At 68.1% G+C, this 43,138-nt stretch carries 38 protein-coding genes and 1 tRNA gene; 17 read left to right on the top strand and 22 right to left on the bottom strand.

Annotated elements, in window-relative coordinates; all coding sequences use genetic code 11:
- From KF737_RS20020 to KF737_RS20010, 3 genes are all read right to left on the bottom strand, one after another.
- Positions 1–1,294, bottom strand: a 1,294-nt coding sequence (locus KF737_RS20020; RefSeq protein WP_296459361.1) for a TetR/AcrR family transcriptional regulator, incomplete at its 3' end; no start/stop codon positions are given.
- Between the two features lie 2 nt (positions 1,295–1,296).
- Positions 1,297–2,760, bottom strand: a complete 1,464-nt coding sequence (locus tag KF737_RS20015) for an AMP-binding protein (RefSeq protein ID WP_296459358.1) — start codon at positions 2,758–2,760, stop codon at positions 1,297–1,299.
- Positions 2,751–3,902: a serine hydrolase domain-containing protein gene (locus tag KF737_RS20010; protein ID WP_296459355.1), complete on the bottom strand. Its 1,152-nt coding sequence runs from the start codon at positions 3,900–3,902 to the stop codon at positions 2,751–2,753. Before KF737_RS20010 ends, KF737_RS20015 begins: the two co-directional genes overlap by 10 nt.
- Positions 3,903–4,082: 180 nt before the next feature.
- Here KF737_RS20010 and KF737_RS20005 point away from each other — a divergent pair, with 180 nt between their 5' ends.
- From KF737_RS20005 to KF737_RS19985, 5 genes are read left to right on the top strand one after another with little or no spacing between them, the layout of a single operon-like run.
- Positions 4,083–6,431, top strand: a complete 2,349-nt coding sequence (locus KF737_RS20005) for a TonB-dependent receptor (protein WP_296459353.1) — start codon at positions 4,083–4,085, stop codon at positions 6,429–6,431.
- A gap of 13 nt (positions 6,432–6,444) precedes the next feature.
- Entirely contained in the window at positions 6,445–8,376 is a 1,932-nt protein-coding gene (locus KF737_RS20000; protein ID WP_296459350.1) for an NAD(P)/FAD-dependent oxidoreductase, read from the top strand.
- An 8-nt stretch (positions 8,377–8,384) separates the two neighbouring features.
- Positions 8,385–9,167: an SDR family NAD(P)-dependent oxidoreductase gene (locus KF737_RS19995; RefSeq protein WP_296459347.1), complete on the top strand. Its 783-nt coding sequence runs from the start codon at positions 8,385–8,387 to the stop codon at positions 9,165–9,167.
- 18 nt (positions 9,168–9,185) lie between these two features.
- Complete coding sequence (locus tag KF737_RS19990; RefSeq protein ID WP_296459342.1) at positions 9,186–9,935, top strand: enoyl-CoA hydratase/isomerase family protein; 750 nt, start codon at positions 9,186–9,188, stop codon at positions 9,933–9,935.
- Between the two features lie 5 nt (positions 9,936–9,940).
- Positions 9,941–11,176: an acyl-CoA dehydrogenase family protein gene (locus tag KF737_RS19985; protein WP_296459339.1), complete on the top strand. Its 1,236-nt coding sequence runs from the start codon at positions 9,941–9,943 to the stop codon at positions 11,174–11,176.
- Between the two features lie 429 nt (positions 11,177–11,605).
- Here KF737_RS19985 and KF737_RS19980 read toward each other — a convergent pair whose 3' ends face one another.
- The 3 genes from KF737_RS19980 to KF737_RS19970 all read right to left on the bottom strand — a co-directional run bounded on the left by KF737_RS19980 (position 11,606) and on the right by KF737_RS19970 (position 13,785).
- Positions 11,606–12,922, bottom strand: coding sequence for a hypothetical protein (locus KF737_RS19980; RefSeq protein ID WP_296459336.1), 1,317 nt, complete (start codon positions 12,920–12,922; stop codon positions 11,606–11,608).
- A 123-nt stretch (positions 12,923–13,045) separates the two neighbouring features.
- A complete protein-coding gene (locus KF737_RS19975; protein ID WP_296459334.1) occupies positions 13,046–13,582 on the bottom strand; it encodes a surface-adhesin E family protein in 537 nt (178 codons plus the stop codon).
- On the bottom strand, positions 13,579–13,785 hold the full coding sequence (locus KF737_RS19970; protein WP_296459331.1) for a hypothetical protein: 207 nt from the start codon (positions 13,783–13,785) through the stop codon (positions 13,579–13,581). Before KF737_RS19970 ends, KF737_RS19975 begins: the two co-directional genes overlap by 4 nt.
- 23 nt (positions 13,786–13,808) lie before the next feature.
- Between KF737_RS19970 and KF737_RS22510 the strand changes: the two genes are divergently transcribed.
- Positions 13,809–14,342, top strand: coding sequence for a helix-turn-helix domain-containing protein (locus KF737_RS22510; RefSeq protein WP_367273253.1), 534 nt, complete (start codon positions 13,809–13,811; stop codon positions 14,340–14,342).
- Here KF737_RS22510 and KF737_RS19960 read toward each other — a convergent pair.
- The 8 genes from KF737_RS19960 to KF737_RS19925 form a co-directional block, all read right to left on the bottom strand.
- Positions 14,317–14,697, bottom strand: a complete 381-nt coding sequence (locus KF737_RS19960) for a DUF488 family protein (protein ID WP_296459325.1) — start codon at positions 14,695–14,697, stop codon at positions 14,317–14,319. The two genes, KF737_RS22510 and KF737_RS19960, sit on opposite strands and share 26 nt — an antisense overlap.
- Before the next feature lie 198 nt (positions 14,698–14,895).
- Positions 14,896–15,618, bottom strand: a complete 723-nt coding sequence (locus KF737_RS19955) for an endonuclease/exonuclease/phosphatase family protein (protein ID WP_296459320.1) — start codon at positions 15,616–15,618, stop codon at positions 14,896–14,898.
- A 36-nt stretch (positions 15,619–15,654) separates the two neighbouring features.
- On the bottom strand, positions 15,655–16,692 hold the full coding sequence (locus tag KF737_RS19950; RefSeq protein WP_296459318.1) for a hypothetical protein: 1,038 nt from the start codon (positions 16,690–16,692) through the stop codon (positions 15,655–15,657).
- 133 nt (positions 16,693–16,825) lie between these two features.
- Positions 16,826–17,602, bottom strand: coding sequence for a recombinase family protein (locus KF737_RS19945; RefSeq protein WP_296459315.1), 777 nt, complete (start codon positions 17,600–17,602; stop codon positions 16,826–16,828).
- Between the two features lie 235 nt (positions 17,603–17,837).
- Positions 17,838–20,984, bottom strand: a complete 3,147-nt coding sequence (locus KF737_RS19940) for a BPTD_3080 family restriction endonuclease (RefSeq protein ID WP_296459312.1) — start codon at positions 20,982–20,984, stop codon at positions 17,838–17,840.
- A complete protein-coding gene (locus KF737_RS19935) occupies positions 20,984–23,677 on the bottom strand; it encodes a site-specific DNA-methyltransferase (RefSeq protein WP_296459310.1) in 2,694 nt (897 codons plus the stop codon). The genes KF737_RS19940 and KF737_RS19935 overlap by 1 nt, the downstream gene beginning before the upstream one ends.
- Positions 23,678–23,894: 217 nt before the next feature.
- Positions 23,895–25,631: a site-specific integrase gene (locus KF737_RS19930; protein WP_296459308.1), complete on the bottom strand. Its 1,737-nt coding sequence runs from the start codon at positions 25,629–25,631 to the stop codon at positions 23,895–23,897.
- An 85-nt stretch (positions 25,632–25,716) separates the two neighbouring features.
- Positions 25,717–25,792, bottom strand: a tRNA-Ile gene (locus KF737_RS19925).
- A 115-nt stretch (positions 25,793–25,907) separates the two neighbouring features.
- Here KF737_RS19925 and KF737_RS19920 point away from each other — a divergent pair.
- Complete coding sequence (locus KF737_RS19920; RefSeq protein WP_296459303.1) at positions 25,908–26,648, top strand: SIMPL domain-containing protein; 741 nt, start codon at positions 25,908–25,910, stop codon at positions 26,646–26,648.
- On the opposite strand, the gene KF737_RS19915 is transcribed toward KF737_RS19920, so the two are convergent.
- The 3 genes from KF737_RS19915 to KF737_RS19905 form a co-directional block, all read right to left on the bottom strand.
- Positions 26,645–27,088 carry a hypothetical protein gene (locus tag KF737_RS19915; RefSeq protein WP_296459301.1) on the bottom strand — a complete coding sequence of 148 codons (444 nt, stop codon included), beginning with the start codon at positions 27,086–27,088 and terminating at the stop codon, positions 26,645–26,647. The two genes, KF737_RS19920 and KF737_RS19915, sit on opposite strands and share 4 nt — an antisense overlap.
- Before the next feature lie 7 nt (positions 27,089–27,095).
- On the bottom strand, positions 27,096–27,452 hold the full coding sequence (gene panD, locus KF737_RS19910) for an aspartate 1-decarboxylase (protein ID WP_296459298.1): 357 nt from the start codon (positions 27,450–27,452) through the stop codon (positions 27,096–27,098).
- A 118-nt stretch (positions 27,453–27,570) separates the two neighbouring features.
- Positions 27,571–28,425 (bottom strand): alpha/beta hydrolase, encoded by an 855-nt coding sequence (locus KF737_RS19905; protein ID WP_296459295.1) that lies wholly within the window; start codon positions 28,423–28,425, stop codon positions 27,571–27,573.
- A gap of 385 nt (positions 28,426–28,810) precedes the next feature.
- Here KF737_RS19905 and KF737_RS19900 point away from each other — a divergent pair, with 385 nt between their 5' ends.
- Positions 28,811–30,055: a serine hydrolase gene (locus tag KF737_RS19900; RefSeq protein ID WP_296459292.1), complete on the top strand. Its 1,245-nt coding sequence runs from the start codon at positions 28,811–28,813 to the stop codon at positions 30,053–30,055.
- 9 nt (positions 30,056–30,064) lie between these two features.
- Here the strand turns inward: KF737_RS19900 and KF737_RS19895 are convergent, their stop codons facing one another.
- Positions 30,065–30,427 (bottom strand): hypothetical protein, encoded by a 363-nt coding sequence (locus KF737_RS19895; RefSeq protein ID WP_296459290.1) that lies wholly within the window; start codon positions 30,425–30,427, stop codon positions 30,065–30,067.
- 109 nt (positions 30,428–30,536) lie between these two features.
- On the opposite strand from KF737_RS19895, the gene KF737_RS19890 reads away from it, so the two are divergent.
- Positions 30,537–30,758, top strand: a complete 222-nt coding sequence (locus tag KF737_RS19890; protein WP_296459286.1) for a flagellar basal body rod C-terminal domain-containing protein — start codon at positions 30,537–30,539, stop codon at positions 30,756–30,758.
- Positions 30,759–30,806: 48 nt separating this feature from the next.
- On the opposite strand, the gene KF737_RS19885 is transcribed toward KF737_RS19890, so the two are convergent.
- Positions 30,807–31,259, bottom strand: a complete 453-nt coding sequence (locus KF737_RS19885) for an FKBP-type peptidyl-prolyl cis-trans isomerase (protein ID WP_296459283.1) — start codon at positions 31,257–31,259, stop codon at positions 30,807–30,809.
- 324 nt (positions 31,260–31,583) lie between these two features.
- On the opposite strand from KF737_RS19885, the gene KF737_RS19880 reads away from it, so the two are divergent.
- The 6 genes from KF737_RS19880 (at position 31,584) to KF737_RS19855 (ending at position 38,641) form a co-directional block, all read left to right on the top strand.
- Positions 31,584–32,102, top strand: a complete 519-nt coding sequence (locus KF737_RS19880; protein ID WP_367273252.1) for an OmpA family protein — start codon at positions 31,584–31,586, stop codon at positions 32,100–32,102.
- A 96-nt stretch (positions 32,103–32,198) separates the two neighbouring features.
- Entirely contained in the window at positions 32,199–32,861 is a 663-nt protein-coding gene (locus KF737_RS19875; RefSeq protein ID WP_296459278.1) for a hypothetical protein, read from the top strand.
- A 317-nt stretch (positions 32,862–33,178) separates the two neighbouring features.
- Complete coding sequence (locus KF737_RS19870) at positions 33,179–34,780, top strand: NAD(P)/FAD-dependent oxidoreductase (protein WP_296459272.1); 1,602 nt, start codon at positions 33,179–33,181, stop codon at positions 34,778–34,780.
- Positions 34,781–35,379: 599 nt separating this feature from the next.
- The gene (locus KF737_RS19865) at positions 35,380–36,507 is read left to right on the top strand and encodes a zinc-binding dehydrogenase (RefSeq protein ID WP_296459269.1); all 1,128 of its coding nucleotides are present in this window, start codon (positions 35,380–35,382) and stop codon (positions 36,505–36,507) included.
- 204 nt (positions 36,508–36,711) lie between these two features.
- A complete protein-coding gene (locus KF737_RS19860) occupies positions 36,712–37,902 on the top strand; it encodes a cytochrome P450 (RefSeq protein ID WP_296459266.1) in 1,191 nt (396 codons plus the stop codon).
- A 13-nt stretch (positions 37,903–37,915) separates the two neighbouring features.
- Positions 37,916–38,641, top strand: a complete 726-nt coding sequence (locus KF737_RS19855; RefSeq protein WP_296459263.1) for an SDR family oxidoreductase — start codon at positions 37,916–37,918, stop codon at positions 38,639–38,641.
- Between the two features lie 302 nt (positions 38,642–38,943).
- On the opposite strand, the gene KF737_RS19850 is transcribed toward KF737_RS19855, so the two are convergent.
- From KF737_RS19850 to KF737_RS19840, 3 genes are all read right to left on the bottom strand, one after another.
- Entirely contained in the window at positions 38,944–39,237 is a 294-nt protein-coding gene (locus KF737_RS19850; RefSeq protein WP_296459259.1) for a GIY-YIG nuclease family protein, read from the bottom strand.
- A 117-nt stretch (positions 39,238–39,354) separates the two neighbouring features.
- Positions 39,355–40,212, bottom strand: a complete 858-nt coding sequence (locus KF737_RS19845) for an MBL fold metallo-hydrolase (RefSeq protein WP_296459256.1) — start codon at positions 40,210–40,212, stop codon at positions 39,355–39,357.
- Between the two features lie 249 nt (positions 40,213–40,461).
- Positions 40,462–41,100 (bottom strand): arylesterase, encoded by a 639-nt coding sequence (locus KF737_RS19840; RefSeq protein ID WP_296459253.1) that lies wholly within the window; start codon positions 41,098–41,100, stop codon positions 40,462–40,464.
- A 60-nt stretch (positions 41,101–41,160) separates the two neighbouring features.
- Between KF737_RS19840 and KF737_RS19835 the strand changes: the two genes are divergently transcribed.
- The gene (locus KF737_RS19835; RefSeq protein WP_296459364.1) at positions 41,161–41,835 is read left to right on the top strand and encodes an ABC transporter ATP-binding protein; all 675 of its coding nucleotides are present in this window, start codon (positions 41,161–41,163) and stop codon (positions 41,833–41,835) included.
- Positions 41,835–43,138, top strand: a 1,304-nt coding sequence (locus KF737_RS19830) for an FtsX-like permease family protein (RefSeq protein ID WP_296459250.1), incomplete at its 3' end; no start/stop codon positions are given. The genes KF737_RS19835 and KF737_RS19830, both read left to right, overlap by 1 nt.

The raw sequence follows: 43,138 nt of genomic DNA, 5'->3' as shown, positions 1-43,138 counted from the left end.
CGGCGCGCAGGCCGGTGAGCAGCATGCCCATGATCTTGTCGGCCATCCGGATCGGGTCCTGCGGCCTGTCCGGCGGCAGCCACTTGGGCAGCCAGCCGAATGCGCCGGCGATGATGTGGGTCACCAGCGGTGCGTCGAGCGGATTGGCCACGCCGTCGTCTATGCCGCTCTGCAGCCAGGCCGAGACCGTGCGATTCTCCTGCGCCGCGCGCCGCTGCATCGTCGCGCGCTGCTCCTCGGGCACCGCGCCGAACCCCGGCTGGGGCATCAGCGGCGACAGGCTGCCGACCTGGCCCTGGATGTTCAGGTGGGCGTTGATCAGCGCCGAGCGGAAGCCGTCGTCCCCGTGCGCCTTCGCGAGCGTCACGAACTGCTCGTAGATCTCGAACGAGCGCTCGTAGCAGCGGGTCACGAGGTCCGACTTGTCGTCGAAGTAGTGGTAGAGCACGCCCTTGGTGACGCCCATCGAGGCCGCGATCTCGTCGAGAGACGTCGCTTCGATGCCGTTCCGGTTGAACAGCCGCGAGGCCGCCGCAAGCACCTGCATCAGCTTCAGCGACGACGATTCCCGGCGGTCGAAGGCGTTGACCAGCGTCGGTGTCAGCCGCGAGGCGTCGATCCCGCAGTGGAAGGCGACGCTGCGGTCGCGCGCCAGGCCATGGGTCAGCAGATCGATCATGGTCTGCGCGGCCCGCGCGCGCCGCGTCTCGGTGTCGGCGCCACGCGACCAGTGGGGCAGGAGCTGCGTCCACGCCAGCATGCCGATGATCGCCTGCGCGGCCACCTGGGCGTCGCACGGCCGGACGCTGCCGTCGGCCATCCCCGCTTCGATGAAGCTCGTCAGGGCGGCGGTGTTGCGCGCGCTGGCGCCGCCGATCACCTCGGCGTGGGCCGCGTCCAGCGCGCCGATCTCGGTCAGCACCGCCGTGGGCGGCCGCGAAGGCGTCAGCGCCAGGCGGATGAAGGCCAGGGTGCGCTCGAAGCCGTTCGCCGCCTCGGCCGCCGCGGCCAGGTCGTCGGCCACCAGTTCGCAGGCGCGCATGTAGCACTGGAAGACCAGGTCGGCCCGGTCGCTCACGTAGTAGTAGACGGTCGCCCGGGTCAGCCCGACCGCCTCGGCCACCTCGGCGAGGCTGATCGCCGAGATGCCCCGCGCGTTGAACAGGGCCGTCGCGCCTTCCAGCAGGGCCTCGCGCTTCTGCCCGCGCTTGGACGGCCGCCCGCGGCCGCGCGGCGCCGGCGCGTCGTTCGCGGCCTCCGTCGCCGCCTTCGCCCGGGTGTTCTTCGCCGTCATCCTCATCCGTCCTGCGGCTGCAGGCGTTCGGCCACCAGTTGCGAGCGCCGCACCTTGCCGGCGTCGTCGCGCACCGGCTGGTCCACCAGCTCATAGGTCCGTGGCCGCTTGTACGCGCTGAGTCGCCGGCTGAGGAAATCCCGCAGATCGTCGATATCCAGCTCCGGCGCGGGTTGCACGATGGCGTGTACGGCCGAGCCCAGGTCCTCGTGCGGCAGGCCGATCACCGCGCAGGATCGCACCTGCGGGTGCTCCTCCAGCGCCGCTTCGATCTCGGCCGGATAGACGTTCGATCCGCCCACCAGGATCATGTCGGCGCGGCGGTCCGCGAGGTAGAGATAGCCGTCGGCGTCCATCCAGCCCATGTCGCCCAGCGATTGCCAGCCCCCCAGCCGCCGGGCTTCGGCGCCGACATAGCGGTATGTCTCAGGCGCGCCGTCGGACTGGCGCATGTAGACCTCGCCGACGACGCCCGCCGGCGCATCGGCGCCGTCCTCGCGCACGATCTTCACCGCCCCGGTGAAGACGCGGCCGACCGAGCCGCGATGCTCGAGCCACTCGGTCCCGTTGATCACCGTGCCGGCCAGGCCCTCGGTCGCGGCGTACAGCTCCCAGATCACCTCCGGTCCCAGCCACTCGATCCAGGCCGCCTTCAGCCACGGCGGGCAGGGCGCGGCCAGATGCCAGACCGTGCGCAGGGACGCCATGGCGTAGCGCGCCTTCACGTCGTCGGGCAGGCGCCAGATGCGGCCCATCATGGTCGGCACCAGGTAGAGCCAGGTCGCGTGGTGGGCGTCGACCGCCCGCAGCACCGCCTCGGCGTCGAACCGCGGCAGGATCACCAGGTGCGCGCCCGCCGTCATCGCCGCGATGGCCGTCGCGAACGGGCCGTTGTGGTAGAGCGGCCCCGGCATCACCGCGACGTCGTCGGCCGCCAGGCGCCAGCCCAGCGGCGACTGCGCCACCGCCCGCGACGTCGAGACGATCAGCTTCGGCCGACCGGTCGATCCGCCCGAACCGAGGGCCTTCCAGGCGCCGGCGACGCGGTCGGGCGGCGGACTGTCGTCGGCCTCGGCGGCCAGCAGCTCGTCGTAGGTCGCGCGGGGGCGCGCCGCGATCGCCACGCCGGGATCGGCGACGACGAACGCCGGGTCGGCCAGCGCGATCAGCGCCGCCAGCTCGGCCGCCGGCGCGCGGACGGACGCCGGCTGCGGCGTCGCGCCCGCCTTCCAGCACGCGAAGCAGGCCTCGAGGAACGCCGCGCCGTTGGGCAGCACGATGGTCACCAGGTCGTCGGGCTTCACGCCCCGGGCGATCAGCGCGCGGGCGACGCGGTTGGTCCGCGCCTCCAGCTCGCGCCAGCTCAGCGTGCGGCCGTCGGCGGTGATCGCGGGACCGTCCGGCGCCGTGGCCGCGTGCCCGCGCAGCAGCGCGGAGAGCGGAACGGGCTCGGGCGCTACAGACATGCGTAGATCGCGTCGCACAGCCCGGCGGCGCGCGGGTCGCCGACCGCCCGGTCGCCCATCTGGTTGACCACATAGCCGATGCCGACGCCGGTCTCGGTGTTGGCGCAGCCGAACGAGCCGCCCCAGCCCGAGTGGCCGAACGTCCCGGGATGCGGGCCGAACATGTCCAGCACGTTCCCGCAGACGCCGTTGCGCCACATGGCCGGCATGCCCAGCAGGATGTCGACCCTGTCGGTCTGCAGGGTGTCCATCGCCGCGACGCCCTGCGGCCGCATCAGGCGCACGCCGTCCAGCTCGCCGCCGTTGGCCACGGCGCCGTAGAGCCGCGCCAGGCCATCGCCCGTCGCGTGCCCGTTGCCGGCCGGGATCTCGGCCGCCCGCCAGCCACGGTGGTTCGGCAGGTCGGGATCCATGTCGGGGTTCGTGACCGCCGCCACGGCCTCGCGCGGCGCGTTGGGGTCGAACACGCGCGGGATCGGCGAGGGGATCATCGCCGCGACGCGTCCTTCCTCGCTCTCGGGCAGGCCGATGAGGACGTCGGCGCCCAGCGGCCCCGCCACATCCTCGGCGAGGAAGCGTCCGACCCGCTTGCCCGACGCGCGCCGCACCAGCTCGCCGGCCAGGAAGCCGTAGGTCATGGCGTGGTAGGAGTTCCTGGTCCCCGGCGTCCACATCGGCGCCTGGCGCGCGAGGCGGTCGGTGACGATCTCCCAGTCGTAGAATTCGGAAAGCGGCGTCGGCTCCTCGAAGCCGGGCAGGCCCGCCTGGTGCGACATGAGCTGGGAGACGGTCGTGCCGTCCTTGCCGTTCGCGCCGTACTCGGGCCAGTAGCGGGTGACCGGCGCGCCGTAGTCGATGAGGCCGCGGTCGACCAGCGTGGCGACCAGGATGGCGGTCACGCCCTTGGTCGTCGACCAGACGTTGGCCAGCGTGTCCCGGGTCCAGGGCCGCGTGCGCGCCTGGTCGGCCCACCCTCCCCAGAGGTCGACGACCCGCTCGCCATGCCGGTAGGCCGCCAGCGACGCGCCCATCTCGCGATAGTGGTCGTCCCGCTCGAAATTGGCCGCGAACGCGTCGCGCACCCGCTCGAATCCGGGCGCCACGAAGCCTTCCACCCTCACGCCGGCCGTCTGCGTCGTCATCCGCCAGATCCTCCCCGCCCGCGCAGGCCGCCTGCCGGTAGCCCGCAATTTATCGACGAATACGATTGTATCCATACTTCAGTGTCGAGAAACTTGACAACGAAAAAATCGACATGCAATTTGCCCAACATTCGTGACCGTCGAAGAAATAGGGCGGCGCTCATTCCCGAGGGGGGAGACATGGCGAGAGCGGTGGCCGAGGCGCGGACGCCTCGGGGTTACGGGCGCAGGTTCGGCGCGCTTCTGGCGGGCGTGTCCCTGCTGGCGATCTGGCCCACGATGGCTGCGGCGGCCGACGCGCAGGTCGAGGAACTGATCGTGACGGCGCAGAAGCGCGAAGAGGCGATCAACAGCGTGCCCATGTCGATCACCGCGCTCAGCGGCGACTCGCTGGCCGAGCGGGGGGTCGTCCAGACCGCCGACCTCGCCCGCGTGGTGCCCGGCTTCACCTACACGGAATCCCGCGTCGGCACGCCGATCTACACCCTGCGCGGCGTGGGCTTCGCCGACATCGCGCTGGGCGGCCGCCCGACGGTCAGCGTCTATCAGGACGAGGCCCCGATCCCGTTCACCATCGAGACCCGCGGCGGCGCCCTGGACCTGGCCCGCCTCGAGGTGCTGAAGGGGCCGCAGGGCACGCTCTATGGCCAGAACTCGACGGGCGGCGCGATCAACCTGGTCTCGGCCCGGCCCACCAGGACGTTCGCGGCCGGCGTCGACCTCGAGGCCGGCAACTTCGACGCCTTCCGCGTCGGCGGCTTCCTGAGCGGGCCGATCGGCGAGACGCTGACCGCCCGCCTCGCCTTCCAGCAGCAGCAGAACGGCGGCTGGCAGAAGAACTACCGCACCGGCGAGGACATGGCGGCGCTGAACCTGACCAGCGCGCGCCTGCTCCTGGACTGGACCCCGTCCGACCGCCTGCGCGTCGACCTGAACCTCAACGGCTTCATCGACCGCTCGGAGAGCCAGGCGCCGCAGCTCGTCTCGATCCACAACGCCGCCTCGCCGGCGGCGGCGCTGATCCCGGGCCTGATCGGCTATCCGCTGCCGCAGAACCCCGACAACCGCGACGCCGACTGGACGCCGGGCGACTACCATCGCGACAACAGCTTCATCCAGGCCAACGTCCGCGTGGACTACGACATCACCGACAAGCTGACGCTGACCTCGATGACCTCGTACAGCGCGTACGACCAGGACCAGTTGCAGGACGTCGACGGCCAGACCCTGAAGGGGCTGGAGCAGCGCACCTTCGGCAAGATCCACTCGTTCTACCAGGAGGTCCGCATCGCCGGGGACCTCTCGGACCGCGTCTATTTCGTGCTGGGCGCCAACTACGCCAGCGACCGGACGCGCGAGGAGAACTTCGACGACATCTCGGGCTCGACCCAGGCCTTCACCTTCGTCGCGCTCAACCCGCTGCGCTTCAACGCCTTCGAGATGCGCAACAACCAGGACATCAAGACCTACGCCGCCTTCGGCAACCTCGAGTTCAAGGTGACCGACGCGCTGAAGCTCTACGGCGGCGCCCGCTATACGCGCTCGGTCAACGACTTCCAGGGCTGCACCGGCGACATCGGCGACGGCCAGACGGCGGCGATCTTCACCACCTTCTCCAACTTCAAGCGCGCGCTGGGCGGCCTGCCGCCGATCCCGGCGATCGCGCGCGGCGGCTGCGTGACCGCCGACGCGCTGTCGGTCCCGCAGCTCATCGTCAGCGAACTGGACGAGGACAACGTCTCGTGGCGCGCCGGCTTCGACTGGAAGTTCGGCGACGGCTCGCTCGCCTACGCCAACATCAGCCGCGGCTACAAGGCGGGCGGCTATCCGACGCTCGGCGCGACCGCGACGGCCCAGTACGATCCGACCCTGCAGGAGAAGGTGACGTCCTACGAGGCCGGCCTGAAGGTGGCCCTGCCCGGCGCGCTCCAGCTCAACGGAGCGATCTACCACTACGACTACCGGGACAAGCAGGTGCTGGGCATCGTCCAGGACCCCTCGTTCGGCCGCCTCCTGCGCCTGATCAACGTGCCGAAGTCGAAGGTGGACGGCGCCGAGGCCCAGCTCGGCTGGGCGCCGGTCGCGGGGCTCAACGTCAACGCCAGTGTCGCCTACGTCGACTCGAAGATCCGCGGCAGCTTCATCTCGTCGAACCCCCTGGGCGTCGACCAGGACTTCGGCGGCGAGCCGTTCCCGAACACGCCGAAGTGGCAGTACCAGCTCGACGCCAGCTATCAGTGGGCGGTCAACGACCGCTTCGACGCGGTGGTCGGCGCCAGCGCCAGCCACCAGGGCGGCACCAACACCGAGCTCGGCCAGTTCGTCGAGTTGCGCAAGAAGGCCTACACCCTGGTCGACCTGCGCGCAGGGGTCGAAAGCCATGACGGCGACTGGCGGCTCATGGGCTGGATCCGCAACGTGGGCGACACCGCCTACTGGACCTCGGCCGCCCGCAGCATCGACGTCTACGATCGCTATATGGGCATGCCGCGCACCTACGGCCTGACCCTGACCTATCGCTACCAGTAGCCGGACCCTGTCGATGAGCCAGCCCGCGACGAAGACCGCCGAGGCCCCCGAGGTCGCCGCCGTCGACCAGGCGTTCCTGCGCCGCGTCGTCGAGCAGGCCGACATCAATGCGCTGCGGCTCGCGCTCTACCAGCAGACCCGCGACCCCGAGCTCGCGGCGATGCCGGTGGTGAAGCTGGTGCGCGAGGGGAGCCCCTTCGAGAGCTCCGTCGTCCCGTCCGAGCATCATCAGGCGGTGAAGGACAAGGCGGTGGCCTTCCTCCTCGCCGGCGCGCCCCGAGCGCCGGCGCCGAGCCGCGACGAGGCCGGGCGGATGATGGAGATGTTCGCGGGCGACACGCTCAGCCGGTCGCACCTGGACTACGGCTACGAGGACCTGGCGTTCGAGGGCTTCCCGCGCGCCGCCGAGTGGACGAACCGGCCGCCGGCCGAGGTGCTGGAGAAACTGCAGGTCATCATCATCGGCGCGGGCTTCAGCGGCCTCCTCGCGGCGATCCAGTTCGACCGGCTGGGAATCCCCTGGCGCATCGTCGAGCGCCAGTCGGGCATCGGCGGCACCTGGTGGCTCAACGACTACCCGGAAGCCCGGGTCGACGTGACGAGCTTCCTCTACCAGTTCAAGTTCGAGAAGGACTATCCCTGGAAGAGCCACTACGCGACCCAGGCCGAGCTGCAGGAGTACCTGGACCACATCGTCGACAAGTACGACCTGCGCAGCCGCATCTTCCTGAACACCAAGGTGACCGCGGCGCGCTGGCAGGACGGGTCGAAGACCTGGGCGCTGGACATCGAGACGGCGGACGGCGCCTCCGGGACGGTCGAGAGCAACTTCGTCGTCAGCGCCGCAGGCCTCTTCTCGACGCCGACGCTGCCCGACATCGAGGGCATCGGGACCTTCCAGAGCGCGATGTTCCACACCACGGCCTGGGACCACGGCTACGACTACGCCGGCAAGCGGGTGGCGGTCGTGGGCACCGGCTCGACCGGCAGCCAGCTCGCCCGCGCGGTGGCGGCGAAGGCGAAGTCGCTGACGATCTACCAGCGCTCGCCCAAGTGGCTGACGCGGGTCGGCAACTACCGGCACGCCGTCTCGCCCGAGCAGCGGTGGCTGATGGACAACATGCCGGACTACACGGCCTGGTTCTGCTTCGGCCTGCACGTGGCCGGCCTGCAGATGGACGCCTTCCACGACCTCGACCGCGACTGGCAGGCGAAGGGCGGCCGGATCAACGAGAAGAACGACAAGCTGCGCGCCAACCTCTCGGGCTTCATCCGCAGGAAGGTCGGAGCCGACGAGACCCTCCTGCGCGAGCTGACCCCGCCCTATGCCCCGCTGTCGCGTCGGCTGGTGGTCGACAACGACTGGTACGACACCGTCATGCGCGAGAACGTCGAACTGGTCCCGGGCCGGATCGAGCGCTTCGACGAGACCGGCATCGTCTCGGCGGACGGGACGCACCGGGCCTTCGACCTGGTGGTTCTGGCGGCCGGCTTCGACGTGTCGAAATACCTCTGGCCGGTGGACTATGTCGGCCGCGACGGCGCGCGGCTGGACGATCTCTGGGCCAAGGATGGGGCGCGGGCGCACCTGACGCTGTACCTGCCGGGCTTCCCGAACTTCATCATCATGTACGGGCCCAACGCCGGCATCCTGTCGGGCAGCTTCCACTCGTGGATCGAGCTCTACACCCGCTACTTCTGCCGGCTGATCACCGACACCATCGAAGCCGGCGCGCAGTCGTTCGAGGTCACGCGGGAGGCCTACGAGGCCTACAACGCCGCCCTCGACGCCAAGCTGAAGCAGAAGCTCTGGGAAGAGGAGGCGGCGGCCGGCGGCTACTACATCAACGCCCACGGCCGGCCCGGCGTCAGCATGCCGTGGTCGCTGGACGAGTTCTACGAGATGATCCGCGCGCCGGACCTCTCGGAATACCGCCTGCGATAGGCCGCGCCGTGGGTCTTCCGGTCACACCGCCGAACCTGTCGAGCGACCTCACCGGCCAGGTGGCGTTGGTCACCGGCGCCTCCTCGGGGCTGGGCCATCGCTTCGCCGAAGTGCTGGCCGCCTGCGGCGCCAGGGTCGCCGTCGCCGCACGCCGCACCGACCGCCTGCACGACCTCGCCGCCCGCATCCGCGAGGCCGGCGGCGAGGCCGAGCCCTTCGCCCTCGACGTCAGCGCCGTCGACGACATCGCCCCCGTCGTCGACGCCATCGAGGACCGGCTCGGCCGGGTGTCGATCCTGGTGAACAATGCCGGCGTCGTGGACGCCCAGCACGCGACCCGGCTTACGCGGGAAAAGACCGATCAGGTGTTCGACACCAACCTGCGCGGCCCGTTCGCCCTGTCCTGCGAGGTCGCGCGCCGGCTGATCGCCGCGGGCGCGCCGGGGCGCATCGTCAACATCGCCTCGATGACCGCCTTCGACTACTGGGGCGGCGGCGCGGCGCTCTACGCGCTCACCAAGGGCGCGGTCGTGCGGATGACCGAAGTGCTGGCCGTCGAGTGGTCGCGCTTCGACATCAACGTCAACGCCATCGCGCCGGGGGTCGTCGCCTCGGAGATGACCGACGGGATGCTGGCGCGGATGGGCCCCGACGCCCTGCCGCCGTTCCCGCGCGGCCGGATGGGCGCGCCCGAGGACCTGGACTCGACCCTGGTCTACCTGGTCTCGCCCGCGTCCAGCTTCGTCACCGGCACGGTCATCAAGGCCGACGACGGCCAGAACCACCGCTAGCAAGGGAAAGAGATCCGCATGGGCCGGCTTGTGCTGCGTCATGACGAGGGCGGCTGCGCGACGCTCACCCTGAACCGGCCGGAGAAGCTGAACGCGCTCACCGTGGACCTCTTCCGCGACCTTGCCGCCCATGTGGCCGACCTGGAGGACGCGGTGGGGCGGGTGAGCGTGGTGGTGCTGCGCGGCGCCGGGCGTTGCTTCTCCGCGGGCCACGACCTGGCCGACATCGCCGCGGGCGAGGCGCCGCCCTCGCCGCACTTCCAGGCCGAGACGATCCAGCGCCTGGCCGACCTGCCGCAGGTGGTCATCACCGCCGTTCACGGCCACTGCTACACGGGCGGCCTCGAACTGGCGCTGGCCGGCGACCTGATCCTGACCGCGGAGTCCGCGAAGTTCGCCGACACCCACGCCAGGTGGGCGCTGACGCCCGTCTGGGGGCTGAGCCAGCGGCTGCCGCGCCGGGTCGGCCTGATCAAGGCGCGCGAGATGATGTTCACCTGCCGCACCTACGCCGGCCGCGAGGCCGCCGCCTTCGGCCTGGCCAACGCCTGCGTGCCCGACGCCGGGTTCGACGCCGCGCTGGCCGCCCTGGTCGCCGAGGTGGGCGCGCAGTCCTGGTTCAGCCATCGCGCCAACAAGCGCCTGCTGCGCGAGACCGACGGCCTGCCGATCGGCGCGGGCCTCGCCCAGGAGAGCTACGCCACCGAAGGCGCCGGGCCCGACGCGCTCACCCGCATCGCCGCCTTCACCGGCCGCGCCCGGGGCTGAGCGACATGGAATTCGAAGACACGCCGCAGGAAGCCGCCTTCCGGGCCGAGGCGCGCGCCTGGATCGCCGCCAACGCGCCGGCCGAGGTGCTGGCCGCCGTCGAGGCGACCGGCGTCGGCACACTGGCCCTCGGCGTGGACTCCGTGCCCGCGCAGAAGGCCTGGCAGCGGACCAAGTACGAGGCCGGCTGGGCCTGCCTGCACTGGCCGCGCGCCTACGGCGGACGCGGCGCCACGCCGGTCGAACGGCTGATCTGGCTGCAGGAGGAGGACGCCTACGCCCGGCTCTCCAGCGTCTTCCACAACGGCCAGGGCATGTGCGGCCCGACGCTGATCGCCCACGCCGCCGAGGATCAGAAGCGCGAGCTGCTGCCGAAGATCGCGTCGGGCGAGGAGATCTGGTGCCAGCTCTTCTCGGAGCCGGGCGCCGGCTCGGACCTGGCCGGGGTGCGCACCCGCGCCGTGCGCGACGGCGACGGCTGGATCGTGCGCGGCCAGAAGCTGTGGACCAGCGGCGCCCAGGTCGCGCAGTGGGGCCTCCTGCTGGCGCGGACGGATGGGAGCGTCCCCAAGCACCAGGGCCTGACGATGTTCTTCCTCGACATGGCCTCGCCCGGCGTCGAGGTGCGGCCGGTCCGGCAGATGAACGACCAGTACGAGTTCAACGAGGTGTTCCTGTCGGACGTGCGCGTGCCCGACCGCCAGCGGCTGGGCCCGGTCGGCGGCGGCTGGGGCGTGGCGCTGACCACGCTGATGAACGAGCGGCTGTCCATCGGCCTGGAGATGCCCACGGGGCTCGACGACCTGATGGCCTTCTGCCGCGCCGTCGATCTCGGCGACGGTCCCGCGATCGACGATCCGTCGGTGCGCGAGCGGCTGGCCGACTGGGCGGTGCAGGAGGCCGGCCTCCGATTCTCCACGCTCAGGGCGGTCTCGGGCGCCGCGCGCGGTCAGCAGCCCGGGGCCGGGAGCTCGATGATCAAGCTGGTCGCCGGCGCGATGATGCAGGAGATCGCCGCCTTCGCGGTCGAGATCGGCGGTCCCGCGGGCCTGCTGACCGACCCCGCCGTCGCGCCCCACCTCGGCCGCTTCGCCGCGCTGCTGCTGCGCGCGCCGGGCACGCGCATCGAGGGCGGGACCGACGAGATCCTGCGCAACATCATCGCCGAGCGCGTCCTGGGCCTCCCCCCCGAACCCCGCAGCGACAAGACCGTCCCGTTTGACGAGATCCAGCGAGGATGACCGAGACCCTTCGGGTTTCGGCGCGGCAGCCTTCACTCGCTTCGCCCTCGCTCCGAGCGAGGCTCGCCGTGCCATAGCGGGCGAAGCCGGCGACGGCTGGTGGGCCCGGCAGGAGATTGTCCAAGCCGCCACCAGGGTCAACAAAAACAGCTACTTAGAGGCCGCCCGCACCGGCAAAGTGGTACAGCGAAGTGTCACAGTTGGGAAGCCCGTGATGTGGGTCCCAAACAAGGGCACGAACTGACACCGCGCCGAGCGTCCGGCCACCCCGTCGCTTGTTGCGCCATCACGCAAGATGCAGTCGCACAACGTAGCGGAGGGAGCCTTGGACGCCCGTGTGGGCCGGTGTGCCGCTAGGAGGGCCCCTGGTAGGGCTACGCCAACCCTGGCCTGTGCACCGCCATATGACGCGTTGTAGGCCAACTGATCCTAGTGGCGGGGAGCCCGCCGAACACCTCGGAGTTCCGCGAACGCTCGCCGGTAAGGTGCGCGCACCGTGTATGCCGCGCCGGTTCTCTCCAAGAGGCCCACGGCCACGAGGGCGAGCACATTGGGCCGAATGGGATCGTGCGCTTCGACCCTGAGAGAACCATTGCCTACCAACAGTGCGAGCATTGCATCAGCATCCGCTCCGCAAGCCTCGCTGATCTGCCGCACCATCGCCGCTGCGGTGAACCCTCCAGGCGGAAACACGGAGAGGCATTCCACGTGATCGAGCACGTGGTTCAGGGCTGAGCCCGCGTCCTCTTGGAGGACAGGCAGCCATCGAAGCAGATCGCGAACATCGTTGCTGGTATGCCTGCCAAGTGGGCGAGAGTTCTCTTGTAGATCGTGAATGATCTCGAACCGGACCCGCCGCGTGGTCTTTGCATAGACGCGCAAGCGAACCCCGGATCGCACCTGAACGCTTACCTGTCGCGAGTTGTGTGCAAGGGCGGTGGTCAGAAGGCCGACAGGATAAGCGAAGCGTCGCGCCTGCGGCTTCCGCGCCCACTCGAACAAGGGACGTTCGAGGTCACGAACGAGCGTCGTGGGATCGTCTGCCGCGAACTCCCAGTAGGTCTCAGCCTCGCGTAGGTTCAGATCGGCACGGTACAGCCCGACAACCCCACCCGCATCGTCGGCGGCCTGCTCTACCACACTCGACAGGCGCGCGAAGATGGCGGCCCAGTAGCATTCGAGGTGCAAGGGCCATGCCTCAGACCGACCGAATGACTGCGCCGCTGACGTCAGGAGTACGTTGTCGCTGTTGTCGAGGATGAACTCGGAAGGCGTGCTGTACGGCACCCTTCGGGCTGCGAGCGACGGCCTGAGGAGGGGCGGCCATTCGCTGAGCGCCCTGCCGACGAAGGGTCTCGAAAGCTGGTGCGTAACGAAACGCGTCGGGTTGATGGCGATGCTGGCCGTCACTGCGAGGTGCAGGCCGGGAAAATCGTCGTCTCCTCGGGATCGCCGTACCTGCACTTGCCCGGAGAGAAGCGGCGCACCCACCGGGCGTCCCCGGCCCCGTCCACCGGCCCGAATATGGAGCACGCGGCGATGATCCGGCGTGCGCCCGCCTCTCGGCCGGTTTAGAAAAGTACCCTCGCCCTCTATGAACGGCACGGCCGCTAGGGCGTCAGTGAAACGGTCGAGAGCCGTGGTGTGCACATACCATCGGCCAAGCTCGACAACGACCTTATCCTGCTTCCCTTCGGCCGATTGTACGCGCGACGAGGGTGAGTAGCTGGGGAGGAGGAAGGTCATTCAAATCGTATAGGTCATCCATGGAAGGGCGCGCGCCCCAATCGCTGAACCCCGGTTCATCTGAGGCGCGATGTGGACCACCGGCCAACGCGGAAGGAAGAATGGATCATCCCTAATATGGGCCTAAGTAGGGTTGGAAACCCCAGTCGTCGAACCGCGCTTCCGGTAGTCATCCATCGCGGCCTTCAGCGTCGGAAAGCCTGCGCCCGCGCTGATCCGCCGCCCGCCGCAGGCGTGCTCCAGGGTGACGTAGTTCGCCGCGTCGGGATTGACGAAGTACCATTGCGGCTCCTCGAACGTATCGCTCGCTGTGCGTCCGCCCTCTCCCGCGACGTTCACCTGTAGCGACCGGACCCGCTTCTGGGCGCAATCGACCTCGATCAGGTCGGATCGCCGTTCGACTGCCATGCGCTCGCCGCCCACGGTCATCGGCTTGGCCTTCGCGAGCACCTCGGCCATCCACATCCGCCTATACGGGCCGACCGTTTCGACCGTGGGGGTGAAATAGACCGCCCGCTCGTCGTTCGACCGCAACTCACGCCAGCGTGGTTCGACCACCGACGGCGGCGGCGCGGCGCGTGTGGAGGGCGGGGCGGCGTCGGGGCTATCGCAGCCCGCAACCAGCATGGTCGCCATCATCAGGATCGCGGCGAACCTCAAGGCTGACACTTCCAGATGTATTGGGCCTCCTCACGGCTCATCGTCGCCGAGCATGACCATGTGACGGTGATGACGCCGTAACCCTCAATGTCCTTCGAGAGATTGGCGAAGCCGCTAAGTTCTCGGTCGTCCTTCTTGACCAACCCGATTTCGTTGACGGTGAAGCCCTGCGCGGTGGCGTTCGCCGTGATCTCGGACTTCACGTTCGCGATGTCCGCATCCGAGAATGACGGCTTCTGGCATCCGGCCGCCAGGAGGGCGCAGAACGCGGCCCCAATCATTCTGCTTCGCACCAAATTGGCTCTCCCAACAATCTCGACCCAGGTTCTCGGGCCACAAAATCAAATCCGTACTTTCACTACGTCTACAGGTGTTTCGTTTTTATTGTGGATCGGTGTGCGGGAAGGCCCAGCCAGGGGACTTTCGGCGCATGTCACTCAAGGCGCGCATCGGGTTGCACCTTCGGGCCATCCGCAACGCGCGGGGGGTCACGCAGGAACAGTTGGCCGGCATGACGGATCGTTCCGTCGATGCGATCTCCGCCATCGAACGCGGCGTCATGGCTCCGAGCATTGAGACCCTGGAAAGGTTCGCCGAGGCGTTCAGCTTGCCGGTGACGGCGTTCTTCGTGGGCGCGACCCACAAGCCCGACGGGCGAGACGCGATCATCGCCACCATCGTCGCCAACGCCTACGATCTCAGCGACCGCGACCTGGAGGTCGCCGCTGCGCAGATCACCGCCCTGGCCCGCTCGAAGTGAACAGCGACGGTTGGTGGCCGATCTCCGGCACGACCACGCCGAGGCTGCGCTCGAACCAGTCCGCCACCAGACGCCGGTGGCACTGGTCATCACGATCTAGGCGCTCCCAGCACAGCAACACGGGCTCATGCGGCGCTACGAGGTCGTAGAGTTCCTCCCAGACCCTGGCCGGGTCCAACCGGGAAAGCTGCTCGGCGTAGAGTTCGCAGTATCGGTCCCAATCGACAGACTTGAACCAGTCCCCTGGGGCCAAAGCCCGGTAGACCTTGAAGCCCGGCGGCGTGTTCTTCGGTGTCCAGCGGGCAATGGAGACGCGGCCGACCCCGGTGTGGGTGAAGAAAGACGCCGTCAGCATTGAGCGGCTTCGGATGCTTTTTTCATCCGCATTTTTAAGCCGTTAGATGCTTGCGGTCACGATTTATCGGCCCCTAGCCGCTCGCCATACACTAGGGTCTCTGACCAGTGACCTTGCGCGTCAAGCGATTGAAGCGGCGCCAACTTCTGATCGCGCATCGTACGGTCAAAATGGCTCGCCGAGCCTGCTTAGCAGGGCTCAGTCCACCTGCACCACGAGGGCGCTGTGATCGGTCAGGCGATGCCCTTCCGGCGTGGTTCCTTCCCATGCGGCGATGACCCTCGCGCGCTCTGCCAACGTCACGGGCAACAGGATGTGGTCGATGGCGGGATACCTCAGGAGGCCGGGCGGCACGCATTCATAGGCCGTCGTGCAGACCAGACCGGCGGCGTCCATCGCGCCCGTGAGCAGGGCACGGCCATGGCTCGTCCCGTAATAGTGCGGCCCGCCCAGGTTCATATTGAGATCGCCCGCGACACAGAGCGCCGCACCGGGAAGCTGCGCCTGGAGCCGCGCCCATTCGCGACCTTGCAGCGGCGTGACGCGATACTGCTCCTCCCAGGCTCTCGGCTTCTCCGCCGTTGGCGCGTCCCCGAAGTCCATCTGCCAAGGCAGGACGGTTCCAAAGACGAGCATGTCGCCCAAGCTGCTTTCGACCAGCGCGGCGACCGTGCGGTGATCATCCTCGACGGCGACATGATGACGAACGGGCAATCGGGTCCAGATGGTCACCCATCGCCCACCGGCCTGCCCGCCACGCCGAGGCGCAGAGTGAATGGCGGCATATCCCGGCAGCGCCAGCCGGTCGTTCGTCTCTGTCAGCACCCATATGTCGGCGTTGGCCTGGTTCATGAGCCGCAGACGCTCGGCGTCATGACGCTGCGGGCGCGCGTGGTCCAGGTTCCAAGTGCCGATCCGCATTGAACCGGGGTTCAAGTGAGGCAAGACGGCGAGCGGCTAAGCGCAACGGTCGGTGTAGACTGCGCGCTCTTGGGGGGTGAGCGGCTTCAAGGTCGCGTCAAGCGAAAGGTTGAAACCCTCCCAGGGCGAGCTTGGTCCGCGCGGTGGGGCGATCCAGAGCAGCGCGGCGCGCTTTCCGCCGCCGCCCAGCCTGTACCAAGTGGGCGCGGCCATGGCCCGGCTGATCGGGCATCGCGCGGGCGTCACCGTGAGGCCGGACGCCCTCAGCGCCGCGACCACGGCCTCCTCGCCCAAGGCCCGGCCTTCGTTCTTGAAGTAGTGATTGAAGATCATCGACCGCCCGCCCGCCGCCATCACCTTCAGCGACTGGCCGCCGACCGACAGGACGCCATTGCGCCGGAAATAGTGGCCATCGGCCAGGGGCTTATCGAGCATATCAGGCGGGAGCGCCGCCCAGGTCACGTTGGGCGCGCGCTCGATGTGCCGCCAATCGTAGTAACTCCCTTCGGGGGCTGTAGCGGGCTGCATCAATGCGCCGATAGCCGCTGCGAAACCGGCGGCGGGCGTGCGCGCCATCACCGTTGCAGCCGGGCTCTGCGCCTGGGGTGTTACCCCGCTTCCCGCCGGGGGCGCGCTACGGCAAAGACGGAAAGTCGAGGTTTGAACGATGCTCGACAGGGGGCCATCCAGAGGCGGAGGGCGCTCATTGCCCGACCCCGCGCGCTCCGCCGTCAGCGCGCCGCGTCGTTCCCCCGCATTGAAGGTCAAGACAACGGGCCGGTTGTCGTCGCCCCAGCGATCCTTGCCGCCGTGCTTGACCAGCGCCCAGGTCTGGATGCCGTCGTAGGTCGCGCCGCCAATCCACGTGTAGCTGACCATGATCGACAGGGGGCCGCGCTTCCCGGCGGGGGTGTCGAGGTGCACGCCTGCGCTGCCTACGTCGATCCTGGGCAGCTTCGCGCAATCCCCCGCCGGGGCGTAGCTGCCGTAGACTTCGGGAGGGAGCCCCGGCTCCGCCGCCGCCGTAGACGCGACGGAGATCGCGAACAAAGTCGCCGCCAACCTGCCGAACATGACTTCACCCCTGTGGCGGGCCGGTGGGATGGCTATCACCCCGAAGCCCTTCAGACCGTCTCGGTGCGGGCGACGCTCCGTGCGCCCGACCGCACAATAACCAACGGCCCAGAGCATTGAACCCCGCCCGCCGTCATGCAGCCTCGCTACGGGCCGCGCAGAGCGGGCGATGCTGCTCCTGAGCCGCCGCGATGATGTTCGGCGCGACCTTACGACCATCGTGGCCGCGATCATCCCCATACGCGCGCAGCAGTATCCGACGAACCTGCGTCGCCGACCATATCCCACGGTCGCGCGGGGTACGTATGCCCAGACGGCCAAGCTCCGCCGCCACCTGACGAAGCGACATCCCCTTGTCGCAGAGATCGCGGGCAAGGGGTGCGACATCTGCGGCGCGCCGGTTGGCCGAGGCTGTCCGGCTTACGGCGCTCGCGGGGTTTCCGAGGTGCCGAACAGCAGCAAAGCGCGCCGGGTCGCCGCCCAGCTTGACGCCTCGCGCCTTCGCCGCCGCCAGCGCGTCGCGGGTCCGCTGGCTGATCATGGCGGCTTCGTGTTCGGCGACGGCGGCCAGGATATGGACAGTCAGCCGGTTCGCCTGCGGGAAATCGACGGCCACGAACTCGACGCCGCTTTCCATGAGACCGGACACGAATGCGACGTTGCGCGCCAAACGGTCGAGCTTTGCGATGATCAGCGTCGCGCCGTGGAGGCGACACAGCCTGAGCGCCTCAGCGAGTTTCGGCCGGTCGGCACGCTTGCCGCTCTCGACCTCGGTCACCTCCTCGATGAGCGCCGCGCCCCGGTGACCGAGGTAGACCCTCACCGCTTCCCGCTGCGCTTCGAGACCTAAACCAGACCGACCCTGCCGATCAGTGCTCACCCTGTAGTAGGCGACAAAACCCGAGGTCATTCAGCCGTGACATTTGTGGAATGGAAGGTAGTTGGAAATGTAAACCTCAAAAATCTCGCTCGCACGTGCAATCTATGCTTCGCTCTCAAAAGTTGTCGAGAAGAACTCCCACACCGATGCATCGCACATGCTCTCTAACTACGTTCGTTCTGATGGCCACCTTCATGGACCGCCCCATCCCTCCGAAAAGGTGTACATAACTCCGAGCGGGGCCGAACTGCACCGGACATTGGCGTTAGGTTAGGGCGAAAGGTCCCTCATCCCGCGAAGCCAAAGCGTAATCATTGAGCATGTGCCCCAACGCACCCGGATCAGTAACGAGCATGTATCGCCAAACGCCGTGTTGGTCGGTGCGATTCACAGCATCCACCCAACGCTGCGCAGCTTTCGCTTTGGCGTCCGCGTTGTCCGTGACCTGTCCTTTGATCTCGACGATGACGTTCAAGTCCTTATTGGTCACAACGATGAAGTCAGGGATGTAGCGGGCCGAAACACCACGATTGCGGTAAGGAATGAAGAAACCGAGCCGATCATTCTTCACCCAGCGCCGAACGCCTGGATGAGCGTCTAGCAGGAAAGCAGCGCTCTGTTCCCATTTCTGGGTGTCCGCGACCATCGCGTTGAGATGGCACCGCGTAACCGGATAGATCGGCTTGGTGCTGTGGAAGTCCACATGGAGGGTGCTACCGCGTCCCGCCGCACCCTGCGGAATGACTGCGATCTCAGCGTTCGATGTCGCAGCGCCCTTCTTGATGGCCTCCAAAAGCGAGCCAACAGCAGCCTGCATATAGTCGCCCACCAGCAGCACGTCGCAGGACTGACTCCCCCCCTTGCGGTCAAGCTTCTCAGCAAGGAAGCGCTTGGCCGCGAAAGCGACCTTGGGGAACAACACCTGCATCGGAACGGCTGCCGCACCATTGTCGGCGGCCCAACGCGTGCAAATTTCCTTTGCTAGCCGGAAGGCGACCTGCTGCTCGCGGAACATCGCGCGCCAGTCCTTCAACGAAAGCACTGGCTTTTCGCCGGGACCGTAAGCAGCAAGCGATCCGTCCGGCGTGGTCAGTGGGGTTAGCTCCACAATTTGCGGTATCCGCATAGGGTCGATGGTGACTTTCGACACCTGTTCCCAGTCTACGAAAACGTCGAACTGCCCGGACTGGTGATACCCGGTGACTATCGGGAAGGTGATCTCGAACTCCACCTTCTCCGGCACGGAATAAATGTGGTTCGGGTCGGGCTGCGGGGGCGTCGGGCCGGGAGGCGAGACCTTGAACGGGATTAGCTCGAACGGCACGCCGAAGACCTTGGCGGTCTCCTCGGCGAACATCTGAGTTTCCTCGTTCAGAGCGTAGCTCTTGCGCCGGAGCGCGCGGCCCACGACCTGCTCGCATAAAAGCTGGGAACCAAACGGGCGCAGTCCGACGATATGCGTGACGGTGTTGGCGTCCCAGCCTTCCGCCAGCATGGCGACAGACACGATACAGCGCACGTCACGCCCCGGCGGAATCCGCTCGTCGATCCATTTGAGCGAGCCGTCATTGTCCTCGCTCGCCGCTTTGTCGTTGTGTTTGCGGACAAGCTCCGCCCATTCGTCCGGCACCCTACCGCCCGGCCATTGGGCCTTGCCGATGGTGTCCAGAATGAATCGTAAGCGGCGGGTCTCCTCCTTCGTACCGCCCTCTTCGATGTCCTCGATCACCTTGGAGTCGATGCGCACCGTCACTTCTTGGCCGGGCGTATTGCGGAACCATGCCGGGGCGGCACCGTAGCTGTCGTTGCCGTTGGCGAGCCATGTATGCACCTCTCGCGCGACGGCGGTATCCCGGCAAACGACGATGAATACCGGCGGCACTGGATGCTTGTGCTGATCTTTGGCGAACTGCTCCCATTCGACAAAACGCTGGTGCCATTCGGCCGCCAAAAGATTGATGGGCGCGCTGGCATAATTCATCACGATCTGGGGTGTGACGTTCGCGCCGAAGCCGTCTTCCTTGGCTTTGGCCTGCACCCACCGCCAGATGTTGAAATAGGCCGCTTCCGCAGCGCCGGTAACGTCGCGCGACGGCAGTTGCGGTATTTTCACAAGGCCGGACTCGATGGCGTCCAACAAGCCGAAGTCCGACACAATCCAAGGGAAGGGCTGCCCAACCTCGTTGCCGGAGCCTTGGATGTAGAAGGGCGTCGCTGAAAGATCGAGGCAAAGGTTGATGCCGCGTCGGCGGCTTCCGCCCGCGAGCTTATTGATGCGGTCGAGACCTTCGATCCAGATCGTCGCCTCGCGCGCGTTCTTCTTAGCAAGGTCTTGGTCGTCGTCGAGCGTCTGTTCGTCACCCTCCGCCGCGTCGCCGCGCCGATAGGCGTGGTGTGCCTCGTCGTTGAAAATCAGCCAGTGCGGGCTGCGGCCTTTGCCGCTGCCAAGCTCGCGGCGGATGCGTTTGAACCACGCAGCGTCGGACTCGAAATATTTGGTCTCGACCGTCTCGTTGGCCTTGCCCGCGTTCTTGACCACCTCGACCGGCTCGCCCGCCTTCACGACCTTGGCGGAATCGCCGTTGACGGTGTTCGTCTCCTTCTTCGCGAGGCGATGCCAGTTGGCGATCATCACCTCGCCGCGACGTAGCTCCTCCATGCGATGCGGCGGCACAAGCTGGCGGGTGCGATAGAGGCTAAGGTCGCCCAGGACCGGGTCTAGCTCCTGGAGGCGCTCCCGGATGGTGACATTGGGGCAGACGATCAGGACGGTATCGGAAAAGCGTTCGTCGCGCGGAGCGGCGACACGGTTCAGAATAGACCACCCCGCCAGCATCCCCATGACGGTGGTTTTGCCGGAGCCGGTCGCCATCTTGCAGGCGTAGCGAATGAAGGCCCGCACCCCGGCGGCCTTGGCTTCCAAGCCGGGCTCATCTCTCGGGATTTCGGGGATGCCTTTCCGGTAGATGTCGGTGGCTTCAACCAAAAAGATGATGGTCTCGGCGGCCTCGATCTGTGCGAAGAACAGACGCTGCATCCGCGCGTCGCTGCGCCAGAGATCGAGCAACTCCTTCGTCACCGGCGACGCGCCGTCATAGGCGAGACCGCCCGAACGCGCGCCTTCGCGCCACTCTTTCACGCGCTCTCGAACGAGGTTGACGATTTCAAGCTCGACTTCCTCGCCGCGCTCGCTCTCGAACATGTCGGGCTGGGCGCGACTGCGACGGCCTCGACCCGCATGTTCAGGCACACGGTAGAAATAGCTCGCACGCCGCCGCCCATCGGCCTTTACGGGCGGCGTGCCGCGCTCGATTTGCCAATGGCATTGCGGCTCGACGAAGGGCGAATTGATGATCGGCGATTCGACTTCCGCGACGGTGATCGGCGGCTCCTGCCGTTGCGGCGCGGGCATCAGCCTTCATCCCCCGCCGTCTTGACCACCATCAGTTCATTGCCGCGTTCATCGATAGCCTTCACGGCGACGCGGCGCTTATCGCCCAAGGCGAACGGCTCGCTGGCCGTCCCGGCCAAATGCTCCCAAACGCTGTCGGCGAACTGGCCTTTCAGGGACTTTTGCAGATTGTCCCATGCGCTCGTCTTCGGGAAGAACACTTGGGAGGCGAAGAAGGCCATGCCGTTATAGTTTGTGTCGAGCATCCAACACGGCAGGTTTTCCGCCTTCACCTCGTCGGTCTCCATCGTGTCCGGCCGGAAGATGTCGAGCCCCTTGATGACGACGCGATGCAGCCGCGTGCCGCCCCTTTCCTTGCCGACGGGTTCAAGCTGCACGTCCGGCAAACCGGTAATCGAGAAAATCTCGCTCGATTTACTCGTCTTCAGCAGGTCGGACATCACCACGTCGGGCGTAACGGAGACGTAGGTGGCGGGCAATTTGAGCTTCGCCAGCATCTCCCGCGCCTTGGCGTCGATGGCGAAGCCGAACAGGAAAAGCTGCTGATAGCCCTGCTGCAACGCCTCGGTGTGGGCGTTGAACACATACTCAGAGCCGATAGCGCCATCCTCGGGGCCGAAGACAATGGCGATCCGCTTGTCCGCGCCATTGCGCACCACACCCTCAGCATGAAGGTATTCACGGTCGGCCAGCGGGCTGACGGTTTCGAGTTCGAGCGTGACGTTACCGGGCAGGCGGAGTGTCTTGCTCTGGCGCAGCACCTCGATCATGCGATCAAGGTAGGCGCGCGGGCTGCTGCTGGCCGCCGGTTGGGGAGTCGCCGCCAGGGCATCTTCCTCCATGTTCATTGCGGCCTGGATGGTGGCTTCGACCGTGAAGGGGCCACTGACGCGCACGATGCCGTTAGCAACCTCGGGACGATCCACAATCGTCACCATGTCAGGTTCTTCGTTGTTGGCGATTGAGCCGAGCGTCAAATGCGGCACAAGGCCGCCTACGTCTTCGCCCTTTCGATTTTGCTTTCGCTCATAAACGAAGCCGCCCGCTGGCCCCTTGGCAGCCTCCTTGAGCTTATACCAAGGAAAGGTGCTGGTCAGGAGCCGTTGCCGTGCGAGAGCAATAGGCACACGCGATGTATCGACGGTTATCCAGCGTCGGCCCCATTGCTCGGCGACTACCGCCGTGGTGCCGGAACCACAAGTAATGTCCAGAACCAAATCGCCGGGACTTGTAGTCATATGGATACAGCGTTCGACCACCTTTGTCGCTGTCTGCACGGCATATGTTTTTCCTGACGCCCCCTGCGTATCAACCCACTGGTTCGTAAGTTCCGCAACCGGGTAGTCGTCGAAATAAAACACGTAAGCGGGAACCTTGCCGGGCACCATAATCCGACCAGCATTTATCAGCCGCTCCATCCCAGTCGGACTAGTTTTCCAACTGTTGCTAGCCTTGGGCGGAGAATACTTTTTCCCATCCAATTCAAACTCGAAATGACACGATTGAGTATAGCCAGATGCCGTAAGGTCTATAAGCCTAAACGGCCGCGCGCCTTCCGGTATTATTGAGGAATCATCTTTTTCTTCGCGCGTCATCGAACGCACACTACCATCCGGCAGCTTTAGCTGCGTGAACTGCGTATCTCCACCAAACTTTCGATCAATATACAGTCGATTGAAATTCAGTTTTGACTTATCGCGCGCATACCACACGAGATAGTCCGCTGTTTTTGCTAGATGGATCGCGTTCAATGGGATTTTCGTGCGGAATGAAATAATTGCCACGAAATTTTCAGCGCCAAAAACCTCGTCCATCAACTCGCGCATATGGTGCAGATTGTCATCGGAGATCTGGACGAAGATCGACCCCGACGTTGTGAGTATTTGCTTCGCCAGCGTCAGTCGGTCCCGCAAATAGGTCAGGTAGGAGTGAAGCCCCAACTCCCACGTATCCCGATAGGCTTTCACCATTTCGGGCTCACGGATCATTTCATCGTCGTTGCCATGCTTGACGGTGTTCTTGCGCACGAAGGGTTGGAAGTTCGACCCGTACTTGATTCCATAGGGCGGATCGAAGAACACCATTTCCACCTGACCACCCATGCCCTCGTATTCAAGCAAGGAATTCATCACCTGCAACGAGTCCCCGAGAATAAGGCGGTTGGTCCACGGCCCCTTATGCTCATAGGCATCCAGCTTGTCGGCGACGTCCAAGTCGATGTCGCCGAACAGGTCGAGATTGGCTCCGGTCGCCTTGTGGGATTGCAGGGTTTCAAGGATGGCCTGGGTGGAATGGCGTTCGTGAACGAACAGCGGGAGCGTCGGCACCGTAATCTGCTGTCGCTCAGCCTTGCCCGCCCAATTCAGGAAAGGCTTGGTCAGGCTGCGGAGCCGCGCCGCGCATTGCGACAGGGATGTGAAGCGTTCCTCCGTCCCCTGCCACACCTGCGGCTGAGCAAACACGGTGGCCTCGCCCTTGTCGGCGGCGTCGGCGATCAGCGCCAGCAACCATTCCGCAAAGGCGCGCTCGGCGTTTTCGTCCCACGCCAATTCGGGCGCGAGGCTGGAATCGAAGCGGTAGGTTCTCGGAGGCTTCTTATTCGAGAACTGCGCCTCAACCCCAACGTCGGGGCGCTGCACCGCATCTTGATTGTGCTTGTAAATGGATGCGCTCGAAGAGCCGTCCTGCGCCATATCAGAATCACCTAGCCCGCCCCTAATCCAGGTCGCAATTCGTAGCGCGACGGCAGCGCACATGCCACCCAGCGTAGTTCGGGAGGCGTCTGGGCTGACCTAGCTGTGAAGCGACCTGCCGATGGCCGGTCGGCGCGCACAAGGCGATGAACCGGGGTTCACCGGAAGGGAACAGACCGAAGCGGCTTCGCTCATTAGAAGGCAGACATCCGCCGCGCTAAAACTCCATGAGGTCGAAATCACCGTATTCGATCTTCTGCACGGCCTTCTCCAGCACGGGCACGGCGGATCGGTCTCCGTAGTTGGTGGCCTGATTGATCCCAGCCCAGCCGCCCAACGCCAACGCCGTCTCTTCTGGTATCTCCGCGCGCCTGCACGCATCCCGAAAGCCATGACGGAAGCTGTGGAACACCAGTGCGCGTCCGCTAAAGCCGACACCTTTCTTGAAGCGCCCGAACCATTTGGAGAAGCCATGCGAATAGCTCCCCTTCGATCCGGCTCGTAGTTCGGAGAACAGACGAGTCTCTCCCTTCTGCTTTTCTACGAACTCCAGAAATCCGGCATCGAGCAGTGTCTTATGAAGGGGCACCATGCGCTCGCTGGCGGCGGTCTTCAAACGCTTGTCGGCCGCCCTCTCTCCGCCTGCATCGAACTCGCTCAGATTGAGACAAGCGACACCATTGACCTCGATCACGTCAGCCGCGCGCAACTGACAGATTTCTCCCGCCCTGGCTCCTGTGAAGGCGGCAAGCGCGGGCACCCAGAACTTTGCGGGGGAGGTCGTCTTGAACACGCTCAGTGCCGTGAACAACTTTCGCAGTTCGTCCGGCTCGAACCCTCGCCGCTTCACCTGGGCGCTTCGACGATCAATCAACCCTTCCGCCAGCGCAACCCTGACGCCCCAATCTCCCCGTTCCGCCCACCGCAGAATGGCGGTCAGGTTTTGCATGTAGCTCCCGACCGTGTTCGGGGCGAGCGAGGCAAGGTTGTGGACACGGGCGTATTCCACGGCATCCCGCAGCGAAAGGTCCCTTAACGCCTTCTTCTTCATCTTGTTGGACGGAAAGGTCTTCAAGAAAGTCAGAACCTCGACGCAATGCTGCCGCTTGATCGAGCGCACGGGCAGGTCGCGGCCGATTACTTCCTCCATCACGTCGAAGAGGAGGTCGTATTTGCGAGCGGTGCTCTCTACGCCGTAGAGGGCTTCGCGCTCGGCACGGAACACGGCGATCAGGTCGCTCACCCGATGGCCCTCGCCGGGCTGAGCTTGACCCGGCAACGGCGTGCCGTTCGGGTGGAAGAGTGGATCGTGATGAGCGTTCTGCTTGCCGGTCAGATGATCTTGGGCAAGTGCGTTCTCACTTCGCAGCGCCCGCGCGACCAGTTCGCGAAGGTAGGCATACTGGGCGCTGTCGCGATTGACGTTCGGAAAACGCACCTGCGTTCGGCTGCCACCAACCCGTCGTGGCCGAGCGGCCATACCTGCTCGCACCAGAAGCTGGTCTGCGGCGTGCTGTGCAGGCTCGCCATGACCGGGATTGAAGGCGTCGAAATCGCCAGCGTCCTCATCCAGCAACTGCAACGCATCTTCGGTGGCAATACGGTCGGTCGGGTCTGGCAGCCGACCCAATGTCGCCGCCTTCCGTTCATCCCACCAATCGCGAACCAGCCCCTCGATCTCGCTCCGGTTTAGGAGTTCAAGCCTCCCAAGGGCGAGCGCGCCAGCGACCTTTCCGCGCTTGTGAAGTTCCGCTCGTGTCTGGGCGAACCCGCGCTCGATTTTCGCCAACGCCTCTGGATAGCGCCTGACAGCTTCGCGCCCATCCTCGGTGTCGAGGGTCTTTCGCACCTGTTCGCCAGGGTAGCGGGCCAGATCAACCGGGACCTTCTTCCGCACCCACCACACATTCCCGCGTCGGAAAATCGGGAGTTTCGTCAACTCGTCATCGTCCATTGTGGCACAGTAAGGTGTCACAGGCCGCTCCGAGAAGCTGTTTAAGACCAGATATTTGAGGGAAATCAGACCCTCAAAGATGCGCTGGTGGGCCCGGCAGGACTCGAACCTGCAACCAGACCGTTATGAGCGGCCGGCTCTGACCATTGAGCTACAGGCCCGTAGCTGCGCGAGAGCCCGCGGGCGTTACCATGGGCTGCACGGCGCTTAAAGCTTGCGTTCAGGTCGGCTTTGCGAAGGCTTGGGGCGTTCCGCCGTCCCCCACTGGAGCTATCGATGAAGACCTTCCTGCGCGCCGGCGCCCTCGCCCTGGCGTTCTCCGCCGCCTCCGCCCCCGCGGCGCTGGCCCAGGCCGCGCCACCCGTGGCCGACACCCTGTTCAAGGCCACGACGCTGAACCTCTCGGCCTATGGCGAGACCCGCGTGGCGCCCGACATGGCGACGATCGCGCTGGGCGTCATGACCGAGGGCAAGACCGCCGCCGAGGCCATGCAGGCGAACGCGGCGCGGATGGCCACGGTGATGGCGAGCCTGCGCAAGGCCGGCATCGCCGACAAGGACATCCAGACGTCGAACCTGAACCTGAACCCGCAGTACCGGTACCAGGAGAACCAGCCGCCGCTGCTGGTCGGCTACCAGGCCTCGAACAACGTCACGATCACGGTGCATGACCTGAAGCGGCTGGGCGCGGCGGTCGACGCCTCGGTGGGCGCCGGCGCGAACCAGGTCAACGGCGTCGCCTTCGGCCTCGACGATCCGACGGCGGCCGAGAACGCCGCCCGCGAGGCCGCGGTGAAGGCGCTGGCCGCCAAGGCCGACCTCTACGCGCGCGCCACGGGCCACCGCATCTCGCGGCTGGTGAGCCTGAGCGAAGGCGGCGGCTACTCCGCCCCGCCGCCGATGCCGATGGAGCGGTTCGCCATGCCCGCCCTGGCCAAGGACGCCGGAACGCCGATCTCGGGCGGCGAGCTCAAGGTCCGCATCGACGTCAGCGGACTCTACGAGCTCACGCGCTAGGGTCTCGACACCTTCGCGCGGCGGAAGGCGGTCTCGAGCCGGTCGGCCATCATCCGGCCGGGGAACACGCGGTCGCCTTCCATCATCGCGGCGTAGACGAGGCCGGTCCCGGCGATCGGGCCGGCCGACCAGCCGACCCCGCGCGAGCCGTCGGCCGCGGTGTTGCACGACAGCGTCCGCGGCTGGCGGTCCCTGACGGTCGCCTCGAGCAGGTCCTTGAGCTTGCGGTTCCCCGCCCCATCGCACGCGGGCCATTCCCTCGCGCAGGCGGTGGCGGAGTTGTAGCGGTAGTTCACCCGCCCCGACTTCGCCTCGGCGATCAGCACGCAGGTGTTCGGGTCGCCCACGGCCCGGGAGATCGCCGCGTCGAGCTCGTCGCGGTCCACGCCGGGCGGCGCGTTGGGGGAACAGGCGGCGAGGAGAAGCCCCGCCAGCGCCACGAGCGGCCTAGGCGGCCGCCTTGATCTCGTTGGCGTCGTCCAGCAGGACCACGGTCGGGGCATAGTTGCGCGCTTCCTCCGCAGGCAGCATCCCATAGGTCACGACGATGACCTTGTCGCCCTTCTGCACCAGCCGCGCGGCGGCGCCATTGACGCCGATCACACGCGAGCCGCGGGGCGCCTCGATGGCATAGGTGGTGAAGCGCTGGCCATTGGTGATGTTCAGCACGTCCACCTGCTCGTGCGGCAGGATGCCCGACGCGTCGAGCAGGTCGCGGTCGATGGCGATGGAGCCTTCGTAGTCCAGGTCGGCCTGGGTGACCGTGGCGCGATGCAGCTTGGCCTTCATCAGGGTGAGCAGCATGGGGTCCTCCGCTGAAGCGACGGGCATATACGCATAGGCCTTCGCGGCTTCAATGCGGCATGGCGGCAAGCCTCACGCAGGGTGAGGAACGCCTTACGCGGTAAGGGATCGCGAGGCCTCAGCCGGCGTGCCGGCGCAGGAACGCCGTCATCTCGTCCAGCACCGGCGCCCGGTTTCGCAGCGGCCGCGAGAGCGCCAGCACCATGCGGATGTGGTCGATCCCCGCGTAGTGCCTCTCCTCGACGTCCACGCCGGCCTCGCGGAGCCTCTTCGCCAGCGCCACGGTGTTCTTCGGCCAGACCATGTCGTCGGCGTCGCCGGTGGCCAGGAAGGCGGGCGGCGAGGCGGGCGTCACATAGGCCAGCGGCTGGGTCGAGGGCAGGTCGGCGGCGCCGCCGAAGATGCGGTGGGTGATGTCGCCGGTGAGCGGCAGGAAGTCGTAGGGTCCCGAGAGGCCGGCGATGGCCCTCACCGCCTCCGGATCCACGCCGGCCGCCTCCAGGTAGCGGCCGTCCAGCCCCAGCATCACGGCGTTGTAGGCGCCGGCCGAATGGCCCGCGAGCACGATCCGCCTGGGGTCGCCGCCGTACCGCGCCGCGTGGCCGACCGCCCAGAGCACCGCCTGCGCGCCGTCCTGCAGGAAGCCCGGATACGTCACCTCGGGATAGAGCCGGTAGTCGGCGATCACGGTCACGAAGCCACGGGAGGCGAGCGCCCGGCCGACCCAGTTGTAGTCCTGCCGGCGACCCGAATCCCACGAGCCGCCGTAGAAGAAGACCGCGACCGGCGCCCCGCCGTCCGCGCCGCGCGGCGCGTAGACGTCGAGCCGCTGGCGCGGACCCGCGCCATAGGCCACGCCGCGCGCCACATGGCTCGCGGGGTCCTTGGGCGACAGCGTCGCGAACATCGAGAGCGGCGAGCAGGCGCTCGCCAGCATCCCGCCCAGGGCGGCGAACGCGGAACGCTTGGTCACGGGCGAAGGCGGCATCGGCTTCCCAGTTACGGGCGGGACATGACGGGCGCAACTCTCCGCCACGCCCGTCGACGGCTTCTACGCGCCGCCGCCCAAAGGGGACGCACCTTCCTTTCCCGCGTGCGGGAAAGGGGGACCGCCCGCCGAGGCCGGCGCCGGCCGGCCGTAGAGCGGGGGGTGGAAAGGGCAAGCGGCCGGCAGGGGGCTCGTTCAGCCTGAACTGAACGCCGAGCTTGAGGCTTTCCCTCTCCACCACTCGCTCTCCGCTGCGCTCGGCGAGCGGTCGCTCTCCCGTCTGCGACGGGAAAGGAAGGCTCGCCCTTGACGCCTGCTTGGTGAGCCTGCGCTACTGCCTGCAACTGAACAACGATAAGGGAGGACGGCCGTGGACGGAGCGCAGGCGCCGGCGGGCTTCAAGAGCGAGATCCTGGGCCAGGTGGCCCCGGCCCTGAAGGGCCTCGTCGACCAGGGCGCGCTGTCGGGCATGGTCACCCTGGTCTGGAAGGACGGCCGGGAGGTCCAGTTCAACGCGATCGGCCAGCGCGACATCGCCGGCGGCCTGCCGATGGAACGCGACACCATCTTCCGCATCGCCTCGATGACCAAGCCGGTGACGACGCTGGCGGCCCTGATGCTGGTCGAGGAAGGCAGGCTGAAGCTCGACGACCCGATCACCAAATGGCTGCCCGAATTCAGGGACATGGCCGTCCTGAAGGACGCCGCCGGCCCGCTGGACGACACCGTGCCGGCCCGGCGCGACATCACGGTGGAAGACCTGATGACCCACCGCTCGGGCCTGGCCTACGGCTTCACCTCGCGCGGCCCCATCGCCTACGCCCACGAGGAGAAGCTGGGCTCGCTGATGGCCAATCCCTACTCGCCCGACGAGTGGCTGCGGCGCCTCTCCGAACTGCCGCTGAGCTATCAGCCGGGCGAGCGCTTCCACTACAGCCACGCCACCGAGGTGCTGGGCTTCCTGGTGGCCCGCATCGAGGGCAAGACGCTGGGCGAGGTGCTGCAGGCGCGCATCTTCGGCCCGCTGGGCATGCAGGACACCGGCTTCTGGCCGCCGCCCGGGAAGCGCGGGCGCATGGCCAAGCTCTACCAGGCGCCGCCGGACGGCGGGCCGCTGAAGGATGTGTCCTGGCCCTATCCCGACACGCCCACCACCTTCGAGGGCGGCGGCGGCAGCCTCTATTCCACGCTCGACGACTATCTGACGTTCGCCCGCCTGATGCTGGGCCGCGGCGAGGTGGACGGCGTGCGGCTGGTCAAGCCCGAGACCATCGACCTGATGACCACCAACCGGCTCACCGACGAGCAGCGCGGCCACGACTTCCTGGGCATGCCGTTCTGGCTGAGCCAGGGCTTCGGCCTGGGGACGTCGATGATCATGGACGCCCAGAAGCACGAGTGGATGGGCGCCGGCGCGGCGGGCAGCTTCGGCTGGCCGGGCGCCTTCGGCACCTGGTGGCAGGCCGACCCCGCCAACGACATGATCCTGATCTACCTGATCCAGGACTCCATGCCGCTGGGCCCCGAGGCCGTCACCGCCATGCAGGGCCAGCGGCCCTCAGGCCGGGTCGGCGGCCCGATGTTCCAGAAGATCGTCTACGGCGCCCTGGGCTGAGGCCCGGCGTCAGCCGCGGTTGCGCGGCGCCACGCAGATCGCCTGGCCCTTCACGGTGTCGCCCAGCAGGCTGCCGTCGCGGATGCCTTCGCGGCGCGCGACGTTCAGCGCCTTGCTCTCGGCCGGCGGCTTCTGCCCCTTGGCGCAGACCGCCACCTCGACCCGCTGGCCGCCGTTCGGGCAGGTGCAGATGTACTCGCGCGGGTCGAGCCGGCTGCCGGGCACGTTGCACGAGGCCGGGATCGACTGGCCGCCGACGTCGATGCACTGGATCGTCTTCGTGGGCGGGTTCTCGTCGATCGGCTGGGCGCAGGCGGCGCCGGCGCCGAGGGCGCCGAGCGCGACGAGGGCGCCGAGGGTGTGAAGTCGCATGAGGCTCCTCCTTGCCTGGAGGATACGCCCATTCCGGCGAAACGGCCGCCCCGCGGATTCACCATCTCCGCGAGCCCGCGGTTAACCTGCGTGGCCGCAACGTGGCCGCATGGACCCGATCGCCACAGCCCGATACGGCCTGATGGCGGCGTCACGCCGCTTCGAGGCCTCCGCCGTCCAGATCGCCAACGTGCGCGGGGACGACACCGTCGACCTGGGCAAGGAGGTCGTCGAGATGGTGCAGGCCAAGGCCGCCTTCTCGGCGAACATCTCGGTGATCCGGTTCGCCCAGGACATGTGGGATTCCCTGCTCGAGCTGCAGACGAAGTAGCCTCGGGGCCGCCGCGCCAGCGGAGGCTCAGGGAGAGGGTTCGGGGCTCTACCCGTCGCCCGGGATGGCGATGAGTTCGATTTCGAAGAGGAGGGTGCTGCCGGGCGGGATCGGCGGGCGGTTGCGTTCGCCGTAGGCGATCGCGGACGGGACCACGAACGCGAAGGTCTCGCCCACCCGCATCAGCGGCACGCCCTCCTGCCAGCCCTTGATCAGCGCGGGCAGCGGGAAGGTGGCCGGCTCGCCGCGCCTGCGCGACGAGTCGAACTCGCGTCCGTCGATGAAGCGGCCGACGTAGTGGATGGTCACCGTGTCGGTCGGCTCCGGATGCCGGCCGGACCCCTTGCCCTTCAGCTTGCGGTACTGCAGCCCGCTCCCGGTGACCTTCCAGCCCGGGCGCGCGGCGCTCCAGGCCTCGTAGGCCTTCTGGCCCTGCACCCACTGCTCCTGCGGCGTGCCGGTGTAGGTGACGGGCGCGGCGGCGGGCGGCCTGGCGGTCATGGCGCATCCGGAAAGGGCGAAAGCAGCGGCAAGGGCGGCGGTGCGGATCATGGGCGCAGTCGTACCGCGTCGCCGGCAAATTGGAACCGGCATGCAACCTCTGTCGGGTTCACGACTTTCAGACCGTCGGGCCCGAGCGGCGCCGCAGGCGGAATCGACCCTTCGCCCTACGGCAAAGCTACGCCCGAAAACGGCCTACATCGGCCGCGATTGAAACAGTGCAGTTCGCTTACGGCCGGGGCTGGGGAGAAACCGGACGGAGGTACCTGGGACATGAAAAAGCGTGCGTCGAAATTTGTTTTGGCGGGGGCGGCGCTCTTGGCCGTGACGAGCCTCGGAGGCTGCGCCACGAAGAAGTTCGTCAGAGAGGAAGTCGCTGTCGTCGGCACGCGTGTCGACACGGTCTCGGGCCGCGTGACCACCGTCGAAGGCACCGCCAAGGATGCGCTCGACCGGGCCACCGCGGCCGGCAAGCTGGCCGAGGGCAAGTTCCTCTTCCAGGAGGTCCTGTCGGACGACAGCATGAAGTTCGCGGTGGACAAGGCCGACCTGAGCCCCGAGGGCCAGGCGCGGCTGGACGCCTTCATCGACAAGCTGAAGACCGACAACCGCAACGTCTACGTCGAGGTGCAGGGCCACACCGACGCAACCGGCGCCAAGGACTACAACTACAAGCTCGGCGAGGAGCGCGCCGAGGCCGTGCGCCGGTACCTGAACCAGCACGGCGTCGCCCTGAACCGCATCGGGACCATCAGCTACGGCCCCGACGCGCCGGTGGCGCCGAACGAGACCCGGGACGGCCGGCAGCAGAACCGGCGCGTGGTCCTGATCGTCCTGTCGTAAGGGCGACCGCAGCGACTTGTGCCGAAGGCTGGACCCCGGCAGGCGAGGCGACGCCGGATCATCACCGCGTCGCTGAGCGCCGCAGCTCACGTGGGCATGGCTCTCGTGATCATGCGCGCCGCGCCTGGGGGGCCGCCTGAGGCCGCCGAAGTCGAACCGATCCCGGTCGTGCTGGTCGAACCCGCGCCGCCGGAGCCGCCGGAGCCCAAGGCCCCCGAGCCGAAGCCGAAGCCCGAACCGGCCCCGAAGAAGACACCGCCCACGCCGATCAAGTCCAGGCCGCCGCCGATCAGGGCGCGCGTGGCGAAGGCCCCCGCCCCGCCCGCCGTGACGCCGCTGCCGGCCAGCGACGGGCCGCCGGACGTGGGCGTCGCGCTGGTCGGCGACGCCGAGCTGGCGGGCGCGGCCGCCGCCGACTCCGGCGCCGGGAGCGGCTGCAACATGACGCGCCACCTGCAGGGCAAGCTGCGCAAGGACCGCCGCGTGCAGGCGGCGCTCTCCGAAGCCGGCCGCGGCAAGGCGATCCGCATCTGGAACGGCGGCTGGGTGCGCCACGGCGTGCAGGAAGGCGCGGGCCTCGCCTCGGTGCGCGAGGCGATCCAGTGGGAGGTGGGCTTCGCCCCCGAGGCCTGCCGCGAGGAGCCGGTGCGCGGCCTGGTGGTGATCTCGCTGGCCGATGGGCCGGGCGCCACCCGCATCGTCATGGGCGCCGGGAGCTGGCGCTGGACGGACCTGCTGGAACGGAGGACGCGGCGGTAGCCTGCCTTCCCCGTCGCAGACGGGAGAGGCAAGAACCTGGAGGCTGCAGGAGCTGAGGGTCCTGAATCAGACATTGAAATCATGGACGAACGTCTCTCATCGCGGTCCCCTCCCCCTTGCGGGGAGGGGTCGGGGGTGGGGGTGCTCGCCTTCGATCGCTGCGCCGACACCCCCACTCCCAAACCCTCTCCCCGCACGGGGGAGAGGGCTTTTCCGCCTCTCGCCCACCCGCCACAGCCACCAAGAGGCTCCAGGGGCATCCCTCGCGATGGAAACCGGGTATCGTCGGTCTCAACGACAAGAACTGGGAGGCGGCGATGGCGGGTCAGGCGACCTATGACGTGGTCATCGTGGGGGCCGGGTTCTCCGGGCTCTACATGCTGCACCGGCTGAAGCGGCTGGGCGTGTCGGCGCGGGTGTACGAGGCGGGCCCGAGCGTCGGCGGCACCTGGTTCTGGAACCGCTATCCGGGGGCCAGGGTCGACATCGAGAGCCAGGAGTATTCGTACTCCTTCTCGCCCGAGCTCGACGACGAGTGGGTGTGGAGCGAGCGCTACGCCACCCAGCCGGAACTGCTGCGCTACCTGAACCACGTGGCCGACCGGTTCGACCTGCGGGGCGACATCCAGCTCGAGACGCGGGTGACCGCGAGCGCCTGGGACGAGGACGCGCGGCGCTGGACCGTGACCATCGACGGCGGCGAGACGATCTCGGCGCGCTGGTGCGTGATGGCGACCGGCTGCCTCTCCGTGCCGAAGGGCGACGAGTTCCCGGGCGAGCGCGAATTCCGGGGCCCGTCCTGGCACACCAGCCGCTGGCCCGAGGACGGCGTCGACTTCACCGGCATGACCGTGGCGGTGATCGGCACGGGCAGCTCGGCCATCCAGGCGATCCCGGTGATCGCGGCGCAGGCCAGGCACGTCACCGTCTTCCAGCGCACGCCCAATTTCAGCGTGCCGGCGCACAACGGGCCGGTCGCCGCGGACGTGGCCGCCGACTGGGCGGCGAACCGTGCGGCCTATCGGGCGCAGGCGCGCGAGGCGGGCTTCGGCATCCGCGCCGTCGCGATGGACGACACGCCGGCGCTGGAGGCCACGCCCGAGCAGCGCAAGGCGGCGTTCGAGGCGCGCTGGACGTACGGCGGCTTCGCCCTCCTGGGCGCCTACAACGACCTGGTCCTGGACCGGGCGGCGAACCAGACGGCGGTCGACTTCATGGCCGACAAGATCCGCGGGATCGTGAACGACCCGGCCACGGCCGAGAAGCTGATCCCCAGGACCTATCCGATCGGCGCCAAGCGGCTGTGCGTCGACACCGGCTACTACGCCACCTTCAACCGGCCGAACGTGAGCCTGGTGGACATCGCCGACGAGCCCATCGAGGGCATCACGCCGGCGGGCGTGAAGACGTCCGCGGGCGAGTACGCGGTCGATGCCATCGTCTATGCGATCGGCTTCGACGCCATGACCGGCGCGCTGTCGAAGATCGACATCCGCGGGCGCGGCGGACGGCGGCTGACCGAGGCCTGGTCGGCTGGCCCGCGCACCTACCTGGGCCTGATGACGGCGGGCTTCCCCAACCTGTTCCTGGTGACGGGGCCTGGCAGCCCGTCGGTGCTCTGCAACATGGCGGTGGCCATCGAGCAGCACGTCGAATGGATCAGCGACTGCATCGCCTGGATGGGCGAGCGGCAGATGGGCGCGATCGAGGCCAGCGAGCCGGCGCAGGACGCATGGGTCGACCACGTCAACGAGGTGGCGAACGGCACCGTCTACCCGCAGGCCGATAGCTGGTACATGGGCGCCAACGTGCCCGGGAAGCCCCGGGTGTTCATGCCCTACATCGGCGGCTTCCCCGTCTACCGCGACAAGTGCGCCGAAGTTGCGGCCAACGGCTACGAGGGATTCCACGTCGGGTAGCCTGCCGTTCCCGCCCACAGGAGATTTCGATCGCGCGGACTGGACGGCCCTGCGCCGCCGCCTGAGGCCGCCGAGTTCGCGTTCGCCCCCGCCCGCATGCGCGGGGATGAGCGGGATCGATTGTGGGAAGGGGTCGTCGGCTGACCGGGGCGCCCGATCAGGGGGGCTGGGGGGGCTGTTCAGGATCCGGACCGGATGCGGGTCAGCCGACAATGCCTATAGAACGGGTCGCCTGTGGCCGCGGCGGGTCGCAAATGAGACCATTTCGCGGCGTTGCGGACGGGATACAGGCGAACGCGGAAATGCGACGCAGGCGCGCACGGGGCTTGTGAGCGAACGGGGTTTGCGAGATGACGCTCGCGAACGGCGTCCGGACCAGGTCCGAACGCCGGGGCGTGGGGCCCCGCGGCGCTTCCGGGATTTCGATCCCGCGCGGTCTCGACCAGAAGCGGCAGAGGCGGCCCGAGAGGGCCGCCTTCTTTGCTTGGGGGATTTGGGGCGGCCCGAGAGGGCCGCCTTCTTTGCTTTTGGGCTTGGCGGCGGGGCCGCGAGCCGCCATGTGCGCTTCCTGACACTGTAGATCGCCAGGGAGGGCGGACGTGGCCGGGATTCCGACATCGGGACTGCAACTGCGGTCGATCATCAAGGGCTCGGGCGAGCTGGAGCTCAGCCTGGAGACCGTGCCCGTCGCGGCGCCGACCGGCGACGAGGTGCTGGTGCAGGTCGAGGCCTCGCCGCTGAACCCGTCCGACCTCGGCCTGCTGCTGGGCCCGGCCGACCTCTCGACGCTGAAGAGCGCCGGCGGCGTGACCAGCGCGAAGGTCCCGCCCCAGTTCATGCGCGCCATGGCCGCCCGCCTCGACCAGTCGATGCCCGTGGGCAACGAGGGCGCGGGCACGGTCATCGCCGCCGGGCTCGAAGCCCAGGGCCTGGTCGGCAAGCGCGTCGCCCTCCTGGGCGGCGCCATGTACGCCCAGTACCGCACGGCCAAGGCGAGCGACGTACTGCCGCTGCCAGCCGACGCCAGCGCCGCCGACGGCGCCTCGTGCTTCGTCAATCCGCTGACGGCGCTGGGCATGGTCGAGACCATGAAGGCCGAGGGCCACACGGCGCTCGTCCACACCGCGGCGGCCTCGAACCTGGGCCAGATGCTGCAGAAGATCTGCCTGAAGGACGGCGTTGACCTGGTGAACGTGGTCCGCAGCGCCGCCCAGGCGAAGATCCTGACGGACATCGGCGCGAAGCACGTGGTCGACTCCACGTCCGCGACCTTCATGGACGACCTGGTGGCCGCGCTCACCCAGACGGGCGCCACCATCGCCTTCGACGCCATCGGCGGCGGCAAGCTGGCGGGCCAGTTGCTGACGGCCATGGAGATCGCCGCCAACGCCCGCACCGGCGGCGCCTACAGCCGCTACGGCTCGACCACCTACAAGCAGGTCTACATCTACGGCGGCCTCGACACCGGCCCGACCGAACTCAACCGCGCCTTCGGCATGAGCTGGGGCCTGGGCGGCTGGCTCCTGACCTACTTCCTGATGAAGGCCGGCCCCGAGAAGGGCGCCGCGCTGCGCCAGCGGGTGGTGGACGAGCTCAAGACCACCTTCGCCAGCCACTATACGGCCGAAATCTCGCTGGCCGAGGCGCTGCGGCCCGACGTGATCGCGACCTACAACAGGAAGACGACGGGCGAGAAGTACCTGATCAACCCGTCGAAGGGCCTTTAGGCCTCAACAGCCGCGCTTGTTTTCCGCCGGCGACGCCTACATGCGGCGTCCGGCGGCCCGGCGTGCGTATTTCGCCGGAGCGTCGTGACGGCCCTGGTCCGCGCATGCGGGCCGGGGCCGTTTGCGTTCAGGCGGCCGGGGGACGCTTGCGTGACGCGCGGTCAAGCGCCTCCAATCCGGCCGCAGGACACGGAGGACGCGGCCATGAAGATCGACCTCCTCTCGCCGGCGAGCTTCGCGGGCGGCCAGCCGCACGGCCAGTTCGACTGGCTGCGGGCCAACGCGCCGGTGCGCTGGCACGACGAGCCCGGCGGCAGGGGGTTCTGGGCCGTGACCCGTCACGCCGACGTCTGGGCCGTGGACCGCGACTTCCAGACCTACTCGTCCGAACCCACCATCATGATCACCGACCCCTTGGCCGACGCGGGCGGGTTCGGGCCGTACAAGATGATGCTGATGATGGACCCGCCCGAGCACACGGCGTTCCGCAAGCTCATCCGGTCCGAGTTCACCGAGCCGTCGGCCCGTCTGCGCCAGGCGCGCATCCAGGACCTGGCGAAGCAGATCGTCGACGCGGTGATCGAGAAGGGCGAGTGCGATTTCGTCAACGAGGTGGCGGGCGAGATGCCCAGCTTCGTGATCGCCGAGTTGATGGGCCTGCCGCTGGACGACGGGCGCGAGCTCTACAAGCTGACCGAGATCATCCACACCGCGCCCGAGGCGCTGCCGCCCGGCGCCGGCGGCCAGGCGGTGATGAAGATGTTCGAGTACGGCTCCAAGGTGATCGCCGAGAAGCGGGCGCGGCCGGGCGAGGACCTGGCCTCGAAGCTGCTGGCCTGCGAGGTGGATGGCCGGAAGCTGGAGGACATGGAGTTCCTGCTGTTCTTCCTGCTGCTGGTGGACGCGGGCGGGGACACCACGCGCAACCTGCTGTCCGGCGGGCTGCTGGCGCTGATGGAGCATCCGGAACAGCACGCCTGGCTGATGGCCGACCTGGGGGGCCGCCTGCCGACCGCGCGCGAGGAGCTGCTGCGCTGGACGAGCCCGGTGATCTACATGCGCCGCACGGCCAGGCACGACGCCGAGCTCGGCGGGCAGACGATCCGCGAGGGCGACAAGGTCGTCATGTACTTCGGCGCGGCCAACCGCGACTCCGCGGTGTTCGACCGGCCCGACGTGCTGGACCTCAGCCGCGCGGAGAACCCGCACATCGCCTTCGGCACGGGCCCGCACGGGTGCCTGGGCCAGCACATCGCCCGCATCGAGATCGACGCCATGCTGCGCGAGGTCCTGACGCGGATGACGGCCTTCGAACTGGCGGCGCCGGTCGAATGGCTCCCTTCCAACTTCATCTCCGGACCGAAGGCGATGCCGGTCCGGTTCAGGCCAAAGTGAAGACAGGGGCGGCATGACGATGAGCCTGAGCGGCAAGAAGGTTCTGGTGGTGGGCGGCGGGTCCGGGATCGGCTTTGCGGTGGCCGAGGGCGCGGCGCGCGAGGGCGCGGTCGTCACCGTGGCCTCCACCAATGAGCAACGGGTGCGCGCGGCGGCCGACAGGATCGGCGCCGAGGCCGGCGTGCTGGACGTCACGGACGAAGCCTCGGTGGCGCGGTTCCTGGACGGCAAGAGCTTCGACCACATCGCCACCACGGCCGGCGACTGGGGCGGGCCGCGCCGCGGGCCGCTGGCCGACGCCGACCTGGCGGCGGCGGCGGCGGTCTTCTCGGTGCGGTTCTGGGGCGCGCTGGCGCTGGCCAAGCACGGGGTGAAGACGCTGCCGCCCGGCGGCTCGATCACGCTCACCAACGGGATGATCGCCCATCGGCCGGCGAAGGGCTCGGTCGTCTCCACGGCGATGGCGGGCGGCATCGAGTTCATGACGCGGGCGCTCGCGGTGGAGCTGGCGCCGGTGCGCGTGAACTGCGTCTGCCCGGGCCTGATCCGCACCGGCGTGTGGGACTCGATCCCGGAAGAGAGCCGCGAGGCGGAGCTCGCCAAGCGGACGGCCCGCCAGTTGGTGCCACGGATCGGCGAAGCGGCGGAGACGGCCGAGGCGTATCTGTATCTGATGCGCGGCGGCTACACGACGGGCCAGGTCCTGTACGTGGACGGCGGCCTGGCGCTGGGGGGCTGATCTCCCCTCCCGGCCAACAAAATCCCGTCATCCCGGCCGCAGCGCAGCGGAGAGCCGGGACCCAGGGCTACCGCACTGCCCATCCCCCTGGGTCCCGGGGCTGCGGCCGGGACAGGCTTAGGGTCAGAATACCGGGTCATCCCGGCCAGAGGGCCGTATCCGCCCGTAGGGCCGGGGGTTCACGCTCGGCGCCCAGTCCTGCTGGGTCCCGGCTCTCCGCTGCGCTGCGGCCGGGATGACGATCTATGTTACTGAATATGAATTGTTTTCTTGGGTTCACAGTTGAGTCTGGACCTTGGAGCCTACTGGTTCCAGGTCTCGTAGAGATCGGCCCACGTGGGGTTCATCTTTTCGATGAGTTCCAGCTTCCATCGTCGACGCCAGCGCTTGATGCGCTTCTCGGCTGAGATGGCTTCATCGGCGGTCGGAAAGTCCTCGTACCAGACCAGGTGCTTCACGCCGTACTTCGTGGTGAAACCCGGTGTCAGGCTTTCGCGGTGCTCGTAGATTCGACGGCTGAGATCGCCGCTCACGCCGACGTAGAGCGTACCGTTCCGCTGGCTCGCCAGGATGTAGACGTAGAAGGTCCGCTCCATCGGAACATAATGGCAACTTCGAGGTGGACTGTCATCTGACCTCGTGCGAGCCGCCCCTGGGTCCCGGCTCTCCGCTGCGCTGCGGCCGGGATGACAGCGGGGGTGCGGAGAGAGGTGTCAGACTTCCAGCCGCCACGCGTCGCCGTCGGCCACGACGTGGCCCGCGCACGGGGCGGCGAAGTGGGTGCCGATGACGAGGGTCTTCGTGCCGGCCAGGGCGGCGTAGACGCGGCGGCGGGTGGCGGTGGAGGCGGCTTTGTCGAAATCGACTTCGGCGGCCCAGTGCGGGCGGGCCATCTGGCAGGGATGGTGGGTGAAGTCGCCGGTGATCAGGGCGTCCTCGCCCTGCGAGCGGATGCGGATCGAGACATGGCCGGGGGTGTGGCCGAGCGTGGGCTCCAGGCTCACTTCGTCGCAGACCCTGTGGTCGGTCTCCACGAGGTCGACGAGGCCGGCGTCCCACACGGGCTTCACGCTGTCGTGGAAGTAGGAGGTGGAGAGGTCCTCGACACCGTCCTCCTCGGCCTTCCAGTGCTCGTACTCGGTGCGGCCGATCAGGTAGCGGGCGTTCGGGAAGGTCGGGATCCATTGCCCATCCACCAGCATGGTGTTCCAGCCGACGTGGTCCACGTGCAGGTGCGTGCAGAGGACCGTGTCGATGGAGTCGCGGGCGAAGCCGGCGGCCTCGAGGTCGGTCAGGAAGGTGGTCTGGAGGTGGCTCCACGGCCCCATCTCGCGCGCCTTGTCGTTGCCGATGCAGGTGTCGACGATGATGCGGCGGCCGGGCGCCTCCACGACCAGCGCGTGGATCGACATCTTCAGCTTGCCCTGCTCGGTGGCGAAGTGGGGCTGAAGCCACGGGATCTCGCGGATCTCGTCGTAGGTCGCCTGGGGCAGGAGGAACCGCGTGCCGCCTTCGGTCTCCATCTCGACGATGCGCGTGACCTTCACGTCGCCGATCTGCCAGGTGAGCATCTGCGTTCCTCCCGTTTCGCCGCAACTTGCACGAGGGAGGAACCACGAAAAGCACGAAAGACACGAAAGGCGGTCCGCTTTCGGATGCCGCGCAAGCGGCGCCGTCCTGATTCAGGGAACCGCGGAATACGCGGAAGAACGCGGAAGTCGCGCCGGCGCCCTTCCGCGCCATTCCGCGGTTCCGACATGACGGAGCCTCCGCCAGCGCGGAGGCTCGAAGGGAAGGCCCAGCCCTTCGTGCGGTTCGCGCTACCGCCGCGCGGCGAGGGCCCTGGCGACGGCGGGGGCGAGGCGGGCCGCGATGATGGCGGCGCCGCGGGCGTTGGGGTGGATGCCGTCGGCCTGGTTCAGCGACGGCGTGCGGGCGACGCCGGCCAGCAGGTTCGGGTAGAGCGCCACGCCGTTCGCGCGGGCCAGCGCCGGGAAGATGGCGTTGAAGTCGCGGGCGTAGCCGCCGCCCACCTCGACCGGCGCGTCGATGCCGGCGAGCAGGACGTCGATCCTGCGGGCCTTCAGCTTCTTGATGATGCCGTCGAGGTTGGCGCGGGTGCGCCTGGGGTCCTGGCCCTGCAGCAGGTCGTTGGCGCCGAGGGCCACGACCGCGAGGTCGGTGTCCTTGCGCACGCTGAAGTCGACGCGGGCGAGGCCGCCGGCGGTGGTGTCGCCGCTGACGCCCGCGGCCCGGACGGCAGCCGGGGCGCCGAGCCGGGCGAGCTGGGCCTGAAGCTGGGCCGGGAAGGCCGCGGCGCGCGCGAGGCCGTAGCCGGCGGTGATCGAGTCGCCGAGCACGGTGACGACCTTGGTGCGCGGCTGGGCCGGCGCCGGGCCGGCCGCCGCGATCAGCGGCCATGCGAAAAGCGCACGGCGGGTATGTCTTGGCTCGGCCATGATCGTCCTATGTAAGGGAGGAATTACGTCGCTCAATTGCCGGGGAAGTCCTTGAACGACCTGCCGCCGCTGATCCTCGAAGATGTGGGCCTGACGTTGCCGTCGGCCGCGGGGCCCGTGGAGATCCTGCGCGGACTCTCCCTGACATTGGCGCAGGGCGAACGTGTGGCGCTGGTCGGGCCGTCGGGGTCGGGCAAGTCGTCGCTGATCGCGGTGGCCGCCGGACTGGAGCGGCCCAGCGCGGGGCGCGTGATGCTGTTCGGCCGCGACCTGTCGCGGCTGGACGAGGACGGGCGCGCGAAGCTGCGGCGCGGGCGCGTCAGCCTGGTCTTCCAGTCGTTCCACCTGCTGCCGAACATGACGGCGGAGGAGAACGTGGCGGCGCCGCTGGAGATCGCGCGCAAGCCGGGCGCGATGGCCGAGGCGCGGGCGTGGCTGGACCGCGTGGGCCTCTCGGCGCGGGGGCGGCACTATCCGCACCAGCTCTCGGGCGGCGAACAGCAGCGGGTGGCCCTGGCGCGGGCGCTGGCCCCGCAGCCGGCGCTGATCTTCGCCGACGAGCCGACCGGGAACCTGGACTCGAACAACGCGCGCCACGTGGCCGACCTGCTGTTCCACCTCGCGGAGGACACGAAGGCGGCGCTGCTGCTGGTGACGCACGACGCCGGCCTCGCGGCGCGGGCTGAGCGGACGGTGAGCCTGAAGGACGGTCATGAGGCGGAGGCCGCCGCCTGATGCCGCCCCAATGGGGCCCCCTTTGGCTGCGGTTCGCCGCGCGCGAGCTTCGGAGCGGGGTGAAGGGCTTCCGCATCTTCCTGGCCTGCCTGGCGCTGGGCGTGGCGGCGATCGCGGCGGCGAGTTCGACGGCCGAGGCGTTCCGGCGCGGGCTGGCCAGCGAGGCGCGCGAGATCCTGGGCGGCGACATGGCGGTCTCGGCCAGCCAGCGGCGCTTCACACCCGTCGAGCGGCGCCAGCTCCAGGGGCTCGGCAAGGTCACCTTCGCGGCGGCCTCGCAGGCCATGGCCGAGGCGCCCGGCGGGGAACGCCGGCTGATCGAACTGCGCGGCGTCGACGAGGCCTACCCGCTGGCCGGGACCGTGGCGATCAAGGGCGCGCCGTCGCTCGATGCGGCGCTGGCGCGGACGCCCGACGGCGCCTGGGGCGCGGCGGTGGAGCAGGCGCTGCTGGACCGGCTGCACCTGAAGATCGGCGACCGGTTCCTGGCCGGGAACGTGCCGATGCGCGTGGGCGCCGTGCTGGAGGAGGAGCCGGACCGGCTGAGCCGCGGCTTCGTCCTGGGCCCGCGGGTGCTGACGCGGATGGGCGCGCTGGAGCAGGGCGGGTTCCTGAAGCCGGGCCTGCCGTTCGGCGAGACGGTGCGGATCGCGCTGAAGCCGGGGATGGAGCTGGAGGCCGGCAAGGCCGAGGTGCGCCGCATCATGCGCGGCCTCTTCCGCATCCGCGACCGCAACGACGCCGCACCCGGCGTGAGCCGGCTGATCGACCAGTTGGAATACTTCCTGGGCTTCATCGGCCTGGCTTCGCTGGTGGCGGGCGGCCTCGGCGTCTTCGGGGCGGTCAGCGCCTATGTGGACGGCCGCAAGCCCGCCATCGCGACGCTGAAGGCCCTGGGCGCCGAGAGCAACCTGATCCGCGACGTCTACCTGGCGCAGATCGGCCTGCTGGCGCTGGTCGGCGTGACCATCGGGCTGGTGGTCGGGGCGGCCACGCCGCTCATGCTGGGCGCCACCCTCGCCAGGGACCTGCCCGTCCCGGCCCTGTTCGCGATCTATCCGATGCCGCTCGTCAAGGCGGGCGCGTTCGGCCTGCTGTCGGCGGCCGCGTTTGCGCTGGCCCCGCTCGCGCGGGCGCGGACCACGCCGCCGGCCAGCCTGTTCCGGAGCGACCTCTCCGGGCGGGTGCGGTTCGGGCCGGAGCTGGTCGGCGCGGGCGTGGCCGCCGCGGGCCTGGCGGGCCTGGCGGTCTGGACGGCGCCGACGCCGCTCGCCGCGGCGCTGATGATCGGCGGCGTGGCGCT

The sequence above is a fragment of the Phenylobacterium sp. genome, from assembly GCF_019636135.1.
GTDB lineage: Bacteria > Pseudomonadota > Alphaproteobacteria > Caulobacterales > Caulobacteraceae > Phenylobacterium.
The sequence above is the reverse complement of the archived record's forward strand: the minus strand, read 5'-3'. Positions and strand labels throughout refer to the sequence as shown.

What these genes read in the sequence shown, in the direction of transcription:
- KF737_RS19890 (WP_296459286.1), top strand. Translation starts at nt 30,537, where the DNA reads ATGGACCCGATCGCCACAGCCCGATACGGCCTGATGGCGGCGTCACGC.
- KF737_RS20000 (WP_296459350.1), top strand. Translation starts at nt 6,445, where the DNA reads ATGAGCCAGCCCGCGACGAAGACCGCCGAGGCCCCCGAGGTCGCCGCC.
- KF737_RS20010 (WP_296459355.1), bottom strand. Translation starts at nt 3,902, where the DNA reads ATGACGACGCAGACGGCCGGCGTGAGGGTGGAAGGCTTCGTGGCGCCC.
- KF737_RS19870 (WP_296459272.1), top strand. Translation starts at nt 33,179, where the DNA reads ATGGCGGGTCAGGCGACCTATGACGTGGTCATCGTGGGGGCCGGGTTC.
- KF737_RS19930 (WP_296459308.1), bottom strand. Translation starts at nt 25,631, where the DNA reads ATGGACGATGACGAGTTGACGAAACTCCCGATTTTCCGACGCGGGAAT.
- KF737_RS19990 (WP_296459342.1), top strand. Translation starts at nt 9,186, where the DNA reads ATGGGCCGGCTTGTGCTGCGTCATGACGAGGGCGGCTGCGCGACGCTC.
- KF737_RS19935 (WP_296459310.1), bottom strand. Translation starts at nt 23,677, where the DNA reads ATGGCGCAGGACGGCTCTTCGAGCGCATCCATTTACAAGCACAATCAA.
- KF737_RS19885 (WP_296459283.1), bottom strand. Translation starts at nt 31,259, where the DNA reads ATGACCGCCAGGCCGCCCGCCGCCGCGCCCGTCACCTACACCGGCACG.
- KF737_RS19850 (WP_296459259.1), bottom strand. Translation starts at nt 39,237, where the DNA reads ATGGAGCGGACCTTCTACGTCTACATCCTGGCGAGCCAGCGGAACGGT.
- panD (WP_296459298.1), bottom strand. Translation starts at nt 27,452, where the DNA reads ATGCTGCTCACCCTGATGAAGGCCAAGCTGCATCGCGCCACGGTCACC.
- KF737_RS19950 (WP_296459318.1), bottom strand. Translation starts at nt 16,692, where the DNA reads ATGTTCGGCAGGTTGGCGGCGACTTTGTTCGCGATCTCCGTCGCGTCT.
- KF737_RS19840 (WP_296459253.1), bottom strand. Translation starts at nt 41,100, where the DNA reads ATGGCCGAGCCAAGACATACCCGCCGTGCGCTTTTCGCATGGCCGCTG.
- KF737_RS19940 (WP_296459312.1), bottom strand. Translation starts at nt 20,984, where the DNA reads ATGCCCGCGCCGCAACGGCAGGAGCCGCCGATCACCGTCGCGGAAGTC.
- KF737_RS19845 (WP_296459256.1), bottom strand. Translation starts at nt 40,212, where the DNA reads ATGCTCACCTGGCAGATCGGCGACGTGAAGGTCACGCGCATCGTCGAG.
- KF737_RS19895 (WP_296459290.1), bottom strand. Translation starts at nt 30,427, where the DNA reads ATGCGACTTCACACCCTCGGCGCCCTCGTCGCGCTCGGCGCCCTCGGC.
- KF737_RS19980 (WP_296459336.1), bottom strand. Translation starts at nt 12,922, where the DNA reads ATGACCTTCCTCCTCCCCAGCTACTCACCCTCGTCGCGCGTACAATCG.
- KF737_RS19945 (WP_296459315.1), bottom strand. Translation starts at nt 17,602, where the DNA reads ATGACCTCGGGTTTTGTCGCCTACTACAGGGTGAGCACTGATCGGCAG.
- KF737_RS19920 (WP_296459303.1), top strand. Translation starts at nt 25,908, where the DNA reads ATGAAGACCTTCCTGCGCGCCGGCGCCCTCGCCCTGGCGTTCTCCGCC.
- KF737_RS19860 (WP_296459266.1), top strand. Translation starts at nt 36,712, where the DNA reads ATGAAGATCGACCTCCTCTCGCCGGCGAGCTTCGCGGGCGGCCAGCCG.
- KF737_RS19875 (WP_296459278.1), top strand. Translation starts at nt 32,199, where the DNA reads ATGGCTCTCGTGATCATGCGCGCCGCGCCTGGGGGGCCGCCTGAGGCC.
- KF737_RS19855 (WP_296459263.1), top strand. Translation starts at nt 37,916, where the DNA reads ATGACGATGAGCCTGAGCGGCAAGAAGGTTCTGGTGGTGGGCGGCGGG.
- KF737_RS19960 (WP_296459325.1), bottom strand. Translation starts at nt 14,697, where the DNA reads ATGCTGACGGCGTCTTTCTTCACCCACACCGGGGTCGGCCGCGTCTCC.
- KF737_RS19985 (WP_296459339.1), top strand. Translation starts at nt 9,941, where the DNA reads ATGGAATTCGAAGACACGCCGCAGGAAGCCGCCTTCCGGGCCGAGGCG.
- KF737_RS22510 (WP_367273253.1), top strand. Translation starts at nt 13,809, where the DNA reads ATGACGGCTTCTGGCATCCGGCCGCCAGGAGGGCGCAGAACGCGGCCC.
- KF737_RS20005 (WP_296459353.1), top strand. Translation starts at nt 4,083, where the DNA reads ATGGCGAGAGCGGTGGCCGAGGCGCGGACGCCTCGGGGTTACGGGCGC.
- KF737_RS19955 (WP_296459320.1), bottom strand. Translation starts at nt 15,618, where the DNA reads ATGCGGATCGGCACTTGGAACCTGGACCACGCGCGCCCGCAGCGTCAT.
- KF737_RS20015 (WP_296459358.1), bottom strand. Translation starts at nt 2,760, where the DNA reads ATGTCTGTAGCGCCCGAGCCCGTTCCGCTCTCCGCGCTGCTGCGCGGG.